This is a genomic window from Nonlabens sp. (genome assembly GCF_039941875.1).
Lineage (GTDB): Bacteria > Bacteroidota > Bacteroidia > Flavobacteriales > Flavobacteriaceae > Nonlabens.
The window spans coordinates 1-57,671 of record NZ_JBDVDQ010000007.1 but is presented as its reverse complement, the minus strand read 5'-3'; the positions used below and the strand labels follow the sequence as shown (position 1 = coordinate 57,671).

Genomic DNA, 57,671 nt, shown 5'->3' with positions numbered 1-57,671 from the left:
GTCTATTAATGGCTGTATACCATGACATATCGCACTTACTGGCTTTTTCTGCTTAAAAAATGCTTTAATAAATTCTATAGAATCTTTATCCTGTCGCAACTGATCTGGATTTAAAACCCCACCAGGAAGCATTAATGAATGATAATCATTTGCATTTGCTTCACTTACTTGTTTATCTACTTTGTAAGTATCTGACCAGCTATCATTATCCCACGCTTTTATGGAGTCTTTTTTAGGACTTATAACATCTACCTTTATACCTGCATCTTCTAGTGCTTTTTTAGGACTGGTTAATTCTATTTCTTCAAATCCGTCTGTGGCTAAAATTGCTACTCTCTTTTTCATGTCTATATATTTGTTTAAATTATTATAGTGCAAAGATGAAAAGATAAACGTCTTTTAAATAACAAGAGCCTGCTAAGATATTCTTAGCAGGCTCTTAAATATGAGATGTTTTTCTTAATTTAACTTAAATAACGATCTCTTATAACATTCTCGTGATGCAAGCTATGTCCAGCAATTAAAAAAGGGATCACTCTTGCGGTCATTACGTTTCCGCTCGCATTTCCTTTAAATAAAAGAGAATCTGCAGTCACGTTTTCAAATAAAGCTATAGTTGCATTTCTAGTACTCTCTGTTGTTTTTAAAAGTTCCGCTTTCGCGAAAGCGTAATCTCCTAAACTATCAACAAATACATCTTGGTCAAAACCAGATAACGCCGTATCATCACCTCTAAGGAAACGTAACGCACGATATGCAAAGACGCGCTCTGTATCAATATTATGCTGAATTACCTGTCCTATAGACCATTTACTAGCTTCATAACGATAGTCTAACGGTTTATCAATAGAATTTATAAAATCCAGCGTTTTACCTAACGACTGTTGTAATACATTTTCTATGTTACTCTCCTTATCAACAAGATTTAAATAAGTATCAAAGTATGGAGTGTACTCGTCAGACGGTATATCCTTTAAATACACCATTACAGGTCTTGAAATACTTTATGTAACAATCTCTTCTTATCATTAATGCTTTCTTCAAGACTAATCATAGTCTCTGTACGACTTACACCATCGATGTCATCTAACAAGAAGATAATTCTTTTTGCATGAGTTGTGTCTTTAGCACGTATTTTACAAAAGATATTGAATTTACCTGTTGTAATATGCGCTACAGTTACAAATGGAATCTCTTTTATTCTACTTAACACAAACTGTGTTGCACTAGTTTTCTCAAGAAAGACACCTATGTAAGCGATAAACGTGTAACCTAACTGGTGATAGTCTACTGTAAGTGAAGATCCATGGATAATACCAGACTCTTCCATCTTCTTAACTCTAACGTGCACTGTACCAGCACTTATACTCAATCTTTTAGCTATATCTGTAAATGGAGTTCTCGTATTTTCTATAAGCACGTCTAGAATTTGCTTATCTATATCATCAATCTTTGCCATAATTAGTCTTTTACTGTCAATTTTCTGCAAAATAAAGACAAACGTTGATAATAAACTAACAAAATTCGTGATTTCACAAATTATTAGTAAAAAATTCCGATATCCAAAGATTTAGACCTTATTTCAAGGTTTCCTTCAATGATTAAGTCGTCTTTAAAATCAGAAAAATCGTTTAAATCTATCACTCTATGACCATTTAAAACATCCTCTCTATTAATACCTATTAATATAGGTACAAAGTAAAGAACACCATCTTTAACCTGTTCATGATATTGCACGCTTAGTGTCTGTAAGCCAGATACCGATCTATAATTCTTAACTAGAACATCTACATAGGCTTTACTCATATGAGGTATAGAGTTATAAACATCTACTACATTTGATTCATTTATAACAGCACTATCCTGAATGGTCTTAAAAGCTATTTTTAAAGACTCATACATAAGGTCTGTAACTTGATCTCTAGAATAATCATCTCCAGAATGGCCTGCTTCAAATAAAACAGTAGGCACCTGTTTACTGGTCATATAATCACCAACACAATTGATATTAAAGTCATCGCTGTATCTACCTATTATACCATCCACCTTATTTTTAAGTTGACCTTGAATAGCATTTATGATTTGCATAGACCTTAATCGAGCCTGAGAAATGGTTTTTTCTAAATCTCCTGCAGGTGCTAAAAATGAAATTTGAGCTGGTTGCTCTCCATCTAAAGAACCAAAAATGGTACGCTGACCATGAAGATTAAGACAATAATCTGGAGCAAAATCGTCAAAAACAGATCTTAGAATTTGACTTTCTGGCTGGGTTAAATCTATCGCATCTCGATTAAGATCTACATTATTTGCATTTACACGTGTCCATTTTTCAGATCCGTCAGGATTTAAAATAGGAATAATGTATAATGATATATTTTCAAGTAGTTGTGGAAAATCATCACTTTTCAACAATTTAAAAAGAGCCCTAGTAGTGCTAGATTCATTACCATGCATTTGCGACCATACTAATACTTTAGTTTTTCCAGCACCTAATTTAATACCGTATACAGAACGTCCATTAACAGATTTACCTATCTCAATATCTAACAAGCTTTTTTGTCCGAGAGCATCTAAGATCGTTTTTAAAGCATCTTCAAACTGAAGGCAAGAGTAGTATCTAGATAGCATAAATAATAAAAGTTTATAAGAGTTAATAAATCGCCTTTACACAACTGTAATCGGACTGTACAAATGTAAACCCTTTACTGTTTCCAAATGTAAACACTACACTCGTTACAATTGTAAACAATTTAAACGCCTTCTGTGTTTTCAATTGTAAACAATTATATTATTGTTAATTGTAACCATTGATTCCATTTAGCATATTTTAACAACCTATATATAATAATTAATCATTTACTACTATTTTTCAGTTAACTAATGTACCTGAAGTAATGTAATACATCACATAAATACTGTGTTAAACACCTAGATACAGATATGACTTATTAATATGTTTACAATAATAAACACAATTGTAAACTTGATTTAGTTTACTTTTGTAACCTATGGTGAATTCAGTAGATTTTTCAAAAAGACTGCAAAAAATCATGGATAGAAACGATTTAAACGCTTCATCCTTTGCAGAACGTATTAATGTAGGACGTAGTTCTATCTCTCATATACTGTCTGGTCGTAACAAACCCAGTCTCGATTTTGTGGTAAATACAGTGAAGGAATTTCCAGAAGTAGATCTATACTGGTTACTTAATGGGAAGGGTTCTTATCCAAAGTCTGACGAGGTACCTGTATCTACACCTACTGCTAAAAGCCCTGCTCCACAACCTTTCCATAAAGAACCCAACACTACAAAAACAGAGTCTGTAAATCAAGAGAGCAATGACTTGTTCTCTGCTCCTTCAATAGAAAACAACCCTATACCCACCAAAACAAATAAAGGGAAAAATATACAAAAAGTAATTTTACTTTATGACGATGGAAGTTTTGAATATTTTATACCATAACTCATCTTCCAAGAATTAACTTTGTGAAAAATTATCACATGAAGTACGCATCTCTAATTTTATTACTCCTCTTTACTCTTACAAGTTGTTATGAAAACACAAGAGACTGTAAAGATTTTCAAGAAGGTACTTTTATATGGGAACAAGAAAGTGGTGGTAAATTATTAAAGACAGAATTTACTAGAACAAAAGAATTCCAAATTGAAAGATTTGAAAATAAAATAGACACTTCAAGAATAGAATGGATTAATGATTGTGAATGGAGAGTGATTCCTATCGATCCTAAAACAAATGCAGAAAGTCGCGCATACCTCTTTAAAATATTGACCACTAATAAAGATTCCTATACCTTTGAATTTAAGCAGTCCGGTCGCGACCAGATTTATAAAGGAACTGCCGTTAAACAATAAACAACCAATTATAATGTTAGAAAACATTTTTACCTTACTTATGTTAGTCCTATTACAAGCCGTTTTAGGATTTGATAACCTTTTATACATTTCATTAGAATCTAAGAAAGCTCCTCAAGCAGACCAGAAAAGAGTTCGTAAAGTAGGTATTCTTATCGCCATCGTTTTAAGAATCGTTTTACTTTTTGTATTGGTTTCTATTATTGACTTTTTCCAAGATCCGTTTTCATTCTTATCTGGTGGAATAGATGATATTGTGCACTTTGCTTTTAACGGTCATAGTCTCATCGTTCTTGCTGGTGGTGGTTTTATAATCTATACGGCTATTAAAGAAATATGGCACATGATCTCCTCTCCAGATTTATCTATAGGAGAAAATGCAAATGGAAAATCAAAGAAAACCGCAAATGCAGTAATTACCAGTATCGTTATCATGAATCTAGTTTTTTCTTTTGATTCTATTCTAGCTGCTATAGGACTAACTAGTGATATTGAAAACTCTGTAGTAGCATTTGTTATTATGGCTATAGCTATAGTTTGTAGCGGTCTTTTAATGTTATTCTTAGCAGATAGAATTTCTATTTTCTTAAACAAAAATAGAATGTATGAAGTACTAGGTTTATTTATACTCTTTATAGTAGGTATCATGTTAGTTACCGAAGGTGGTCATCTAGCACATTTAGAATTTTTCGGAAACGAAATAGTCCCTATGAGTAAAACTACTTTCTACTTTGTAATCGTAGTACTAGTTATCGTAGATGTCGTACAAGGACGTTATCAAAAGAAATTGATAGCAGAGAATGAAGCTAAGAACAAAATATCTTCATAAAAGCATTTCTAAAAAACAAAAAAAGCGTCAGATTACATCTGACGCTTTTTTTATGAGATATGATGTTAAGTATCAAACTACTGTCTACCACCTCTAGGCGGCCCCTGACGGTTTCCACCGCGTTCTGGCTTGGGCGCACTATTTAACTCTTCTAGACTTAGGTAACCATCTCCATCTGTATCAATCTTATCAAAATCATTTGATAGAGGTCCTTTAACTTCTTCCTTAGATAACTTACCGTCTTTATTAGCATCCATTTTAGACATTAATTCTGTAGTTGCTTTATCTATTTTTGAACCAGCCGTTTTTGATGCTACCTCTTCTTTTGAACTGCAAGATGTAATAAGTGCTATTGCTGCAGCACAAATTGTGATTTTTAAAACTTTCATAATATCGTATTTTATACTATTAAGACTTTTTAATTTGTTTAAAGTTTAAAACAGATTTGGTATTTATTCCGCTTTCGCGAAAGCGAATCTTTAACATAAAAAAAGAGCAGTATCTCGGATACCGCTCTTAACTTATATTCAGAAAGAATAAACTTTCATTTTTTCTATTTCTTAAGGTTGTTTCAATTCTATAACCTTATTCAACAAGGCTTCTAATTGTTCTATTCTTTTATTTTGTTCTTTTATTTTTGAATTAAGCTCTGTTATATACAAGAACTGCTCTTCTATTTTTTCTAAATTTTTAAGAGCTGTTTCAGCTACATTTACTGACATTCCCTGAGATTGTATATCTTCAATCGACTTCACTCCTATTAAATGACCATTAGCTTTAGCAAAAGATTCTGCCTCTTCTAGAGCTGGGAATTTATAATTTTCATTCAGGTCTGAAGCACCGTCATAATACATATCAAAAACATAATCTGCATAATTAGAATTAGACGCAGTGGCAAAAAAACTACGAGCTCTTACCGTTGCTTGTTCTGCACTAATTTCCTTGATGTCATTAGACACCATTAATTGGTTGTTCTTGTTCACATTTGCATTTACTCCTAACGCGATAGATCTAGAATAATTAGATTCTACTTTTGCATTTACTCCTATAGCAATAGACTCACCTGTTCTTGTAGTAGCTCCTTTACCTATACTTATTGCTCCATTATTAGTAGACTCAGTAAGATAACCTATAGCTATAGCTTCTGTTGCAGTACTTTGAGCATCTCTACCTATAGAGACACCATCTGTAGTAGCTCTAGATCTACCAGATCCTATAATGATAGAGTTTGCACCATAGGCTTTAAGATCATTACCCAAAATTACCGTTTCAGTAAGACCTGTTGAATTCACATCAGCATTTTGACCTATAACAACATTATCTCTACCTCCTGAAATAGTTTCACCTGCATTTCTTCCTATTAAAATATTATTAACATTGGATAGAACCTCTAATTGACCTTTTTGAGACATTCTAAATATTTCTTGATTATTAACTCTGAAGTCTAATTCTACAGCATCTGTCGTACCTATAAAATTTGTTCCAGAAGCAAGGCCATCATTACCTTTTACCTTCCAACCTTCAGAAACATCACTAGATGAATTATTAAAAGGTATCCAGTTACTTAGATTATTATCCCAATAGTAAAAGCCTCTTTCATAAAATTGATTAGAACCAGTAATATTTCTAGTTATATCATTATTTAAATATATAAGCATGGAATGCTGTGCTACTCCAGGGTTTGTACTAGGGAAATTACTTATTCTAGGTATCAATATTCCAGTCTCATTTGTGGGAGAACCTGGAACCGTTGCTACTATTTCTAAATCTGCTTTAGGATTAACAGTGTTAACTCCTACCTGACTAATACTTAGAAGCGGTATAAATAATAAGAACGATCTTAATAAAGTTTTCATTTAAATAGTTTAGATTCTCTGCAATTTACAGCTCGTACAAACTTTTTAAGAAAAAATCAATTCACAAAAGCAACGTTGCGATTAAACGCGGTTTTAATCGGTTGAAATGACTTAATCTATACGTTTTATAATTCCGTTTAAAGACCAGAGAATTGAGTAATGAGCTGGTTTCTCACGTTTTAAAATTGACCAAAAACTAAAATATTTAATTGATAGATATTAAAACTGATCACTTAGTGATATTTACAAGTGGATTATGAAACAAAAAAAAGAACCATATCCTGATGATATGATCCTTTTAAGTTTTTTGAATAAATGTTCTTACTTCACTTCTAAAGCAAGGATGCGTTTTTCTAACTCTTTTACTTTATTTAATTGAGCTTCTAGAGTTTCTATTCTTAGATTTTGTGCTTTTATTTTAGAATTAAGTTCTGTAATATATAAAAATTGCTCTTCTAATTTCTCTAAATTTTTAAGAGCCGTATCTGTAACATTAACCGTCATTCCTTGGGCCTCAATATCTTCTATAGACTTTACTCCTATTAAGTGACCATTTGCTTTCACAAAAGACTCAGCTTCTTCTAGAGTCGGGAAACTATAGGTCTTACTAAGCTCAGAAACACCATCATAATAAATATCAAAAACGTAATCTGCATAAGTACTGTTAGATGCAGTAGCTACATAACTATTTGCAGTTATAGTTCCTGTAGTTTTAATATTTGCATTATTTGCTTCTATTTCTGAAATATTACCTAATATTAATTGGTTATCCTTAGTAGTTATCGCCCCATCACCTAAGGCTATGGATCTTTTATGCTTTACTTCTGTATTTGCTCCTAATGCCATGGCGTTTTCAGAATTAGTAGTTGCTCTAGCGTTTGCTCCTAAAGCTATGTTTCTATTACCAGCAACATTAGAACTTTGTCCAATAGAGATACCATCAACACCACTTGCTTCTGCTTTTTTACCTATAGAAATAGCAGCATTCTCAGAGGCTTTTGCATCAAATCCTAAAGCTATTGCATCTAAGTTAGATGCATTTGCCTTATTTCCTAAACTTACCGAATTATCTCCACTAGCCTTACTTTCAGATCCTATTGATGTACTAACTAATCCAGTCGCTCCAGCATTAAAACCTAAAGAAGTTGAGCCCACTTCTGTAGAAAGTGAACTAAAACCAACTGCAACAGAGTTGGCTGCATTTGAATTACTATTTCTTCCTATAGCTAAAGCATCTTCATCCAAAGCCTGAGAATCAAAACCTATTGCCATGGCATAATTCCTAGTAGCTTTGGCATTGTTAGCTATAGCAACAGACCCTACCGCTGTAGCTTGTGATGCATTACCAATAGCAGTAGAATTTTCAGTTGCGTCTGTATTTGAACCTATTGCTACTCCATTTATTCCATTAACATCCGCATTATAACCTACTGATGTAGTGAAATTTGAATTAGAATTTGCATTACTTCCTATTAATACAGAAGAGTTTCCACTGCTATTTGTCGTGTCTCCAATAGTTACAGAGTTATTACCAGTACTAGATGCAGAACTACCTATAGTTAGTGCATTACTACCATCTGCTTTTGCACTATTACCTATTGCTATACCATCGTTAGCAGCTGCTTCAGAAAGAGAACCTACAGCTATACTGTTAGAACTGGATGCCGTTGAATTACTACCTAAGGATAAAGAGCTAGCACCAGTAGCAGTAGCCTTATATCCTACCGCAGTAGTTAAATTACCTGTTGCTCTAGCAACGTGACCTATTACTACAGAGTTAGCTGTTGTAGTCGAAGTAGCGTCTGCATTAAAACCTATAAATACATTACTTGCTCCTGTAGTAGGTGTTTTCCCAGAATCGGCACCTATAGCAACGGTCTGACTTCCTTTAAGTACTAAAGCAGCATTATCACCTATTATAACATTATCATTTCCTCCAGTATTGGCGATCAAAGAATTTTTACCTAAGGATATATTTCTTTGCCCACCAGAGTTGGCTAGTTGAGATCTATAACCTAAAGCTATATTTTCTTTACCTCCATCATTTTCTTTTAATGCCTCAGCACCTATCGCAATGTTATCATCACCACTTCCATTATTTTGTAAAGCATCAATCCCTATTGCAACATTGCGATCTCCACTATTACGTGATAAAGCCGCTACACCTATCGCAGTATTGCTATCTCCTGAGGTACCAAACCTCATCGCGTCATTACCTATCGCTGTATTCTCATCTCCATTTATATTGCTTTGTAACGCTTCATCACCTATAGCCGTATTAAAATTACCGGTTATATTATCTGTCATAGCAAGTGTCCCTATCGCCATATTATCTCTTCCTGTAGTAGTGGCTTTACCAGCTTGATGACCTATAAAGACATCCTGTTCTCCTTTTAAGCTCCCACCATCTGTAGGGTTATAAGATTCACCAGCTTCAAAACCAATAAAAACAGATTTATCCTTTACGAATACTTCTAATTGACCAGTTTGTGACATTCTAAATTTAAGATCGTCATTTGTTCTAAAATCAAGATCTTGAGCATTAGTTGTTCCTATAAAATTTGTTCCAGAAACGGTGTCATCATTACCTTGTGTAAGCCATCCATTAGAATTACCGCTAACTTCTAGTTTTATCCAGTCTGTGCTTAAAAAATGCCAATAGTAAAATCCTACTGGATAATCCTTTACACCTGTACCAGTAATATCTCTATTTACCGCTGTATTTAAATAGACTAACATAGAGTTTTGTTCTATGGTAGGGTTAGTTGTTGGAAAATTTGATATTCTAGGTAACAAGATACCAGTCTCACTAGTTGGTGAAACTGGCGCCGTAGCCGTTATATCAAGGTCTGCTTTGGGATTTACAGTATTTACACCTACTTGTCCTATACTTAAAAATGGTATTATTAGAAGTATAGATTTTAATACAAATTTCATTTTTTGAGATTTAATAGCGTGCAAACTTACAGCACAGACTAAGTAATCTCTGATAATCAAATTAAAAAAAAATATAAAAACGTTAATATGTTAATATAACAGTTTAAATCACTAAAAACAAGTGTATTCCTACATTATTCACATCCATTAAAAACACAAAAACTATTTATTTCTTAACAATTGATTCTGTTCTTTCATTAATTCTTTAAGATCATTAAGTAATTCTATATCCTTAGGTGTTACGACTTTAGTATTTTTAGGGTCTTGTGCATTGTTGCGTAATTTGTTCATTAATTTTATCACAATAAAAACAGTAAAACCTATAACTAAAAAGTCAATAGAAACATTTATCAATTCTCCATAACTTATAGCTATTTCTTTAGCTCTGTCTCCTGTCGCTCCTTCGATTGCCGGTCTCAAAACATATTTTTTATCTTCATAATTTACTCCATCGGTTAGATAAGATAAAGGTGGCAAAAGCACTTTCTTTACAAGAGTTTGCACCACATTATTGAAGGCTGTACCTATTATGATACCTACCGCCATATCTATCATGTTACCTTTTACAGCAAATTCTTTAAATTCTTTTAATAATCCCATTATGTAAGTGTTTTTATAAGTTGTAATTATCTCGCTTTCGCGAAAGCGGAATAGAAATAAAAAAAGCGATAAATATAGAATTTATCGCTTTTAAAAATTTTATAATAATCTTAAAATAAAATAGACTGTCCTGTATCATCTATTTCGGGATCTGGAGCGTTAGGATCTACAGGTGTTTTACTTTCAGAATCACTTTTAAGAGTAGTTTCTTCCTTTACTACCTCTTCTGGAATTACCTCTACAGGTACATACGGTATAGGGTCTAATAAATTAACTTGTTTTACTTTGGCCTTAGTCAGCATATTTCCCTGAGCAGTTATACCCTTTATCGCAATAAACTCTTCAAGATTTACCTCCTCATTATCAGGTTGTTCTTTACCTCTAGGTTTGTTAAAAACAAGTTCGGCCATAGGTTTATAGTCTGTAGAGACTACTTCTAGGTACGAGCCTTCATGATCTGGAATAAAGGACTCTTCACGTTCTTCATTTTCCATTAAAAAACGTTTCACATAATATAAATCGCGCTCACCATTAAAGTAAATAGCAGTAAGTGGTTTATTAGGTATCCATTTTTCCAGAACTATCATATCATCATCAAATCGAGCAGTCACCTCTGGTACAATCGTTTTAATAATCCCTTTTTGAGTCATAATTAATAGGCGATCTTCTCCTTTAAATTCACCTAATAACTCACCTCTTCCATCTACATTAAGACGTTGCACCGTATCATCAAACCATATTTTACGTGGTTTTAAGGTAGAAACTCCTTCTTCTTTAAGGTCTACTTTTTTGATATTGTATTTAGTTACTAGATTACCTTTTGAAGAACGTCCTTTAATTAAAATATCGGTAAAATCTATATCCCACTTGATTTTCTTGATACTACCTTGCTGTCTTAGGTTTACTGTAATAACCTCTGCCTCACCATTAGGATTTGCACTAAAATAATGCATAAGCGAGCCTTTGTCTGCCTTACCCATAGGATATTCACGATCTCTCGTAACACTAGTCACGGCAAATCTTTTGATATAACTAGGACCTGTTTTACCATCTCTATAAATTACATTATATATGGTACGTTTATCCTTTTTCTTAAAGACAGCTACATGAACGATGTTCTTACCTATAAAGGTTTTTGCATCTACTTTAGTAACCATCATAGTTCCTTCTTTAGTAAAGCAAATAATATCGTCAATGTCAGACACATCACCTACATACTCATCTTTCTTAAGTGCAGTTCCTACAAAGCCTTCTTCCCTATTTACATAGAGTTTTGTACTACGTATAATTACCTTAGAAGCAACAATGTCATCAAAGGTTTTTAATTCTGTCTTGCGCTCACGACCTTCTCCATAATCTTTCTTAAGCTTAGCAAAATAATCAATGGCAAAATCAATTAAATGCTCTAGATGGTGTCTTAACTCTGCAATGCGATCTTCTAAAGCATCTATTTTTTGTTGTGCTTTATCTATATCAAATTTAGAAATACGTTTGATACGTATCTCTGTTAGTCTCGCGATATCCTCTTCGGTGATTTCACGCTTTAAATGACCTATATGAGGTTTTAAGCCTCTGTCTATAGCACTTAAAACACCTTCCCATGTTTCTTCTTCTTCTATATCACGATATATGCGGTTTTCAATAAAAATACGTTCTAGTGATGCAAAATGCCATTGCTCTTCTACTTCATGTAGTAGTATTTCTAATTCTGCCTTTAATAACTCTACCGTATGATCTGCACTGCGTCTAAGCATCTCTGACACACCTACAAATAATGGTTTATTATCTTCAATTACACAACTCAAAGGAGAGATACTCACCTCACAATTAGTAAATGCAAATAAGGCATCCATGGTTTTATCTGGAGATAAACCTGCTGGTAAGTGAATCATAATTTCCACATTTGCAGCTGTATTATCCTCTATTTTTTTGATCTTGATCTTTCCCTTCTCATTTGCTTTAAGGATAGAATCTATCAAGGAACTGGTCGTTGTAGAAAAAGGTATCTCAGTAATAACGATACTGTTTTTTTCTGGAGAATGCATTTTTGCACGTACGCGTACTTTACCACCTCTTAAACCGTCGTTATAATTAGAGATATCTGCCTCACCACCAGTTGGAAAATCTGGATATATTTTAAAGCGTTTGCCTTGTAAATGCTTTATAGAAGCATCTATTAATTCATTAAAGTTATGTGGTAAAACCTTGGTAGATAATCCCACAGCAATACCTTCGGCACCTTGAGCGAGTAATAAAGGGAATTTTACAGGTAAATTAATAGGCTCTTTACGACGTCCATCATAACTAGCTTGCCACTCTGTAATTTTAGGATTAAAAAGTACTTCTAGACCAAATTTTGATATACGTGCCTCAATATAACGAGATGCAGCAGCAGGGTCACCAGTAAGAATATTACCCCAGTTTCCTTGCATGTCTATCAATAGATCTTTTTGACCTATTTGTACCATTGCATCACCTATACTCGCATCACCATGTGGGTGATACTGCATCGCGTGCCCAACTATATTTGCTACTTTATTATAACGACCGTCATCTAAGTCTTTCATGGACTGCATGATACGACGTTGTACTGGTTTAAAACCATCTTCTATAGCAGGTACAGCTCGTTCTAGAATAACATAACTAGCATAATCGAGAAACCATTCTTTATACATGCCCGTGACACGTGTTATGGTTTCTGTAGATTGCTCCTCTACGTTTTCTCCTAAATTTTCTAACTCTTCGTTTTCTTCACTCATAGGACACTAGTCCGTTATCAGTTAATTCTCTTCAGTTATTTAATAACTGTCTATTCTATTATTGTTCCGCTTTCGCGAAAGCGGAATTAATTAAACCTCTACCTATTTAAAAAGTCATTACCTCTAGCAGTAATAGCTTTAAAGATTAGAAGTCCACCAGCAATAGCCCAAAACATTACCGAAATCACTATCAATTCTGGTCCTCCGAAATGGCTGTTTTCACCTAAAGGAAATGCCCAATGCAATATCTTAAATAATGCTCCAAATATATAGAACAACACAGCTATTACTGCGACTATAACTATGTGTTTATATTTAATCATCTTTAAACAGCATACTATATATTATTGATCTTCAATAACATCAAGTTCTACCTTAAGGTTATTAATAATAAACTCCTGTCTATCTGGTGTGTTTTTACCCATATAGAATTTTAATAAATCTTCTATACTCATACCATCGTCTAGCATGATAGGGTCCAGACGTATATCTTCTCCTATAAAATGTACGAACTCATCTGGGCTTATCTCTCCAAGTCCCTTAAATCGAGTTATTTCAGGATTTTTACCTAATTCGGCTAGAGCTTCTGCTCGTTCTTCTGGTGTGTAACAATATCTAGTTTCTTTCTTGTTTCTTACTCTAAAAAGCGGTGTTTGTAAAATATACAAGTGACCTTTTTTAATCAATTCTGGAAAAAACTGAAGAAAGAATGTGATTAATAATAAACGTATGTGCATACCATCTACATCGGCATCTGTTGCGATTACTATTTTATTGTAACGCAGGTCCTCCATACTCTCCTCTATATTTAGGGCTGCCTGTAATAGGTTAAACTCTTCGTTTTCATAAACAATTTTCTTGCTCATGTTATAAGAGTTTAATGGTTTACCTCGCAAAGAAAATACAGCTTGTGTATTTACATTACGAGATTTAGTAATCGATCCACTTGCACTATCTCCCTCGGTAATAAATAAGGTACTATCTAGGTTATTTGCTTTTTTAGTATCCCCTAAATGCACACGGCAGTCACGTAATTTTTTGTTGTGTAAATTAGACTTTTTTGCGCGATCACGAGCTAGTTTTCTAATTCCAGAAAGTTCTTTACGTTCTCTTTCTGCTTGAATAATTTTGCGCTGTAAAGCCTCTGCTACATCTGGATTCTTATGTAAATAATTATCGAGATTTGTTTTAATAAAGTCATTAATAAAGGTTCTTACCGTAGGAAGATCTCCTCCCATTTCTGTAGAACCCAACTTAGTTTTAGTCTGTGATTCAAAAACAGGCTCCATTACCTTAATGGCAATGGCGCTAACTATAGACTTGCGTATATCACTAGCGTCATAACTCTTATTATAAAACTCTCTTATGGTTCTTACCACGCTTTCTCTAAATGCTGCCTGGTGAGTACCACCTTGTGTGGTATTCTGACCATTTGCAAAGGAGTGGTATTCTTCACTGTACTGAGTTCTACTATGCGTCATAGCGATCTCAATATCTTCAGACCTTAAATGTATGATAGGATATAATCTATCTGTCTCTGTTATAGTCTCACCTAGTAGATCTTTTAAACCATGTTCAGAATAGAATTTTTCACCATTAAATATAATAGTAAGACCTGGATTTAAGTAAACGTAGTATTTTAACATACGTACTACGTACTCCGGCCTGTATTTAAAATTTTTAAATATGTCAGAATCTGGCACAAAAGTCATTTTTGTACCCTTGCGTCTTGTGGTTTCTTCTAGAAAATCTTTTCCGGTCAACTCACCTCTCTCAAATTCTGCACTAGCACTTTTACCTTCTCGAGAAGATTCTACTCTGAAGTAAGAGGATAATGCATTAACAGCTTTTGTACCTACACCATTTAAACCTACCGATTTTTTAAATGCTTTAGAATCATACTTACCACCAGTATTCATCTTTGAAACTACATCTACTACCTTACCCAAAGGTATACCACGACCGTAATCACGTACTATAACGCGTTCTCCTTGTATGGATACTTCGATAGTTTTACCTGCACCCATGACATACTCATCTATAGAGTTATCTATAACCTCTTTAAGTAATATATAAATACCGTCATCTGCACTAGAGCCATCTCCCAGCTTCCCGATATACATTCCGGGACGCATTCTTATGTGTTCTTTCCAGTCGAGTGAGCGTATATTATCCTCGGTATATTGTGTAGTTCCGTCCATTAAAATAAAATCTGTGGTATGTGGAAATATAAGAATTGTACTGCATAATTTCCTAGTCTAAAAAGTTATTTTAATTAACATATTTTAAGTTTTTATTGTGGATAAAATTAGCTCTCCGTTTAAGCTATGAATTTGAACTTTAATAAAACCTATTGAACTTTTATTTTAAAGTTTTAAAAAAAAACTTGATAATTTTATTATGAACAAAAAAGTCGTCCAAAAGACAACTTGAAAATAAAAAAAGATGTTTTTTTGATCACATCATTTGTTATCTTTTTGTGATATTTAAACCTAAAAAGGCCACTTTTATTAACATATGAGATCTCTTTGTGATAAGTCAGGCTTTTAAACATTTAATATGTATGAATATTGAATCATAAATCGTCTCAGTCATATTTGTACCTACAACTACCTTGTAAATATTATCGTATTCTTGTCGATTATTAACTAGATTATTTAAGGATCTATTATATTTAAAGTTCAAATAAATGACAACAAATACAGCCAAAATCTTAGGCTTTTTAGGTATCCTAGCTTCCATACTTGTAGGTGCTGGAGAGCACTTACTTCATTACTCTCCACAAATTATGGGAGAATCAGAAAATTATAATTTTTTCTCTTTCGTACCTTTAAGTAATCTAAGTTTAGGTCATACCCTAGCGATGATAGGTTTACCCTTATATTTTGCTGGGTATTTTCATATTTATTACATGCTTAAAACTGGTAATAAATTACTCGCACAAATGGTTTTGGCAACAGGCTTTATAGCATTTGCCATAGGTGGAGTTTGGATTGGTTCTAGAGCATCAATAGGTAATATTGTGCATCTACAGGATAGTATCAACCCTACAGATTATAAAAATCTCATAGATCACTATACTACTCACATGGAAGTACTGGTTCAGGTATTAAGGATAGTTATTGCTGTTCTTTCCATTCTATTTATTATTACTATACTGAAAGGTGGTACGCAATACAAAAAATGGATGGCTATTTTAAACCCTATTACCATACTAATTGCTCTAGTTTTAATAGGTTTTGCCTTACCGAGTATAGGGCAACATATCATTCCTATTCTCATGAATGTTACTCATTTCATATTATTTACCATTTCACTTATTCAACTTTACAAAAACAATCGCCATGTTTAAAAAAATATTCCTATCCATAATCGCAATAATAGTTATTGCTTTAATTTTTATTTTCGGAAAATTTTGGCTCGATGCCACTACAGACAAATATGATGTAGAAATTGCCGAAGATCAAATCCCTCTTTTTGAATCTGTTTCTTTAGAATTCACCCATAAACATAATAGTGAGAAATCACTTCCTATAGCTTCTTCGGCTCTTATTGATATCAATAATGATAATGTGGACGAGTTGTTTTTCGGTGGAGGTATGTCTCAAGACGATGCTCTATTTACCTACCGTGATGGACAGTTTATTGAAATAAGCTCTAAAGTTAATTTACCCATAAAAACAGATAGCACTACTACTCTAGGTGCCGTTACCGCAGACTTTGATAATAACGGCTTTACTGATTTAATGATAAGCAGAGAAGATGGACTGAGAATTTTTTATAACACAAACGGTAATTTTACAGAGACTATAATAAACACTCCAGTAAATGAAAAATCTACTCCGGTAGGTATAACTGTAGGTGATATTAATAAAGATGGTTTCTTAGATGTATTCTTATCTACTTATTTACGCAAAGAATTAATGGAAGGCCAGACCATTTTTGAAGACTACACTTATGGATCTACAAGTGAGTTATTACTTAATAATGGAGACAATACCTTTAAAAGCATCACTAAAGAAGCTGGACTAGATTATATACACAATACTTTTCAAGGTTCATTAGTCGATATCGATAACGACTCTTGGCTAGATATAATCGCAGTGCACGATACTGGAGAAGTTAGAACTTATAAAAATAATGGAGATCTTACTTATACCATGATAGATAACCCTATCACAAATAGATTTGCGTACCCTATGGGACTTGCTATAGGTGATTATAATAATGATGGCCTAGTAGATTTCATGTTTTCTAACACAGGTAGTACCGCTCCTGTTTTTATAGTAAAAGGAGATATAAAAGATGCTTCTTTATTTACCGAGAAATGGATTTTATTTGAAAACCAAGGCGACTTTAAATTTAAAGACGTTGCCCAAGAAGCTTTAATAGCCGATTATGAATTTTCATGGGGCGCAACATTTGCCGATATGAATAATGATGGTTTACAAGATCTAATGGTTGCCGAAAATTATATAGATTTTCCTATGAGTAAAATCTTTAAATTAGACGGTCGTCTTTTAATCCAGAAAGAAGACCACACCTTTGCTCCAGGTATTAGAAAAGGAGGCGCAACTAATCCTACTTATGGGATAACACCTTTAGTTAGTGATTTTAATAAAGATGGACATCTAGACTTAATATGGGTTAATATTAATGTTAAAGCCAAAGCTCTTATTAATAAAGGAAATAATAAAAACAACTATGTTCAAGTAAGCCTTCCTGATACAGGTAAGGAAATAGGTGCAAAAGTTACCGTATACCTCAAGGGTAGAAAATTAACAGACTGGCTCGTTACCGGAGAAGGCTTAGCGAGTGATCAAACTGCTTTAATCCACTTTGGTTTAAAGGACGACACTCTTATAGAAAAAATAACAATAGAATATCTAGACGGCACCATAGACACCATTAACCATCCTGCAATCAATACAGTGGTTAATGTTGCACTTGAAAAAGTACAAGATATTAAAGACACTGATTTAAACGTAGACTCAGAATCAGATTTAAACTAAAACACTTGACAAAATGAATCTAACATCGATATTAAAAAGTAGTAAAAACGACGAAGTTTTAGACGGTTATTGTCCCAATTGCTGGGGCGATCAAGAGTACGGGAACCTAGTAAGAGAGAAATATAAAGATTCTCAAATAGATGTAAATAATCATAACGAGAGATATGCATTTATTCAAGATTTTATCGTCACACACCTTAATGGTATTAAATTAAAAAGCACTGTTAATGGAACTGAATGTCCTACATGTGTGATTAATTCTAGTAAATGATATTAAAAACATTCATATCATACCTTATCACTCTCCTGCTACTCATAGGATTATGGGGAGCAGGCGGACTGGTGATAGAAGAATTAAAAACAGGAAACGGCTGTCCTAAAATAGCTTTAATACCAGCTTGTATTATTATATTTTTCTGCTTTTTGATCCCTGCTATCTCTCACTTAACACGCAAGAAAACAGTATTTTACTACATCTTCACATCACTTGCTTTTAGTATAGCGGCAGTAGCATCATTTCTACAGTTTAACGATTTAGCACAATGCCCCAAAATGGCAAATCTTACTCCTATGTGTTATATATCACTTCTTATTTTTTCTACTCTAATTATACTCAAATACGTAGAGCAAAAAATATCATTGTAATTAATAATATTTCCGCTTTCGCGAAAGCGAGATTACAATAACTTTAATATCTACATCTAGCATTATATTACAATCTCATTTTATCATTCTAATAAGATAAAATAACAATATAGATCGACGAAATACACTCGTATAAAGTTAAAATTTAAATTAATTACGGAGTAGAATTTCATCTTCACTTTTCATAGTCAGAGTTTTAGATACTTTCTTTAATATAAATTTAACAAACTGAAAACGAATCTATTAACCTACTAAATTAATAGGCTAATAAACAACAAGCCGCTTAAATATCAAATTGATAATTACTAAGCTTTTTACATACACTATTCACAGCATAACATATGAATTCATTGCATTATTATCAAAAGGTTTTACATTGGGCAACATATATACTAATTAAAAACCCCTATAATGAACAAAAATTTTACTCAATTAGTTCTTCTAATAGCAGTTCTTTTTACTGCGATTAGTTTTGCTCAACAAAGAGAATGCTCGACTCATAACGACCTGGTTCTTGCCATGTCACAAGATCCCATTCTAGCAAGGAATGTAGCAAACGCAGAGAGATTTACTCAACAAAAAGCAAACCAACTACTAACTCAAAAATCTGTAAATGGTAGTGTGATCACTATCCCTGTAGTCGTTCATGTACTTTATGCAAATTCAACTCAAAATATAAGTGTTGCTCAAATACAGTCTCAGATAGATGTTCTTAATGAAGATTTTAGAAGAACTAATAGCGATGCAGATAATACCTGGTCACAAGCCGCAGATATGCAAATAGAATTCTGTCTAGCACAAGTAGACCCTAATGGAAATGCAACTAATGGTATAACAAGAAAAGCTTCGTCAGTAACTTCTTGGAATACCACTCAAAACAGAATGAAAAATTCTGCAACAGGTGGAGTTTCTCCATGGGACACTACACAATACCTTAACATGTGGACAGTATCTGCCTTAAATAGTAATGGTCAGGCTGGTATTTTAGGATATGCACAGTTTCCTGGTGGTAGCCGTGCTACAGATGGTGTGGTAATGGGTTATAACTACTTCGGTCGTACAGGTGCTGTATCTGCTCCTTTTGATGGTGGTAGAACGACTACTCATGAAGTAGGTCACCTTTTTGGATTGCGTCATATTTGGGGTGATGGTGGTTGTGGTGTTGATGACTTTGTAAGCGACACACCAGAATCTGATGCTTCTAATGGTGGCTGTAACACAGGACATGTTTCTTGTGGATCTGTAGATATGGTTCAAAATTACATGGATTATTCTAACGACTCTTGTATGAATTTATTCACCGTAGGACAAAAAGCACGTATGAGAGCTAATTTATTAAATGGTGGTTTTCACTCTGCTCTTGCATTATCAACTAAATGTACACCTCCATCTGGCGGTGGCGGTAATGATACAGGCTGTAACAGTACTATAGACAGTTTTCCATATTCTAACGGTTTTGAAAGCTCTCTAGGTGGCTGGACGCAAGATAGTGGTGATTCTTTAGACTGGACTAGACAGTCTGGCGGGACACCATCTAGCAGCACTGGTCCTAGCGCTGCAGACCAAGGTTCTTTCTATGTATTTGTAGAGGCATCTAACCCTAACTTTGACAAAACTGCTATCTTAAACTCTCCATGTTTAGATTTTGCTAGTGGTTCCACTCCTACGGCTACGTTTAGATACCAAATGACTGGAGACGCAGTTGGTACTTTAAGATTACAAGCAAGAGCAACTGGCTCTACATCATGGTCTACTGTATTTACTAAATCTGGTGATCAAGGTGCAGCATGGTTAACAGCTAGTGCTGGTTTATCAGCAAACACAGCACAAGTAAGACTCGTAGTAGATACAGCAAGCTCATGGCAAGGTGACATCGCAGTGGATACATTTGGTATTACTGTAGCTACTTCTGGTGGCGGTAGTTCTACAGGTTGTGTTAATGGCGTTTCTTCTTTCCCTTATGCTGAAGGTTTTGAAAATACTCTAGGACAGTGGTCTCAAAATGGAAGTGATTCTCTAGACTGGTCATTACGTAGTGGTGGTACTCCATCTTCTAGCACAGGTCCTAGTGCAGCAGCACAAGGTTCTTATTATGTATATGTTGAGGCATCTGATCCTAACTTCAGTAAAACGGCTTCTTTAGACTCTCCCTGTTTTGATCTTTCTAGTCAGAACAATGCAACGCTATCTTTTCAATACCAAATGACTGGTAATGCAGTAGGTACTTTAAAAGTAGAAGCCAGTACAGGTGGATCATATGCTACTATATTCACTCAGTCTGGTGATCAAGGTGCGGCATGGAAAACGGCAAGTGTTAGTCTAGCAGCCTATGCTGGTGATGATTTACAGTTACGACTTACTGTAAATACAAGTACCTCATGGCAAGGTGATATAGCGGTAGATGATCTTAAAATAACTAGTGGTGCTGCGTCTACTGATAAGTGTGATGGTGTGCCTGCTTACAACAGTGCAAACAGCTACTCTGTAGGAGATCAAGTGGTGTATCAAAATGTGCTTTTTGAAAGAGAAGCTTCTTCATGGGCTAATCTAGGAGAATGTGGTACAGCAAGAACTACTGCAACGGCAAGCATCGTGTCTATACCAGGTAATGAGATTAACATCTACCCTAACCCTGTAAGTGGATCTCAATTATTCACAACAGCGACAGGTGATAAAGTAACCTACACTATTTATAACCTAACTGGCCAGCGAGTAGCTACCGGTATGGTAAATGAAAAGTCTATTAATGTGGCTGATCTTAAATCTAATGTTTACCTTATTCAAATCAACGATGGTGAGCAAATGGTAACTAAAAAGTTTATCAAGAAATAATTCTAAATATCTTTTAAATATAGAAGCCTGTCAATTGATTTTGACAGGCTTTTTTATACTCTTTTTTGAAGAGATATGTATGATTATCTCGCTTTCGCGAAAGCGGAATTCTTAAAAATCTATGCTATTACCACGGTCTTAATATTTACAAACTCTCTAATACCGTAATGAGACAACTCTCTACCGAAACCTGAAATACCTGTACCTCCAAAAGGCAATGCTGGATGACTCGCTACTTTATGGTTGATAAAAACAGCGCCATCTTTAATTTGTGTTGTTAGGTTTTCCATTTTTTTCAAATCTTGAGAAAAGAGACTTGCTCCTAGACCAAATTTTGAATTGTTTACCATTTTAATCGCTTCTGCCTCTGTTTTAAAAGTACTTACTGCCATAAGAGGTCCAAAGGTTTCATCTTTAAAAACAGGCATATCGCTAGTCACATCTGTTAAAATAGTAGGTGCAAAATAAGCCTTATCTCTAGAGCCTCCATAATGTAACTCTGCTCCTTTTTCAATTGAGGCATTCATCAAATCTTCAAGTTCTTCGGCAAGGTCTTCTCTAGCCATTACACCTATATATGTATCGTCATCTTTGGGATCTCCAGAAACTAGTTCCTTTACCTTATCTGTAAACTTTTCCAGAAACTCGTCAGCGATCTCTTCTTGAAGCAATAGACGTTTACCAGCTATGCAACTCTGTCCTGTATTTTGAAATCTAGCTTCTAGACAAGTTTGTACTGTTTTATCAATATTTGCATCATTAAAAACGACTAGCGCATTATTACCACCTAATTCTAATACCGATTTTTTAATGTTTTTTGCTGCAGTAGATGCAACAGCTGCACCTGCAGGTTTTGAACCTGTAAGAGTTACCGCTTTTATAATTTTACTTTCTATGATCGCTTCTACCTCGTCACTTTTAATGACAAAGTTTTGAAAACAACCTTCTGGAAAACCAGCTTCTAGAAATATATCTTCTATCAACTCTGCACAACCCATAACGCTACTAGCGTGCTTTAAAACACCCACGTTACCAGCCATTAATGCAGGCACAATAAAACGGAATACCTGCCAGAAAGGATAATTCCATGGCATTACAGCGAGTACAACACCTATAGGCTCAAACGTTACATATGATTTAAAATGCTCAGTTTCTACGTGTTCTTTAGCTAGGTAACCTTCTGCTTTTTCTGCATAGAAATCACATAACCAGGCACACTTTTCTAACTCACCTAGAGATTGCGAGATAGGTTTTCCCATCTCGTCAGTCATTAACTTAGCATAACTGTCTGTATTTGTTCTAAGTAACTCACCTACCTTACGTATGTACTCAGCACGATGTTCAAAACTCGTATTTTTCCAGTCTTCAAAAGCCAATTGAGCAATATCTAACTTTGCTTTTATCTCTTTTTTACTAAGTTCCTGATATTCTTTAAGTTCTTTACCAGTATATGGATTTATGGTGGTTATCATTTTTTATTTTAAAAATACAAAGAGAAATGGTTTGGAAACTAATTGTTTAGAAGGGTTTAACTATAGATTTTAAATAAATTAACAGCTGTATATTTAATAGATTTCTCCTTTTATCAAGTGCTTAATTTAATTTGCTTGCGAATTAAATAAGGGGTTTGCGGTAATGGAAATTTTGCGGTGATGGAAATTATGAAGAGTACCAATTTTATCATCGATTCAAAAATCGCATCAAACCCTTTTAGGTTTCAAGTAAAACCTAAATAACCTGTTTTCCCTTCGTCTGAAGGGAAAATAGGTTATTTTGATCAATTAAAAAGTATAGAAATAATTATTAATTGTTTTTCATCCACTCCACTACATTATTCTCTATACGAGTCATAATGTCTGTTGTATTTGCTTTTTCAAAACTTTGTCCTGTTATATTCTCGTAAAGTTCAATATAACGTTCACTTACAGATTCTATGTATTCATCGCTCATTTCTGGTACTGTCTGACCTTCTAGTCCTTGAAAGTTGTTAGAAATTAACCACTGACGCACAAATTCTTTACTTAATTGTTTTTGAGCTTCTCCTTTTTCCTGACGTTCTTGATAACCGTCTGCATAGAAATATCTTGAAGAATCTGGTGTGTGAATCTCGTCTATCAAGACTATTTTACCATCTTTAGTTTTACCAAATTCATATTTAGTATCTACTAGAATTAAACCTCTTTGTGCCGCTAGTTCTGTACCGCGTTCAAATAAGGCTTTGGTATATTGTTCTAGCACTTCATAATCTGCTAGAGAGACTATGTTTTTAGAAATAATATCTTCTCTAGAAATATCTTCGTCATGATCACCCATCTCTGCCTTAGTAGCTGGTGTGATGATAGGCGTAGGAAATTTATCGTTTTCCTTCATACCTTCTGGCATGGCTACACCACAAAGCAATCTTTTACCTGCTTTATATTCTCTTGCTGCATGACCAGACATATAACCACGTATCACCATTTCTACTTTAAACGGCTCACAAAGATGTCCTATAGCTACATTAGGGTCTGGAGTAGCGATTAACCAGTTAGGGACTATATCTTCTGTAGCTGCCATCATTTGAGTAGCAATTTGATTTAAGATTTGTCCTTTAAAAGGTATTCCCTTAGGCATCACTACATCAAATGCGCTCAATCGATCACTCGCTATCATTACTAACAACTCGTCATTAATATTGTAAACTTCTCTTACTTTTCCTTTGTAAACACTTTTCTGGTTAGGAAAGTTGAAATTAGTATCGGTAATGGTTGCAGCTGTTTTGGTTGCCATGATTAGATTTTTTGTCTTAAGCAAATTTCTACAATTAGTTTGATTTTAGAGTACGTATCTCTATTTTTTTAATCAAGTTATCTACTAGATATGAGCAATGGCGTTTTTTAATAGTTTCGCTTTCGCAAAAGCGAGAACAACAACAATTTCATTCACTACATTTCAAACTACCTAATAAATTAAAAATAAATAAAATAGAGCTTAATTACTATTCTCAATATTTTTATAAGCAGAAACCACTTTTCTAACGAGCCTGTGACGTACTACATCGCTGTCGTCTAAGTACATCATACCGATACCGCTGATATCTTTAAGGACAAGAAGCGCTTCTTTAAGTCCTGAAGTTACACGCCTAGGTAAGTCTATCTGTCCTGGATCGCCGGTAATGAAGAATTTTGCGTCTTTACCCATACGAGTTAAGAACATTTTCATTTGGGCATGAGTGGTATTTTGAGATTCGTCTAGAATCACATAGGCATTATCTAGCGTTCTACCTCTCATGAAAGCAAGAGGTGCGATTTGAATCGTCCCTTTTTCTATGTAGGTAGCAAGTCGCTCTGCAGGAATCATGTCTCGCAGTGCGTCATAAATAGGCTGCATGTATGGATCTAGTTTTTCCTTAAGATCGCCAGGTAGAAAACCTAGATTTTCTCCGGCTTCTACTGCTGGACGTGTGATAACGATACGTTTTACACGTTTTTCTTTGAGTGCTTTTACTGCCAGTGCCACTCCTATATAGGTTTTACCGGTTCCTGCTGGACCTACGGCAAAAACCATATCGTTTTTCTTTGCAAGTGCTACTAGCCTGCGTTGGTTAGGTGTTTTGGGACGTATTAACATACCAGAATTACCATGGACTAAGATGTCGTCATGGTTCTTACTTAGGTCTGCATCATTACTATCGGTAGTAAGAAGACGCTCGATGACGTTCTCGTCCATTTTATTGTACTTAGCAAAATGCGCAAGCAGCATCTGTATGCGTTTATCAAATTCTTCTAACTGCTCCTCATCTCCAAAAACCTTCATAGTACTGCCACGAGCGACTATTTTAAGTTTTGGGAAATGAGATTTTAGGAAAGCAAGATTTTTATTTTTTACTCCAAAAAATTCTCCTGGATTAGATTCTGACAGGTCAATGATAAGTTCGTTCAAAAGCAGTAAATTATATAAGTAATTACGTGTTTAATTTTATAATTTTGTTTATCGATGATAGACAGCTTGAAAGTAGTAAAAAATCGATCGTTAAATAGGTATCTCGCCTATTTTTTAACCATAATTTAATTAACAACATTTACATTCTTTATGCCTATAATAACCCTTACGACCGATTTTGGCTGGAAAGACCCTTATGTGGGTGCGGTAAAAGGTGCTATTTATAAAGAGATAGAAAACGTGAATATAGTCGACATTTCTCATGAAGTGTCGCCTTTTAATATTGCTGAAGCCGCATACATCATAAAAAATGCTTACCATTCTTTTCCTGATGGTACGATACATATTATAGGTGTAGATGCAGAGCATACGGTAGAAAATATACATATAGCCGTCTTGCTTAACGGACATTATTTTATATGTGCAGATAACGGTGTACTGGCATTAATCATGAATAAGCTACATCCTGAAAAACTAGTAGAGATTAATATACATGATCGCATCTCTTCTAATTTTACGACGTTAAACGCTTTTGTAAGTACTGCATGTCACATAGCACGTGGTGGTACCCTTGAGGTTATAGGAAAACCTATTTCTAGAATAAGAGCATTATCTGGAGTGACTCCTAAAATATCAGAGAATAAAAACGTGATCCATGGTCAGGTTATTTATATTGATAATTATGGAAATTCTGTCTCTAACATTACAGAAGATATTTTTAATGAGGTAGGAAAAGGTCGCAAGTTTGAGATATCTGCTAGAAATGAGCACTTTAATAAGATCTTTAAAAAGTATAGTGATATCGTTAACTTTGACGACGAGCAGAAGAAACGAGATGTAGATGGTAAAGGTCTCGTTATTTTTAACAGTGCTGGTTATTTAGAACTGGCTACATATAAATCAAATCCGCTTACGGTGGGCAGTGCTAGTACCTTATTCGGTCTACAAATTAATGCTCCTGTAATAATAACTTTTATAGAATAATGATAGTACGTATAGTAAACATGCATTTTAAACAAACTGCAGTAGGTGAATTTCAAAATATGTTTGACGCATATAAAGAACAAATAAGAAATCAGCCTGGATGTAGTTTTCTAGAATTATATCAGGATAAAGATGATGCACAACGCTTTTACACCTATAGTTATTGGGAAAATGAAGAGGCGCTAAATAAATATAGAAAAAGTACGTTATTTGAAGAAGTATGGCCACAGACTAAAGCCATGTTTGATGAAAAACCACAAGCCAACTCTGTTGTAAAAATTCACAGTCTTTTATGAAAGCAATTTTCCTCAAAGAACTCACAGGATTTTTCTCTAGCCTGACTGGTTATTTAGTGATAGGTATATTTTTATTAATAACTAGTCTCTTTGTTTTTGTCTTTAAAGGAGAGTATAATCTTTTAGATTATGGATTTGCAGACCTTGCTCCTTTCTTTCTTATCATTCCCTGGCTATTCATGTTTTTAATTCCTGCCATTACAATGCGCAGTTTTACCATAGAACGCAATCTAGGAACTTTAGAAATGCTTACCACCAGACCTATTTCTACTCGAGGTCTTATAGGCGGTAAATATCTGGCTGCTTTGTTCTTGATAATTATCGCTTTGATTCCTACGCTCATTTATGTTTTCAGCGTCGGCCAATTAGGAGAAATCACTAATAATCTAGATTACGGCAGTACACTAGGTAGTTACCTAGGTGCTATATTATTAGCCACTAGTTACACGGCTATAGGTATCTTTAGTTCCACCGTTACATCTAACCAGATCGTGGCATTTTTACTTGCTGCGGTGCTTTGTTTTATTCTTTATTTTGGTTTTGATGGACTGTCTAGTTATTTATCTGACAGTGATTTTCTGGCCTCTCTAGGTCTTAAATATCATTATGAGAGTATGGCCAGAGGTGTTATCGATACTCGTGACGTGATTTACTTTGTGAGTGTTGCTGTTTTGTTTTTCGCTTTAAGCGAAATTTCACTAAAATCAATCTTCTCAAAACGTTAATCATGAAAAAAACCTATACCAGCTTTATCGTGATCTTAATAGCGTTAATCGTTGTGAACGTAGCATCACGATCTATTTATAAACGTTTTGACCTAACTAAAGACAGTCGTTATACAGTAAGTAAAGAGACGGAAAAGATTTTAGAACAGGCTTATAAACCTATAATAATAGACGTATTTCTAGATGGTGAGCTGCCAGGAGAATTCCGCAAACTGAAACTTGAAACTGGACAGTTTCTAGAAGAAATGGCTGCGATACATCCTAATCTGAAATATGATTTTATAAATCCTATTGAAAACACATCACAACAAGAGGCATATCAAATTACAGCACAGCTCGCAAAAAGTGGTGTAAAAGGTGCTGTAGCCACTATACAAGAAGGTGGTAAAAGCACAAACGTTACTGTATTTCCATACGCACTGGTTTTATATGATGGAAAAACAACTGCTGTACCGTTATTAAAAACTGTGGCTCGTGCCAGTACGGAAGAACGTGTTAATTCTAGCATACAGCAACTGGAATATCAATTTGCCGATGGTTTACGCAAAGCGTCACAAGAAAAGACCAAAACCGTTGCCTTCTTAAGAGACAGCGGTACGTTATCAGATTTAAAAATTCGTGATTTTATACAAGGTGTGCAAGAATATTATCGTGCTGCGCCTTTTGGGATAGAATTTGTTACTACTAGTGATTCTATACAACCACAGCAGGTTCTAGAATCATTGAATAAATTTGATCTCGTTGTAGATCCTAAGCCTACCGTTGCCTTTAGTGAGACTAAAAAATATATTTTAGATCAGTATTTAATGCAAGGTGGTAAATTACTTCTCGCAGCAGACCCTATTGTAATGGAAAATGATAGTCTCTCTAATGAAGAGGCAAAAGCCTATCCATTACCTAGAAAATTAAATCTAGACGATATGCTTTTTAAATATGGCCTGCGTCTTAATAATGGTCTGGTAAAAGATATGAATCATGGTCCTATTGCTCTAGCCTCTGGACAAGGTAGAAATACACAGTATGAAGCTTATGCATGGCCGTACTACCCTATTTCAAAAACATCTCTTGATACAAGCGCTACAGCACAATTTATTACCAAGAATCTAGAAGATGTAAAATTTGAATACGCAGGAACAATAGATACTTTAAAAAACGGAATTAAAAAGACTATTCTATTAAGCACTTCTGACCACACACAAGTAATGACCTTACCTGCTGTAGTTTCTTTAAACGAAATAGGTCAAGACATAAATCCAGAAACCTACAATAGATCTAACCTTCCACTGGCCGTTCTAGCTGAAGGTTCTTTTACCAGCGCCTATAAAAACCGTGTAAAACCTATTAATTTAAAAGGCAATCTAGATCAAGGAAAAGACGCCGCCATAGTTCTTATAGCCGATGGTGATATTATGAAAAACCAAGTAGATCGTGGTCAGGCACAAGAACTAGGTTATGATATGAGAACAGGACAGTTGTACGGTAATAAAGAGTTCTTGATGAATACTATTAACTATCTACTAGATGATACAGGATTGATCAAATTGCGTAATAAGAACATAAACGTACCATTTCTAAACACTGAAAAGATAATAGATGAAAAGTTTAAATGGCAATTCATAAACGTTGTAATGCCTTTATTACTTGTTGCAGGTTTTGGTTTTGTATTTATGTGGTTGAGGAAGAGGAAGTATGCGGTTTAAAACCATTTAGCATTTTAAGTTCTAAAATTAAGATTCTTGTAAATAGTGAGATTTTTAATACGAGTCATATCACGATAGAATATAAAAAATCTGCTCTGGAATGTATTAACCTTCTTATTTGTCTTTTTACTTCCCTAGGGGAGAAATAATTCTATCCACGGAGAAACAAAAAAAGCTCCTTTTTCATATTGAAAAAGGAGCTTTTTTTTTTATAATTACGAGTGAGCAACGCGAGAGAGCAAAAAACCTCATCCCACATGCCTTATAGGCAAAGCGCATGCGATGCGCGGCTTCTATACATTAAACAAGAAGTGCATGATATCACCATCTTGTACAATATATTCCTTACCTTCTACTTTTAATTTACCAGCTTCTTTTACTTTAGATTCAGAGCCAAATTCTGCATAAGTATCGTACTTGATTACCTCAGCACGAATAAATCCTTTTTCAAAGTCAGTATGGATCACACCAGCAGCTTGTGGCGCTGTAGAACCTATATTCACTGTCCATGCTCTTACTTCTTTCACACCAGCAGTAAAGTACGTTTGCTGATTTAATAATTGGTAAGCACTGCGTATTAATTTTGCACTACCTGGCTCTTCTAGTCCCATGTCTGCAAGAAATTCTTTACGCTCATCATAGTCTTCTAATTCTGTAATATCAGCTTCTGTTCCTACCGCAAGGACAAGAACCTCTGCATTTTCATCTTTTACAGCATCTCTTACTAGATCTACATATTTATTTCCTGATACTGCAGACTCGTCATCTACGTTACAAAGGTACATTACAGGCTTATCTGTAATTAACTGAAGTGGTTTTACAAACTCTTCTTTTATCTCATCACTTAACTCTACCGCACGTACAGAAGTACCAGCTTCTAGAGCATCCTTAAGCTTTAATAGAGTCTCTTCTTCTTTTATGGCTTCTTTATTACCAGTTCTAGAAGCTCTTTTTACTTTTTCCAGCTTTTTATCAACCGCTTCTAGATCTTTTAATTGCAGTTCTATATCGATAGTTTCCTTATCACGTATAGGATCTACATTACCATCTACGTGTACGATGTTATCGTTATCAAAACAACGCAATACATGAATAATAGCGTCTGTCTCACGTATATTACCTAGAAATTGATTTCCCAGTCCTTCTCCTTTACTTGCACCTTTTACAAGACCTGCAATATCTACTATCTCTACAGTAGCAGGTATCACGCGCTCTGGATTAACCAGTTCTTCTAATTTCTTAAGACGAGGATCTGGTACATTTACCACTCCTACGTTGGGTTCTATAGTACAAAAAGGAAAGTTTGCACTTTGTGCTTTTGCATTTGATAAACAGTTAAAAAGAGTTGATTTACCTACATTAGGTAGTCCTACGATTCCAGCTTTCATGTGTAATGTTATTTGTTATTGTTCCGCTTTCGCGAAAGCGTGCAAATATAACTCTTTGCGATTCATTTTTATATGATTAAATGAAGGAGCTGAGCATAAAAAAATCTGCATCGAGATGATGCAGATTTTTATAATATGTAATGATACTATTTACTCGTTTTCTAAATCTATATCTGAAGTGTCTATACCATTAGATTCTAGTATCGCTTTTACTGCATCTTCATTTACATCTCCATTATGATCTGTATCGATACCTAAACCGCCTAGAATACTCTTCATACCAGCAGGATTAATGTCTGCTTTTTCTAATTCTTTCATCATCTTCATTACACTAGAAAGATTCATTTTATCACCTAGAATACGAGCAACGCCCATACCCATTTGGTCTGATGTACCAAAAATGATAATTTCATCAATAGAATCTTTATCTCCTTCATATAGAGACTTCACTTTCATTCCATTGCTATTATACGTCATCAATAACTTATAATTTTCATTATCAAGAATATCGCTCAACTGCTTACTTTCTTTTTCAAATGTCGCCGTGTTCTCGTCTGTTTTAGCGTACATTAAAACATTTACTTTTTTAATGGATCTAAATGCTTTTTGAGAGTCTGGAGATAGTTGATTATCATCGATTCCTAAAATAGTTTTAGGTATAGAGGTACTGATAAATCCTTCTTTATCACCGCTGTCTACTATATAGCTTTGTAATGTTGGGTCTGCATCGCATGAAGTAAGTGCAGCCATAATAGCTATACTTAAAAATACGACTTTTAAAATAATCTTGTTCATAGTTAGTGTTTAATGGGGTTAGTTATAGGTTTTTAAAAGACGCTACTATTCTTTGGTAGCGTCTTCTATTTGTTTCTGTCCAGGTACGTTAATCATTTTTGTAATCTTAGAGATTTGTGCAAGATCGATATCTCCTGTAATTTTCATTACAAGAGCCTCTGGATTACCTGCATTCATAGTCTCGTCTATTACCATTACAAGTACTTTTACTTTCTTAGAGCTAGAGCCTTTCTTAACGTGAAAAGAGAACAGTTGATCATCTTCTTTAACGCTCATTAATTTTACAAGTCCATTACTAGAAATGTAAGAATTAGCAATGGATATCATTTTTGTAGCACTGTCTGCATTAGAAGTAGAATAGAAACGAGCGTCTTTTAAACTATCTAGAAGACCTTTACCAGCTTTTATACCGTCATCTTCTATGTCCATGTCTATTTCGGCTAGGAGTTCAAAGGCATCTTTAGTAACTACTGTTTCAGATATATTTTTAAGATTACCCATTTTTTCAAAGGCATCTTGAGCAAATAATGGTGTTGTCATTACTGCAAGTACTAGGGTTAAGATTAATTTTTTCATGTTGACTTTTATTAAATTGTGATTGAGATTTCTATTATTATTATTTAAGATTAAAAACTGAAGTCGTTTTATTATCCAGTGTATTTATAGGTGCCATATTATTGCGCCCTTTATTAAATTTTGCACTTACTAGTTCTAACATATTTAATGCTGCTTCTCTAGCTTCTTCTGGTGTTTCATAAGTCCCCAAGTCAGGTTGCGGTTGTGACTGGTTGTTATAATAGCCGGTTCCTACTGTCATCAGTAAAGCAAATCCTGCTGCTATAGCGAGTCCTTTCCACGTCTTTTTCTGGAATTTATTATCTTGAGATTGTTTTTCTTTCACTTTTGCAAAAGCATCAAAATCTCCTTCTTCCATTACTTGTTCTAACTCAAAAGTGTTGAACACACTGCGGTACACTTCATGCTCTGGAGATACGTTCTCAGAACTGAAATAGGTTCTAAGTTTTTGCTCTTCTACCAGTGTAGTCTCGCCGTTCCAGTATTTTTCTAATAAATCGTTCATGCGATTTCTGTTTTGTATTGTTCTTCTATTCTTTCCTTAAGCATTTTTCTTGCTCTGCTCAGCCCTACTCTTACCGCTGTAGCCTTCATGTCCATAATTTTTTCTATCGCTTCAAAATCATATCGCTGTATATCTCTTAACTGGATAATCATTTTATACTGTTCTGGTAGTTCATTAATCACTTTTTGTACCAGTTTTACTTTTCCTATTCTTTCTAGTTCTTCTTCTACGTTGCGTTCTTCATTATCATAGTTAGTATGTACTATTTTTAAATGACTAGCTTGTTTACTTTTTAATCGGTCTAGAGAATAATTCTTTACCATTTGCATGGCATAGGCTTCTTTATTCTTAACCTCTTCTAGTTTAAAACGCTTTTCCCAGAGTCGCACCATGACTTCTTGCACCGCGTCTGCCGCCTCTTCATGTGAGGTAAGTAGACGTTTAGAAAGAAAGTACATTTTTTGCTGTACGTCCCTAAAGGTATTTACAAATGTTTTCTGGTTCATTGGGTTGGTTATACTCTCATGACGAGACTGCTTTTTAATTGTTACAAGGTTATGGTATTTTTTTTTCAGCTTCTTATAAAATAGAAAACCTTATTATCTGCTCTGATAATATAAGCTATCATTATATTGACACTATTTTGTGACGCCTTTTCCCTATTTTTGATTCAAATAAAGCATAGAACATGAAGAAGTCTATTAAATACACATTACTCGCTCTAGTGGCATTCACTACACTATCAAGCTGTTTCAAAGATAATGATGACGTGTTTGCAGGTAAAAGTGAGGTGAACAATTTTATATATAGAGGTATGAATGCTTTTTACCTTTATAAAGCAGACGTAGACGTACTTGCTGATGATCGTTTTGCAAATCAAGGAGAATTAGAAGCTTTTCACGATCAGTTTGATTCTCCTGAAGCATTTTTTGAATCCCTAGTTTTTGATAGACCTAGAACAGATCGTTTTAGTGTCATCTTTAGTGACTACGTTGCTTTAGAAAACATCTTATCTGGTAACACGCTTAACAACGGTATGGAATTTGGCCTGGTAGGAGAAACAGGTAGCGCCACAGATGTATATGGTTATGTGAGATATGTGCACCCTAATACCAGTGCTGCAACAGAAAATGTACAGCGTGGTATGATCTTTAACTCTATTAACGGTATACGTTTAAGCAGAACTAATGCAGCTACCTTATTAGCTCAAGACACTTATACGATAGGCCTTGCTTCTTTAAGTGCTGGAGTAACGACTTCTAATGGTAATGAAATCACCTTAACTAAAGCCGTTATTCAAGAAAACCCTATTCTCGTAAGTCAGGTTATCGATCAAGGAACTCAAAAAGTAGGTTATTTAATGTATAACAGTTTCTTGTCTCAATTTGACGAAGAGCTTAATGGTGTTTTTGCAGACTTTAGAGCGCAAGGTGTGACGCATCTAGTTCTTGATTTAAGATACAATGGTGGTGGCTCTGTTAATAGCGCTATTATACTAGGTAGTTTAATATCAGGTAATCCAGTAACAGACGTCTACTCTACCGAAGAATGGAACCCAGATGTACAAGCACAATTACAAGCTAGTAATCCAGACCAATTGATCAATCTATTTAGAAATCAAACTGGTGCTGGTTCTACACTCAACACATTAAACCTAAGTCAGGTTCATATTATTACTACTGGTAATAGTGCTAGTGCAAGTGAACTGGTTATTAACTCCTTAGATCCTTATATAAATGTGGTTCAAGTAGGTGATGATACAGCTGGTAAATTTCAGGCAAGTACTACTTTATACGATAGTGCAAACTTTGCAAGATCTGGTGCAAACCCTGCACACAGATATGCGATGCAACCGTTAATTCTTAAAAGTTTAAACTCTGTAGGAAACACAGATTACTTTGACGGTCTTGCGCCAGATATCGCTCAAGAAGAAGATTTTGAAAATTTAGGAATTTTAGGAGATGTGAATGAGCCGCTTCTAGCCCGTTGCCTAGATGACATTATGTTAAACGGTCGTGCTTCTAGACAGTCCTTCCCTACTACCACTTATGAAGAGATAATGGGTAGTAATGAATTAAAACCATTTGGTAACGTGATGTGGAAAGAAATTTCAAATAATTAATGAATCTCAATCAAATCACCATACCTGTTCTAGACATCCCTAAATCCATTGCGTTTTATGAATCGCTAGGCTTAAACCTGATAGTTCATACCCATGACTCCTACGCTAGGTTAGAACTACCTCATGGAGATGCTACACTTAGTCTTTCTAAGGTAAATCAACTGCCACAAGGCGATGGTATTAAAATCTTTTTTGAATGTGATGACCTAGATAAAAAGGTTACTTATTTGAAAACACAAGGTGTAGTGTTTAAAAATGATCCTATAGATCAATCCTGGTTGTGGAGAGAAGCGCACTTGTACGATCCAGATGGCAATTATTTGGTTTTGTATCGCGCAGGTGAGAATAGAAAAAATCCGCCGTGGAGGAAATAATCTTTCCTATATTTAAATTAAATTAATGAATTGTGTCTTCCCGCTTTCGCGAAAGCGGAATACCAACACATATTATTCTAAATTTAAGTTCATGAAATATTTTCTAAGCCTTAGTTTTTTATTTATTAGTCTTTCTGTTTGCTCCCAAAATTTGCAAGAAAAAGCAGATGCTATTTTAAAAGAAGCAAAGGAGTTACTGGTAATGGAGCAAGCATCTTGGCACGCTACAGATCATTTTCTCGCTACTTATCCCGATAAGAAAAACTTAATTAGAGGCTATTTTTCTTATGTAAATAAAGATAATGACCTTGTCTCTATATTCTATGGAGAAGATAAGAACACAATTCTCGCGAGATATTTATTTAAAGGTATTCCTTCTCCAGAACGTCTTTTTGTCGATACAGAAAATTTACAAATAACCGACCTAGAAGCTGATCTCTTAGAAATGAGAAAAACGGCATTTGAGGATATGGTAAATAATAAAAAAGGATTCTATTCTTTCTATGAAAAGGTAAATCCTAATTTAATACCTATCATATTTGAAGGAAAGAAAAAAGTATATGTGATTTCTGGTAGCAATGAATCTAAGATGTTGATAGGTAATGACTATGAAATTACATTCAATAAGAAAAATAAAATTAAGGATCGTAAAAAATTACACAAAAGCATTCTTACCTTTAATTATACTGAAAATGAGAACGTAGAATCTTCTTTTCACTCTCACATAGTGTCAGATTTTATAGATGTAACTGATGTGTGCACACTATTACTTTATAAAGACTATACTGGTATAAATAAACATATCGTAGTGAGTAAAAAATATGTATCTATTCTAGACCTAGAAAAAGAAACTTTATTAATTCTAACTAAAAAAGCATGGGAGAAAATAATGGATCATCAAGAAAAGGCTAAGAAGTAAAATTTCTTTTAATTTTAAAATTTCAATTCTATCATAGTCATGAAAAAAATAGTATTTCTCACCATAGTATTTCTAACAGCAATAGCAACTAGCCAAAATTTGTATCTTAATCAAAATGGTGTTGAAATTACTAAAAACGAGTTCAGGAAATTAAAAAGAAAAGGAAGAGATAGTTTGATGGCTATCTCTTCCTACGATCGAGAGATTAATGAATTGTTTCTTAAAAGAAAACCTGTAAATATCTTAAATGCCAAAGATGAAATCGTATCAATAAATCAAATCACTGGTAATAATTTTGATACAGAAACACCGTTACTCGTTTTATATTATCCATCTATAGAAGAAGCAACTTTAGTACGAGATGAAATATTGTTTTCAAAACACTGGTACACCTCTCAAAACTCCATAATCTTTAAAAGCATTAAAAAAAATCTAGGTAATACACTTATCGTGTCTGCACCTAACGGTAACGGAATTGAACTACCAGGAATTTATAACGACGATTTACTTTTTTTTCAACTCACTTATTTTAATTCTAACATTGCGACACCATCCTTTTTATGGATTTCAGAAGAAAACACTTTTACGGAGCCTATAGATTTCATCCAGAATTATACGGTTATCAATACCAAAAAGTATTTAAGAGTTAACACAGATAATAGCCCAGACAGTTTAGTTACAGTAGATAAAAACTTAAAGAAAATAGATTTATCTACGTTTTCAAAACCTATAAGTAGAATCGAATATGTAAATCTTAATGAAGGCCAACTATTTAAAGTCATTCATGAAGATCAAAGAGAATCAAAAATAGATACCGTATTAAGAAATACTTATGCTCAATACTTCACTGAATTAACTGGGCAAACCATTAAACGAAATGATACGATAATTTTAGATTTTCATTTGTATACTAATGATTACGAAGACTTTTATAATGAAAACCAAAGCCGTGAACAATTACAAGATAAGGTAGATAAGTATGACTCTATAAAATTAGTATGGATGGCACAGGCCGGTTCTCTTTATACACCTGAAGGCTGTGTATACGATACTAAAGACGCCATAAGAAAAGGAATTCCCACTGTCACATCTGGTATGAATGGGGTGGATCTTATAATATATCCAGATGGGAAGCTGCTTACCTTAGAAAAGGAGTATTCTGGCATTTTAAACTTAAGACGACTTAGAAATAGTAATGAGGGTTTTCTTCGTAAGAATTCAAAAAGAAAACCTATCACCTTATTACTATCTAAGGAAGAAATCAAACCTCCTAAGATTTTTGATCCTTCAAAATAATTTTATAGTAATTCCGCTTTCGCGAAAGCGAGATTACATATAGATTCACAAACTATAAAACTGATTAATTGAGCAATACACAACTACTTTTTTCAGGAATAGGATTAATAAGCATTTTACTGCTATACTATTCGATTAAAGTTTTTATCAAAGCTTTTAGATGCAAGCAAATTGCAGAGTTTGCACTAGATACTCAAACCCATGATATTCTTTTTAACACAGCAGGGTTTTATAAAATATCCTTTATAGGATGCAAACATATTAAAATAGGCAGCGCTACTATAAGTTTGTTTCATCCTCAAACTAATGAATCTATACCGCTTAAAGTAAGTTTCCCTAACATAGTCACTAGATCTAATGGTGTTTATGGTGTTGAGTATTGGAGCTTTAAAATTAATCGACCAGGTACCTACACCTTAAAAATGGAACATATAACAGATGTCAAGTCTTATCAATCACAATTATTAATTAAGAATTTATTCAGTAAACCTACGGATAGTCAGTTTCTTAAAATACGAATCAAAGAAGGTCTTACTATTTTAGAAAGAATAAGTTCTATACTAGGATTAGTTTTGGGAGTTAATGGTCTAGCATGGGGAATAATGATTGGAATATTTAATTTATTTGATAAGGTATAGGTTTTGATAATCTTAACAATCTCATAAATTCTTCAAGGTTCCATATTTAGGTTTTACCTTTAAGCTCTCAACAAAAAAACAATATGAAACGTATTTTACTGCTCGCATTGTGCTTACTATCCATTCAAGCATTTGCCCAGAAACTAGATTTAGATCTAGTAAAAAACCTAGAACCGAGAAACATAGGCCCAGGAGGTATGTCGGGACGTGTAACCTCTATAGATGTGGTTCATGAAAATCCAGAAAACATCTTTGCAGGAACTGCCAGTGGTGGATTATGGAATTCTCAAAATGGCGGTATAACATGGAAACCTATTTTTGAAAATGAAGCTACTGCATCTGTAGGTGCAGTTGCCGTACAACAGTCTAACCCTAGTGTTATATGGGTAGGAACTGGAGAAGGTAACCCACGTAATTCATTAAACGGTGGTGCTGGTATTTATAAATCTCTAGATGGCGGTCACAGCTGGACATTAATGGGACTTGAAAAAACACGTAATATTCATCGTGTAATAATAGATCCTACAAATCCTGATGTCGTTTATGCAGCAGCTATAGGTTCTCCATGGGGCGTGCATCCAGAACGTGGTGTTTTTAAAACTACAGATGGTGGTAAAACATGGAAAAAAGTATTGTACACAAATGATAAATCTGGTGCTGCAGACCTTGTTATGGATCCTACTAATCCTAATAAACTGATTGCTGCTATGTGGGAACACAAGCGCGATCCATGGTTTTTTAAATCTGGTGGTGAAGGTTCTGGAATGTACATCACTCATGATGGTGGTGAAAACTGGAAAAAAATAACTAGTGAAGAAGGTCTTCCTAAAGGTGAGTTAGGTAGAATAGGTATTGCCATTGCTCCTAGCGATCCTAGTGTAGTATACGCTCTAGTAGAAGCAAAGAAAAATGCACTATACAAATCTACCGATGGTGGTTTCAATTGGAAAATGATCAACAATAAAAGCGACATAGGTAACCGTCCCTTTTACTATTCTGAAATTTATGTAGATTCTCAAAATGAGAACCGCTTGTATTCTGTATTCACTTATATCAACGTTTCAGAAGATGGAGGTAAAAACTTTACTCAATTAATGCCAGCATATGGTGTTGATAATGGCGTGCATCCAGATCACCACGCGTGGTACATTCACCCTAAGAATGGTAAATTTATGATAGATGGTAATGATGGTGGTTTAAACATTACTCGCGATCGTGGAAAAACATGGCGTTTTATAGGTAACCTACCTGTTGCACAATTCTATCACATTAATGTAGATATGGAAACTCCTTATAATGTATACGGCGGTATGCAAGATAATGGTAGCTGGCGCGGTCCTGCTTACTCCTGGAGAGCACAATCTATAAGAAACAGTTACTGGCAAGAGATCAGTTTTGGAGATGGTTTTGATGTCGTTCCAGATCCTGATAACAGCCGTTATGGTTATTCTATGAGCCAGCAAGGATCTGTACAGCGTTATGACTGGCAAACTGGTAATAATTATAGTGTAAAACCTACTCATCCAGACACTAGTGTTAAGTTGCGTTTCAACTGGAACAGTGCTATTAACATCGATCCATTTGATAATTCTACCCTGTATTTTGGTAGTCAGTTTGTACATAAGTCTACAGATAAAGGACTTACATGGAAGGTAATATCTCCAGACCTAACCACTAACGACCCTGAGAAACAAAAACAATCAGAATCTGGTGGTTTAACTATGGATGCAACAGGTGCAGAAAATCACACTACCATTCTTGTTATAGAACCGAGTGCAGTAGAAAAAGATGTCTTATATGCTGCCTCTGACGATGGTCTTGTTCACATTACTAAAAACGGTGGCGATAGTTGGGATAACATAACTAGTGGTTTACGAGGTCTTCCTAAAGGCAGCTGGATTACACAGATTAAAGCCTCTCAAACTAAAAAAGGCCATGCCCTACTCGTTGCTAATGATTACCGCAGGTTTAACTTTGAGCCTTATGCCTACCGCACCACTAACTATGGTAAAAGCTGGACTCGCATTGTAGATAAAGATGACGTGATTAGTTATGCACTTTGTATTATCGAGCATCCAGAAGAGAACAACCTACTCTTTTTAGGTACTGACGACGGTCTTTATGTAAGTATAGATGCTGGTGATAATTGGACTAAGTATACTAACGGTTTTCCTACTGTTTCTGTAAAAGATCTAGTAATTCACCCACGTGAGGACGATTTAATCATAGGTACCTTCGGTAGAGCTGCATGGGTTCTAGATAATCTTGCTCCTTTTATCGCTTTCGCGAAAGCGAGACCAACACAACCTATCGCATTATACGAGCCTCCTACGGCATACTTTGCGCGTTACCAGCAACCTACAGGTAGTAGATTTGGCGCAGATGCTATGTTTCGTGGAGAGAACAGAAGCCGACCTATCGGGCAGTTTAAATACTTCTTTGATAAAGATTTAAAAGCAAAGTCTGACACCACAAAAACAGATTCTTTATTCCTTAAAATCTATAAAGGAGAAGAGTTAATTAGAACATTAAATCGTAAAGTTCCTAAAGAAAAAGGAATCCATAACTGGTCCTGGAGACTGGACGAGAAAGGTGCAAAATCTCCATCTCGCCGCGTAAGTGAATCAAAAAGAGAACCTAGCGGTAACAGTGTTTTACCTGGTACCTATAAAGCCGTATTGCATTATGGAGGTATAACTAGCGAGACCATGATCGAGGTAAAAGAAGATCCACGTATTGATGAATTTACATTAGCTAATCGTAAAGAAATGCGAGCAGCACAAGATCAATTACAAGAATTGATGAGTGATATAGAGATAGTAACTAGTCAGCTTTCTAAAAATAAAAAAACAGCAGATAGCTTTAAAAAACTTTTAAAATCTCAAGATAAAAAAGCTTTTAAAGAACAAATAAAAACTACCGATTCTATAGTGAAACAAATAGAAAAACTACAGAATAAATACTTCGGTACTCCTGACAAGAGACAGGGAATCACTCGCAATCCAGAGGTTACTGTCTTAAATCGTGTAAGAAGTGCATCTGGCTATATAAGAAGCCGTCAGGGAGCACAAACCGCGACAGAGAAGCAACTGTACAATCAAGCAGAAACTCTTGCTAAAGAAGTGAATACAGAAGCTCAAAACTTTTTAAATACTGAGTGGAAAGCATATGTAACAGAAATGAAACTCGTTACTGTAGATATGTTTGAGGAGTAATCTTTGAGTTCCTGAGAAAATTTATATTTTTAAAATAGGCAGAATAATTTCTGCCTATTTTTTTATGCTGTATTTAAAAGCATTCATTATATATTTTAGATTGATAAAATTATTCAAAATCAACATGCCAAGTATTTGTCTTGGCATGTTTGATTAAATAGATAAAGCTAGATACTAATTTCTTTACAAATATCGAGAGTTGATTTAGACGATGCCAACACTAATAGTTGGCAAATCAAATCTTACTAGATCAACAAGATTGAAATAATACAACAGGATTCTTAATGTATTTTAGAATGATAAAATTATTCAAAATCAACATGCCAAGTATTTGTCTTGGCATGTTTGATTAAAATCGATAAAGCTAGATATTAATTTCATTACAAATATCGAGAGTTGATTTAGATGATGCCAACACAAATACTTGGCATGTCAAATCCTAAAATGTCTTTGAACTATTCAACTAATAAATTACTCACAGACTCAAAAACTAAAAGATGAACTGCCTAATCTACAAACGTGCGCAAATACATGTCTTCTACTTTTTTTCTTACCTTATATTTGATTAAAATAGATAAAGCTAAATACTAATTTCATTACATAAATCGAGAATTGATTTAGACGATGCCAACACTAATAGTTGGCAAATCAAATCTTACTAGATCAACAAGGTTGAAATAATACAACAGGATTCTTCATGTATTTTAGAATGACAAAATTATTCAAAATCAACATGCCAAGTATTTGTCTTGGCATGTTTGATTAAAATCGATAAAGCTAGATATTAATTTCATTACATAAATCGAGAATTGATTTAGACGATGCCAACACTAATAGTTGATATGTCAAATCTTACTAGATCGACAAGATTGAAATAATACAACAGGATTCATTATGTATTATTAGAATGATAAAATTATTCAAAATCAACATGCCAAGTATTTGTCTTGGCATGTTTGATTAAAATCGATAAACCTAGATACTAATTTCATTACATATATCGAGAGTTGATTTAGACGATGCCAACGCAAATAGTTGGCATGTCAAATCCTTAGATATTTTTTGAACTTTCAACTGAGTAAATTACTGACAGACACTAAAATTAAAAGACGAACCACCTAATCTACAAAAGTGCGCAAATACATGTCTTCTACTTTTTTCCTTGCCCAGTCTGTTTTACGTAAAAACTTAAGGCTAGATTTTATTCCTGGATTGGTGTTAAAAGAGTTGATTCTTATACGGTCTCCTAACTCGTCCCAACCGTAGTGATCTACTAGTTTTTCTAGCATATAAGCTAGTTTAATACCATGTAAAGGATTATTAGCTTGCTTTTTAATCTCTTTTTCTTTGATTTCTACTACGATTATTTCTTCTTCAGAGATTTCTTCAGAGATTTCTTTAGGTACTTCAAAAAGGTCTACTTGTGTCGTATTTCCTTTTAAGAAAGACTTACTTATGGCTACGTGATTCTTTAAGTTTTCAAAATCGGCAGTAAGGACAGCCATTTTTTGAGTATCCATAAAACTGTTCATTTCATTAATTGTATGCTCACTAGGTAAAAATGGTTCTACAAAAGACATATTAAAATCTCCTGCATAACATATAGCTCCTTGTATGCGTTCTAGATCATCTTTTTGTTCTACAAAGTCAGATTCAAAAAGATCTTTTTGAGCACCGATTATAGTACCATAAACATTCAGATTACCTAGAGGTGTTTCTAGCATTTGACACACACTAGAATATTCATCATAGGTTTTTACTTTATTCTTAAAAGGTAGTTTAGTAAATACCGCTACTCGATTCTCACCTGGTTTATAATCAATACCGTCATGTCTTAGCGGCATCTCAGTAGTATAAATTCTCTTATAAGAATCTCCTAAATGAAATTTAAGCCTTGTATTAGTAAGTATTACTATGTCTGCATCATGCTCAAGAATAAGTTCTTTGCGTGTTGCATTTGATTGATGTTCTAAATCACCATCATGTCGATTTACATTCCAACTTAATATTTTCATAGGGTATAAAAAAGGTACTTGATACTGTTAAGGGTAAAGGTTTAATACGTGTACTTATTCCATGAAATCCATGGACTCTTTGGTAGCATTTGAATTGCCATCCTTATCGACACGCACAATGAAGAAATGATTATAATCTGATTCTTCCAGTTCATCATAAATACTGTCTTTTTGCAAAGCGTTAGCATAAGCATTTATCGTATTACTATGACCGTATAAAGCAACCGTTTTACCTCTATAGGTTTCTAATAATGAAACTCCATCTTCTTTTCTAACATCGTAAATTTCTACTGGTAGTTTCTTAGATTTAGCCAGAGGTGTTGCGGTCTCTCTTGTCCTTTTAAAGTTTGACGATATTACGTGATCTACATCTTTTAAAAAGAAATAATTTACCCACTGACTTGCTCTATTTTCTCCAGCTTCAGTAAGCTCTGGATCACTACCTTGATCTGTAGCTTTTTCTGCATGACGTATAAAGTAAAACGTAGTAAGCTCGTCTTTTTGTTGTTCTTCTGGTGTTTTATCCGACGTGGTATTCATACAAGACACCAATGTTAAAACTAGTAAAAGATATAGATTTTTCATAATAAATAGATAAGCTGTAAAAGTATAGAATCTAAAAAGAATGACTGTAACTATTACAATAATTAGTTAATGCAATATTGCTGTGATAAAAAGGTATTATTTTTATAGAAAATCAGGATCATGAACTTTGAAAAGATAAATTTTAAAAACGCACAAGGATATGAATTAAGTGGTAGGTTAGAATTACCTGCAAATCGCCATCCTCATAATTATGCTGTTTTTGCACATTGTTTTACTTGCAGTAAAAACTTCAGCGCTACTAAGAATATTTCTAGAGCATTAACCACTGCCGGTTATGGTGTTTTACGTTTTGACTTCACAGGTTTAGGAGATTCTGACGGTGATTTTGCGGACACTAATTTTTCTGGAAATGTGGACGATCTTCTTGCTGCGATAGACTTCCTAGAGACTAACTATAAAGCTCCTTCTCTATTAATAGGTCATAGTTTAGGTGGTGCTGCTGTTATATTCGCTTCCGCGAAAGCGAACTCCATAAAAGCTGTAGCAACTATAGGCGCACCTAGTGATACTAAACATGTGAGTCATCTTTTTGGGGATCAAATTAATGCCATTACAGAAAATGGAGAAGCTACCGTACAATTGAGCGGTAGACCTTTTAAAATTAAAGAACAATTTTTAAAGGATATCAACGAGCAACATGTGACCAATACATTAAAAGCGTTGAGAAAACCTATTCTTATTGCACATTCTCCACAAGATGATACGGTAGGTATAAAACATGCCGAAAAATTGTACCATGCTGCCGTACATCCTAAAAGTTTTATAAGTCTAGATGGTGCAGACCATTTATTAATGAATAAAACTGATTCTAAATATATAGGTGAAGTGATCGCAAAATGGGCTTCTAGATATATAGAAGAGCCTAAAGAAGAGGTACTAAACTCTAAGGATAACGTTGCCGCTAGCCTTAATCATGAAGACATTTTTACTACTCAAATGAAAGCTGGTAATCATTACTTTACCGCAGACGAGCCAGAAAGTGTAGGTGGTAACAACTTCGGCCCAACTCCTTTTGACTTACTTTCTAGTGGTCTAGCCGCTTGCACAGTTATGACTATACAAATGTATGCCCGTCGCAAAGAATGGAAAGTAGATAACGTACAATGCCATGTGAATTATGACAAACAATTTCCTGTAAACGGTAATCTAGATGGTGTAGAAATAGACACATTTACAAGAGAAATTAAAATTACCGGCGATCTAGACGAGAAAAAGTTGAAACGAATTTTACAAATAGCAGATAAATGCCCGGTGCATAAAACGCTGCATTCAGAAACGCAAGTGGTTACTAAATTGATGAGTTAATGGTATTTGAATATGGCACCTATCTTAATACAGAAGGTTTCATGGGTGCGCTGCCTATACCTGAAGATATTGCAGGACAGCTAGCTCTGGATAAAATTAAACGTGTGGTGGCACAAATAAGTAGTGGTGAGAACCAACTTACTTTATATGCAGGTGTAGTTAAAAAACACGGCTCTGTATACCTCATGTTTTCAAAAGCAAACCAGAAAAAACTAGCTGTTACTCATGGAGATGCTTTAAATGTGATCATGCAGGAAGATACGAGCAAATATCAAGCTCCTATGACAGAAGAGCTAGAAGCCGTTCTATTAAGTGATTATGAAGCTTATGAGATTTTTGAAAGTCTTTTACCTGGTAAACAACGCAATATTATTTTTATGATTTACAACGCAAATGGATCTCAAAAAAAAGTAGATCTAGCATTAAATGTCATGGAAAATTTAAAAATAGGAAATCACAATCCTATGAAATTTGAGAAACTCTTATGAAAAAACTATTTATAACTTCTTACTTTTAAATAAACTAAGTAATCTAAAATAACCAAGTTATGAAAAAAATTGCAATAGGAATTATCGCCCTTACTTTAACACTAGGTGTTACATCTTGTAAAGAAAATAAAGAAACAGACACATTAACTGATGAAACTAGTACCGAGATAGAAACTACTAATGAGGTAGAAACTAGTATCCAATTAGAAAAATTAGAAAATTCACCAGCATATTCTGATGCTATACTTAAGTTAAATGAGCCACAAAATACGGACAATTTAACAAGTGGTGATGTTGATTTTGACTTTCAAGTTGAGAATTATAATTTAAGTGAAATAACCAATAGTAGTAATACTGAAAAACTTGCCAATTCTGATAAAGGACAGCATATCCATTTTATACTTAACAACGAGCCATACTCGGCTCATTATGATTCTAGTTTTACTAAAGAAATTCCTGATGGTGTACACCATTTAGTAGCTTTTTTAAGTAGATCATATCATGAATCAGTTAAAAATGATAATTCGGTAGTAGTTAGAAAGCTTACCGTAGGAAAAGATGCAGTTGATGAGCAAGGGCTACAAATGGAAGAACCTACTCTTATATATAGCAGACCTAAAGGAACTTATACTGGTAAAGATGCAAAAAATATTTTATTAGACTTTTTTGTTTTAAATACCGAATTGTCTGAAAGCGGTTCTAAAGTTAAAGCAACTATAAATGGTAAGGAGTTTATGATAAATGAGTGGTCTCCTTATGTATTAACAGGTTTACCTATGGGAGAAGTAACTATAGAGTTAGAACTTATAGATGCTGACGGTAATTACATAGAAGGACCTTTTAACAAAGTTTCTAGAACGATAACACTTTCAGAATAAAGCTGTTCACTTAAAGAATTATAAATCCCTTATTCTATGAATTTATAAGCCTTAAGTGACTGTTTGAAAAAATCAAAAAGCTTGTGGTGTCAATAAATACTAACACCTCATTAAACTTTAACGCCTGACTATTCTTATAGTCAGGCTTTTTTTTGCATCTTTATCCACTAATCATTAATTAATGAGCGCACAACCAGATTTACTTATTGCCAGAATGAAAAGCGGTGATCAAACAGCATTTACACGTGTTTATGATCGATATCAAGAGGCTTTACATGGAGTTATTTACAATATAGTTAAAGATAGAGACGTATCTGAAGAGATATTACAAGATGTTTTTATCAAAATTTGGAAAAATTCTGATTCTTACGATGTTAAACAAGGTAGGTTTTTTACTTGGGCTTTAAATATATCTCGCAATGCTTCCATAGATTATTTAAGATCTAAGAGGCATAAGGATGGTTTAAAAAACCTAAGCACAGATAATTTCGTAGATATATTAGAGACCAGTGATGATCTAGATACAGCGACTAATGCTATTTATTTGAAAAAATGGGTAGAAAAATTAGAGCCTATGTGTATTAAAATCATTGATGTAATATTCTTTAAAGGATTTACATTTCAAGATGGTGCAAAAGAATTAGAAATGCCTTCTGGAACCTTGAAAACCAGACATAGAAAATGTATGATGGCATTAAGAAACATGATATTAAACTAATGGATACTCAAGAATTAATAAATAGCGGCGATTTAGAACTCTACGTTTGTGGAGTATTGGACTTAGAACGTTCCATTGAGATCACACAACAAATAAAGGATAACATACCTCTTCAACTTGAAGTGCAACAAATTGAAGAAACCTATATAAAACTTGCCAAAGGCCTCGCTCCTACTACTAACGAGGTCGCACTATTTGATAAATTACAAGCCATTATTGGAGAGCATAAAAATGATGCTACCACTACTGGTTCTTCCTGGAGCAATTACATGGGATGGGCTGCTGCAGTGGCACTTCTTATAGGTAGTGGTTATTTATACATGAATAATGCAAATCTACAAGAAACTAATACTACTTTAGAAAATCAGGTAGTTACTATAGAGCAAGAAAAAGATTTCTTATCTACAGAAATGGAGCAAACTAAAGAGATAAGTAACGACTATCAAGAAGCGCTTGCTTTTATAAAAGATAAAAATACACGTAGAGTAGATCTAGCTGGACAAAAAGGATTTGAAAACACCTATGCAACGGCATTTCATAACGCTGTAGAAAACGTTACCTATATAGATGTTGCAGGCTTACCACCGGCTCCAGAAGGTAAATCTTATCAATTATGGTCATTAACCTTAAATCCATTAACTCCTACTAGTCTAGGTGTGGTAGAAAACAGCAACGATTTAATAAGAATAGAAAATGCAAACGCGACAGAGGCTTTTGGTATCACACTAGAAGAATATGGCGGTGCAGCAGGACCTAACTTAGAACAACTTTATACCCTAGGAGTTATTAATTAATAACAAACTTCTTTTAAAATATGAAATGCGCAACCAGTCGGTTGCGCATTTTTTTTGCTCTATACTTAGCTTCGAAAATATGTCTCTATGATAGCACACCTTATTTAATCACCGTAAAGCAAAAGTATTAAGTATCTTAAATACAGATGCTGAATTTAATACTTATTGGAATACATAATCCATAAGTAAATCTAACGCTTGGTTAATGGACATCCATTGATTGCAGAACCATCTACTCCATTTAATAATTGCGTTACGTTTTGAATAGAAACCAAAGAAATTTAATTGTCCTATTTAATTATGCTGGTCTCGCTTTCGCGAAAGCGGACTCTACAATAACTTTACTCACATATAAATCAAATAATTATAAACCTACTACTCCACTACATCATAAAAGCGATATACTTACATCCATGATTATTTCTTGGAAGAAAGCTATCAAATAGCCCACAAAAAAAGGTGCCTGACTCTTTCCAGAACCAGGCACCAAAACTAACCAACCAAAAAAAAACTGTAATTCTGCTAAAACAAATTGTTTTTCTTTATACTTAACATTTATATATACGTAGATATCAACAACTTGGTTTTAAATTTTTGAAATTAATTCAAAATAATGTTTCGTAGTAACTGGACCTAATTCATAAGCCGCACCAGATAAATCACTCGTATAGGTTAACGCTTCTTTATTCTTACCATTATCCATTAAAATCTCTAAAGAATGTAGCTGTGCAACAGGTTCAAAGGTTTTATCGATCACGTACATCTCTTGATTTTTGAGCGCGTGTTCCTTATTTCCATTTTTAAGCATGGCATAGCTTAGTAGACTTTGAGTCTCTGGTGTAGATCTATTTTTAATCTCATTAGACGCTATAACCAGCGCTTCTTTCTTCTGTGATGCGTCACCACTTAACAATTGTTCGATTTTATAAGTGTTGTACATCGCTCCATAAGCAGGGTTTGCCACTTCTGTAAGAAATGCGTTCTTTAATTTTGCTACACTATCTGCATCGTTTTGATATTCTTTTATTTCGGCGATGGCTAGATCATAATCTGGTAGTGGATGGCGTTCTTTAATTTTATTTAAAATGCGCAGGGCTTCTTCAGGATTTTTTTCATGAGAATAAACGATCCACGCGATACCTTTTAAAGCATAAGTATTACTTGGATCTTGTTTTAAGGTCTTTAAATAATGGTCATAAGAATTTTGAATCTGCCCATCATGTCCATAATAGTCTGCTATGTTAGAATTACTCCACAATTGTAAAGCAGGACTACCACTTTTATCAGCAAGATCTTTGGCAGTTTCCATAAGTCTAATCGTGGCGCTCAAGTCTCCTTTATGATCGTTCCATTTTGCCGCTCTTATCAAGTAATTATAATCGTTACTACTCGTTAAAGAATCGAGCATTTTTCTAGCACGAGTATAATCGCCTAGTTCCATCGCAATATCAAAATAAACCATCTGACTCTCTGCAGATAATTTTCCTGTCGCAAAGGACTTCATTAAACTATCTGCTTTTTTAAAGCGGTGTTGTTTAATATAAGATTGTGCAAGAGCTCTTTTAGAACTAGCAGGATTTACATACATATTTGCTACTACAGCCTCACGCATTTCTACGGCTCTGTTTAAATCTTTTACGTTTGCTTTAAGATCGTACAGCTCGTTTAATTTTGAGGCTAGTCTACCTAAATCTAGTACACCAGTACCATTTACAGCTACTAGAGATTCTAAACTGTCTATGTCTGCACGCAATGCAGCGATATAGTTAGAATCATCCAGATCTAGATAAGAATCGTAGTCTGCTGTAGAGGTGACAACACTAGGTGCTGTCGTGGAAGAGGAAGAGATAGTTGCTGTCTCATTTTTACAAGAAGTAACTACTAGAAGTATTAAAAAGGTATAAAGTAATTTCATAAGTATAGGTATTAAAAATGCCGATTTTCTTCTGACAGAAAATCGGCATTCTATCAATAGAATCAATTAATTAAAACTGAGCTGCTGTTAAATATGGGAATGTACTTGTACTAACGCCACCTTCTAGTGCTACATTATCAGACACAAGGTTAGGAGTACCGTTATTACCATCAAAACGTGCTCCAGTATTACCACCAAAAAGTACGATTAAAGATACATCTATCACGTCATCTTCTAAAGTACGGCCCGTTAAGAAACTGCTCGTATCTGTAAAATAAGAAGTAGGAGCCTCTGGAGATACTTGAAGAACATCTAGAGAAAGCACCGCAGTAGTTTGCGCCTGGTCTAATCCTAGAATGTTGTTTTCAAATGATGCACCATACGCATCATAATACGCCTGTAATCTATCGTTAAATGGTCCAGAAAAAGCAGCGATTTGCCCTGCTGGAGTAGTGATGTTAAAACTGTTCTCGTCTGCATCTGTTGCAGATAGTACCGTGTTAATACCAGGTCTACCCATTTGATCTTGAGTAGTAAAAGTACCTGAGAAGTCTGTTGTTGCGATCTCTCCACCAGTCACGTCGTCATCATTATCACAACTTACTGTAATAGTAGCCATCACTGCTACTGCCATTATATATTTGAATATTTTCATTGTATTGTCTTTTAAATTTAAACTTTGCTTGTACTTCTACTAGTTTCTTCTTTTAGTTTCTACCCATACGTTGTAAGAGTTAGGTAAACCATAAACTGGCGCGCCTAATCCTGCACGGAACTGGTCTGCAAGGTGTGTAGGTGCCGTACCTAAAAGAGCATTAGGAACTTCTAATACGATAGCATTTACGTTTGCACTTGTAAAAGCGTTAGTACCTGTTGTACCAAAACCTTCTGCCGGTGCTGTACCTATTACAGTATTAAACTGTTGGAAATCAAAGAAAAATGCATCCTGACGTTGTCCTGCATATGCACGTACACCACCAGTTAATGTTTCTCCTGTAGAACCTATAGCAACACTACCTATAGCTTCATTTACATCGATAGAACTACTTATAGTAGTAGAACTAGGCGCATAAGGACCAAAAAAGTACATGCGGTCGCCCTGTCTCAATGCCTGTATTACTAGGTCTTCACTTACACCTACAGATGCTGGAAAAGCACCAGGTACGTCTGCACCAGTGTTATCGATATTGATCTCGATCATCACGTTTTCATCAAAATTTGATGCTGCGCTTGCTGCTGGTAAGGTTACTATAAATGTGGTAGAGTTAGCATCTTCTCCTTCAAAAGCATAAAAATCTGCGATGTCTGATGGTTGCATAGCAACGTTAGGAGCATCAAGGTGGTCAGCCGCGATTAATGTACCAGCGATAGCTACGATCGCAAGAGTGGACCAAAGGGCAATTTTTTTCATCTTAAAATGGTTTTATTAATTTATACCATTACATACGATAGAAAGAAAGGTGCGGTTTTAACCAGAGTGTTAAAACCTTGCCAATGCCCTGATAAATAATATGTTTGAACGTTTAAACTATCGTTCTAACCAGCTTTTAAAATCCTTAACACGCTCTCTACTAACTATTAAGTCCATTTCTTTAAAAGAATTTATTTTAATTTGTATTCTAGAATTAGTATAAGAAATCATGTCATCTATGGCGTTTATATTTACTATAGCCTGTCTAGAGACTCTATAAAACTGCTCTGGGTCCAGTTCTTCCACTAGAGATTCTAACTTTGAGTCTATTAAATAGTTGCGCCCATTTTCTAGATGCAGGTAGGTGCCTTTATTTTCAGAATAGAACAGTTTCACATCGTCGGTATGAAACAGTTTTAGGTGCTCGCCTACCTTTGCTGTGTATCGTTTTTTATAGTTGCGCTCTATAGGGTTGCCTAGTAATTTTGCGATGTCCTCAAAATTGATAGTCGCAGCTTTATTGTTGTTGTTCTCGCTTTCGCGAAAGCGTAACCTAAATTGATCTACTGCCTTTTCTAACTCTTCTTGATCGATAGGTTTTAATAGATAGTCGATGCTATTTAATTTAAAAGCCTGCAAGGCATACTCATCATAAGCCGTAGTAAAAATAATCGCACTATGAATGTCTACCTGGTCAAAAATTTCAAAAGAGAGTCCATCACTTAACTGTATGTCTAGAAATATAAGATCTGGCGCCTCATTATTGAGCAGGTATTCTACAGACTCCTGTACAGAGTGTAGCATAACCTCTGGCTCTACTCCTATTTCTACGAGCATGCGGTGTAGACGTCGTGCTGCTGGTTTTTCATCTTCTATTATTATGGCTTTAAATGTATTCATGTGATGGAAGGTAAATGGTGCGTTAATGGCTGGTTAGGTATAATAGGGTGAGCAATGGTATTATGAGCGTTCCTTATCCATAAATTCTTGAATCTTGCGTTCTTCCCAACTTTTACTCGTAAACGGATTACTACCGAAGGTGCCTATCGCGTGCCCTATCACACCTATACCCCAACCACCTAGCGGAAATAAAAACCATGCTGGATTCCAACCATTCTGGTAATAATTTAAACCTGCGATACCTATATTAACAATAATGTAGACCGTTAAATGACTGTAAAATGCTTTTATCTCTTCTACTCGAGCCTTTGCTCTGGTATATCTCTCTTGGTAGGTTTCTTCTTTTTTCATCTCTTAAAAGTTTTTATCGTTCATTAAACTATTGATCTTTTCTTCTTCCCACTTTTTACCTAAAATTAAACTCTTATCATAGGTGCGCTGGTACTGAAAAAACAATCCTATACTCATACCTATAGCAGGAAATATAACCCAAGGAAAACCACCTGTAAACGCATTAACTACAGCTAGAAAAGCGATTATTAAAATCATCTTGAGCGCGCTATCATAAAGGTCTTTTATGGCAGCGACTTTCGTTTTTGCCTCGACTAGTTTTTTATCTTCTAAATTTTCCGTTGTTAATGCTAGAGTCTTCATATGTATGGTTTCTTGTGTGAGGATAGGCAGGCTGACTATAAAAGAAGAACTGGTCTCTTCTATGGTCATTTTATGATCTGTGAGCAGTCCATATCTACTCGCTATATTTTGCAGTCCTACACCGGTGCTCTTTTTAATCACTTGCTTTTTTTGCAAGTTATTTTCTATTACCAGCAAGTTATCCTTTTCGTAAATCTTAAGGTGCAGCGGTTTACTATCGCTTACTATATTGTGTTTTACAGCATTTTCTATAAGCAGTTGCAGTGATAGTGGCACGACCATAGCGTCTGTACTCGATCCATGATCTGGAATATCTATCGTGATACTATCTTCAAATCTAGTTTTGAGCAACCCTACATAAGTACGGGCAAATGCCAGCTCTTCTTCTACAGAGACCAGTTCTTTATTGCGTTGTTCTAACACATACCTATATACCTTGGATAAAGAGGTCGTAAACTTTGTAGCCGCTTTAGGGTTTTCTTCTATTAGAGAAACCAGTACATTTAAACTATTGAATAAAAAATGTGGATCTAGCTGATTCTTTAACGCGTCAAATTGTGCTGTGGCACTTCTTGCGATTATCTTTTGCTCATTTACCTTTTGTGCTTGCGACAGTTTATAAAAATATATCGCGTGATAAATAAGCGTCATTACCAGCGTTATAATCATACCGAATAGGTACCAACTAAGCCTTTGCTTTTCTAAGAAATAATCCCAACTAGCACCATAAATAAACATATAGGTAATACCGTTGAGCAACACCAGTAATAAGAACGTAAGTAGTACAGAACCTATAGCACCGTACACGACACGTTTTACAATATTTTCTTGCCATGAAAACTTTTTGGTCATCACCTCAAACCACCACTGGTTACCGATACTTAAAACCGTAGCAAACAAAAAGTTAATACCAAAACCCTCTAACTCTCTTTCCCAGGTTAAAAAATTACCACGCATGTAGGCATTAATAAGGTTAAGCCCTATGGAGATAAGGATACTCGCTATTATAAATTTTATGAACCTTTTAAAAGTCATGAATCTGTTTTAGAATTCTAAAAGTAATTTATTCCCTTAGAACACCACAAAAATGAGAACAGAAAACAAAAAGCCAAAACCAAAATAACCCAATTGTTATTATCAGCCACCCAACTGTTATCCACACATTACTTAGTGTCATTTATAAAACCGTAAGCCGATAGCTACCGCCACACATTTTATGAAACTATATATAAAAGTGTATAAGTAGCCGCTTTCTTTGATCTATTTAAGTTTACTTTACACCTCGATTACCATATTACATTACTAACCATAATTACCTACATGCTTTACCTTATCATACCTTTAATAGCCGCAGTTGTACTGTATTTTTTAGTCTTTAAAGAATCAACACCGCAAAGAAAAAAGGACCATCCATCATGGCACGCTGCACTAGAAAAGCATGTTTCTTTTTATGAGCAACTTAATGCACAAGATCAAAAAATATTTAGACAGCGCATGGTAGCTTTTCTAGAAGAAACCTATGTAGACGCCGTAGGTTTTGAGATAGAAGAACTCGATAAAATTCTAGTCGCAGCCAGTGCTGTTATACCGGTATTTAAATTTAAAGAATGGAGTTATAACAACCTTACAGGCGTTATAATCTATCCAGATAATTTTAATGAAGACCTAGGTTATGGAGACGACCATCCAGACCGCATGATAGGTGGGCTGGTAGGTACAGGCCGTTTTGAAAAACAAATGATACTCTCTAGAACAGCCCTGCACCACGGTTTTAAAAACGATACCGATAAACACAACACAGGCATCCATGAATTTGTCCACCTAGTAGATAAAATAGATGGAGAGACTAACGGTATACCAGAGGCATTTCTAGATAAATCTTATATACTGCCGTGGATCAACCTCATGCACAAAGAAATGGACGCCATAGACCGCGATGAGTCTGACATAAGATCTTATGGGGCAACTAACCAGGCAGAGTTCTTTGCCGTTACTGCAGAGTACTTCTTTTCTAGACCCAAATTAATGAAAAGAAAACACCCAGAATTATATAAAATGCTGGACTTGTGTTTTAACCCACAAAAAAGAAAAAACCTAAAAATTAAAACTTAAAAGACCTTTAATTTTAACGCCCACATAACCTTAAAACTAGACCTGCTAGTTACCTTTGTCCCCATTAAAAAAAAGAAAAATGCGTCATTTATTATTTATTCTAGTAGTTCTATGTACCACCGCACCTGCACTGGCAGACGACTGGGGAAAAACAGGCCACCGTACCACAGGCGCTATCGCACAACAGTACCTTAATAAAAAAGCTAGAAAAGCGATTTCAAAATTACTAGATGGAGAGTCTCTAGCACTGGTTTCTACCTATGCAGACGATATAAAGAGCGATACCCTTTATAGAAAATACGGTCCACAACACTATGTAAACATACCCTTTGAGGCAGACTATGACAGTCATGAAAAAAGTGAACGTGGTGATATTATAAAAGCCATAGACACCTGTATCGCAACGCTCAAATCAAAAACGGCTAGTAGAGAAGAAAAAGCATTTCAACTGCGCATGCTCGTACATTTTATAGGCGACCTGCACCAGCCGCTACACACCGGTATAAGTGAAGATAAAGGTGGTAACGATTTTCAGGTACGCTGGTTTAGAGATGGGTCTAACCTGCACCGCGTTTGGGATTCTCAAATGATAGAAAGCTACGGCATGTCTTATACAGAACTGGCTACTAACATGCCACAATTAACTAAAAAAGAACGCAAAATTATGGGCAGCGGTACCCATAGAGAGTGGCTAGAAGACAGCCGCATGCTGGTAAAAGACATCTATGCACATACAGAAGTAGGAGAAAAACTAAGCTACCGTTACATGTACGCCTATTTTAATAAATTACGTGGACAGTTACAAAAAGGAGGTGTGCGTCTAGCCGCTCTTTTAAATGAAGTACTGGGATAAATGAAAAAAGTTGGATAGGGTTTCCGCTTTCGCGAAAGCGGAACCTAAACAACACCTATTCTAAGATTAAAGTAAATCCAGAGGACTAGGTATATTCTCTAGCGTTACCTGCGTCACGTGCGTGTAAATAAGCGTGGTCTTAATGTCATTGTGACCTAGCAACTCCTTAATAATTCTCACATCAGTACCAGCATCCATAAGATGCGTGGCATAGGCATGCCTTAAACCATGCAAAGTAACTGGTTTCTTGATACCAGCGCCAGATTTTGCCTTATTAAATACCGCACGCAAACTCGCTGGACTATACACACCACCAGTAGTACCCTCAAAAAGATATTCCTTAGGCTTATAGACTTTTATATAAGTGCGCAAATACACCTTTAAAGAATTAGGAAAAGGCACCACGCGGTCCTTATTTCCCTTTGCATTTCTTATAAAAATCTGATTGCGCTCACCATCCATATCCATTAATTTAAGATGTAAAAGCTCGCCACTCCTTAAACCTAGTGCATAAATAGTAGTGAGCATGGCCACATGTTTTTTGTTACTCAGTGCTTTGAGTATAGCCCTAACCTCACTCTTTGATAAAATAACTGGTAACGATCGTTGTGCTGGTAGTGCTGCAAGATTAGTAAAATCTACCTCTCTTCTATACATCTCTTTAAAATATAACCGTATAGCACTAGACAGCTGTTTTTGAGAACTAGCCGCGTACTTATTATTGCGCACCGTATCCATAAAATAATTAAGAATTTGAGTGTCGCTCAAATCATTAAGATCGGTATGAACACCTATCTTTTTATGAAACGGTATTAATAAACCTATATAGGTTTGTATAGTGTTATTGCTATATCTTTTAATGGTTAACAATTGTTCAAATTCTAAAAAAGTTCTCATATACACCTAAAACAGCAATATACCACAAAGTCATAAAAGTTCTTATATACACCTAAAACCGCAATACATAGAATTTCACAAAAAAGTTCTTATATACACCCCATATGGTAGGGTTAGTTAATGGTTTTTTAGTAAATTGCTTATATATAACAGTTGTGGTGCATTTGAGAAAAATCCCGAAACACACCAAATTACTATTACAGAATAAAATTTATGGATAGAAAAAAGATAATTTACTTAATAATATCCGTGAGTTTTATATGCTTGATTTTCGCTGTAAAAGTGAACATAAATACTTATCAAGATTATATGCAATCGACTGGAAAAACTAGAGCGTTATTTGGGTTATCTGAACTGAAATTTAGTTACATATATTATTTGGGAATTTTATCTTTGATTGGATTTATAATATCAGCCAACTACTTGAGAAAAAAAGAGAATCGAATATTAGTTTCAATTGCAATGTTAATTTCAATTCTAGCAACAATTATTTCATTTTTTAGAATTTGGAGAATTTTTATTTAAAAAAATATGAAAAAACTACTGACTTTTATTCTAATTGGGTTTAGTTTTTATTCTTTCAGCCAAGAATCGGATTCTAATAGAGAAAAATTTAGGAATATCGGCAATCTGATTTTTAGTGAGGATGCTGATTGTAATAAAGCTGTCGAATTTGCCGAATCTGATATTAAAAATGGACAACCGATTTTATTACTTGCTGGAGGAATTGCACCTGTGCATATCCTGACTGATATTGATTTTGAGAAAAAATTTAATGTTTCGTTTTATGACTATGGTTGTGTTCAACCTTCAGAAATCTGTATGGAAAAATATAATTGGAAAATATTCGACTATCTAACTGAAAAATATGGCAGAAAATGGCAAAAAGAAATTAGAGATGATGCAGTCGGATTTAAAAAATGGAAACAAAAATAAAAACGCACCACAACACCGTGTATAATTAATTGCTAGGTTCTTCTCTACTTGCGAATATTCCTGCGGAATATTCACAGGTTCGTTAAAGTTTGCTAACTTAGTTGCTTAACCACGCAACTAACCATACACAAACACGTTCAGGCCAATTACCTGCGGCCGTAGTTCTACGCTATAAAATTTTAATTTGTTCCTAATGCGAACTAAAATTACTCTACTCCATAGCCATGAAAACTATAAAGCTATCAAAAGACTAAACAAATTAACAATTTTAAGACTCCCAAACTACTAATTGGCCTGAACAGCCAAAGGTGTGAAATGCTTTGAGTCTAATAGTTTTGTACATCACAAGCAATGCTGCCACAAATAACTGGCACGAACTATGGTTTAAAGC

Annotated in this window: 55 protein-coding genes (1 of these 55 running past the window's edge); 27 read left to right on the top strand and 28 right to left on the bottom strand. The window is 34.7% G+C overall.

Annotated elements, in window-relative coordinates:
- The 4 genes from ABJF08_RS04970 to ABJF08_RS04955 form a co-directional block, all read right to left on the bottom strand.
- On the bottom strand, window positions 1–345 hold the 5' portion of the coding sequence (locus ABJF08_RS04970; protein ID WP_348114964.1) for a type 1 glutamine amidotransferase domain-containing protein. It extends 204 nt beyond the left edge of the window; 345 of the gene's 549 nt are visible here — the first part of the coding sequence; it begins with the start codon at window positions 343–345; its stop codon lies beyond the left edge, outside the window.
- Window positions 346–464: 119 nt separating this feature from the next.
- On the bottom strand, window positions 465–986 hold the full coding sequence (locus ABJF08_RS04965; protein WP_348114963.1) for a DinB family protein: 522 nt from the start codon (window positions 984–986) through the stop codon (window positions 465–467).
- A complete protein-coding gene (locus tag ABJF08_RS04960; protein WP_348114962.1) occupies window positions 986–1,459 on the bottom strand; it encodes a winged helix-turn-helix transcriptional regulator in 474 nt (157 codons plus the stop codon). The genes ABJF08_RS04965 and ABJF08_RS04960 overlap by 1 nt, the downstream gene beginning before the upstream one ends.
- Before the next feature lie 83 nt (window positions 1,460–1,542).
- The gene (locus ABJF08_RS04955) at window positions 1,543–2,628 is read right to left on the bottom strand and encodes a DUF2817 domain-containing protein (protein ID WP_348114961.1); all 1,086 of its coding nucleotides are present in this window, start codon (window positions 2,626–2,628) and stop codon (window positions 1,543–1,545) included.
- A 380-nt stretch (window positions 2,629–3,008) separates the two neighbouring features.
- On the opposite strand from ABJF08_RS04955, the gene ABJF08_RS04950 reads away from it, so the two are divergent.
- Genes ABJF08_RS04950 through ABJF08_RS04940 form a run of 3 tightly spaced genes read left to right on the top strand, consistent with a single transcriptional unit; the run spans window position 3,009 to window position 4,703 of the window.
- Window positions 3,009–3,464 carry a helix-turn-helix domain-containing protein gene (locus ABJF08_RS04950; RefSeq protein ID WP_348114960.1) on the top strand — a complete coding sequence of 152 codons (456 nt, stop codon included), beginning with the start codon at window positions 3,009–3,011 and terminating at the stop codon, window positions 3,462–3,464.
- Window positions 3,465–3,502: 38 nt separating this feature from the next.
- Window positions 3,503–3,874, top strand: coding sequence for a DNA topoisomerase IV (locus tag ABJF08_RS04945; protein WP_348114959.1), 372 nt, complete (start codon window positions 3,503–3,505; stop codon window positions 3,872–3,874).
- A 13-nt stretch (window positions 3,875–3,887) separates the two neighbouring features.
- Window positions 3,888–4,703, top strand: coding sequence for a tellurium resistance protein TerC (locus tag ABJF08_RS04940; protein WP_348114958.1), 816 nt, complete (start codon window positions 3,888–3,890; stop codon window positions 4,701–4,703).
- Between the two features lie 77 nt (window positions 4,704–4,780).
- On the opposite strand, the gene ABJF08_RS04935 is transcribed toward ABJF08_RS04940, so the two are convergent.
- The 7 genes from ABJF08_RS04935 to ABJF08_RS04905 all read right to left on the bottom strand — a co-directional run bounded on the left by ABJF08_RS04935 (window position 4,781) and on the right by ABJF08_RS04905 (window position 15,056).
- The gene (locus ABJF08_RS04935; protein ID WP_348114957.1) at window positions 4,781–5,092 is read right to left on the bottom strand and encodes an EF-hand domain-containing protein; all 312 of its coding nucleotides are present in this window, start codon (window positions 5,090–5,092) and stop codon (window positions 4,781–4,783) included.
- A 171-nt stretch (window positions 5,093–5,263) separates the two neighbouring features.
- On the bottom strand, window positions 5,264–6,559 hold the full coding sequence (locus ABJF08_RS04930; RefSeq protein WP_348114956.1) for a hypothetical protein: 1,296 nt from the start codon (window positions 6,557–6,559) through the stop codon (window positions 5,264–5,266).
- Window positions 6,560–6,880: 321 nt separating this feature from the next.
- A complete protein-coding gene (locus ABJF08_RS04925) occupies window positions 6,881–9,496 on the bottom strand; it encodes a hypothetical protein (RefSeq protein WP_348114955.1) in 2,616 nt (871 codons plus the stop codon).
- A gap of 162 nt (window positions 9,497–9,658) precedes the next feature.
- Window positions 9,659–10,096, bottom strand: a complete 438-nt coding sequence (gene mscL / locus ABJF08_RS04920) for a large-conductance mechanosensitive channel protein MscL (RefSeq protein WP_348114954.1) — start codon at window positions 10,094–10,096, stop codon at window positions 9,659–9,661.
- A gap of 110 nt (window positions 10,097–10,206) precedes the next feature.
- Window positions 10,207–12,855, bottom strand: a complete 2,649-nt coding sequence (locus tag ABJF08_RS04915; RefSeq protein ID WP_348114953.1) for a DNA gyrase/topoisomerase IV subunit A — start codon at window positions 12,853–12,855, stop codon at window positions 10,207–10,209.
- A 98-nt stretch (window positions 12,856–12,953) separates the two neighbouring features.
- Window positions 12,954–13,178 carry a hypothetical protein gene (locus ABJF08_RS04910; RefSeq protein WP_348114952.1) on the bottom strand — a complete coding sequence of 75 codons (225 nt, stop codon included), beginning with the start codon at window positions 13,176–13,178 and terminating at the stop codon, window positions 12,954–12,956.
- A 21-nt stretch (window positions 13,179–13,199) separates the two neighbouring features.
- Window positions 13,200–15,056, bottom strand: a complete 1,857-nt coding sequence (locus ABJF08_RS04905) for a DNA topoisomerase IV subunit B (protein ID WP_348114951.1) — start codon at window positions 15,054–15,056, stop codon at window positions 13,200–13,202.
- A 488-nt stretch (window positions 15,057–15,544) separates the two neighbouring features.
- Here ABJF08_RS04905 and ABJF08_RS04900 point away from each other — a divergent pair, with 488 nt between their 5' ends.
- The 5 genes from ABJF08_RS04900 (at window position 15,545) to ABJF08_RS04880 (ending at window position 21,344) form a co-directional block, all read left to right on the top strand.
- A complete protein-coding gene (locus tag ABJF08_RS04900; protein WP_348114950.1) occupies window positions 15,545–16,207 on the top strand; it encodes a DUF6796 family protein in 663 nt (220 codons plus the stop codon).
- Window positions 16,200–17,867, top strand: a complete 1,668-nt coding sequence (locus ABJF08_RS04895; protein WP_348114949.1) for a CRTAC1 family protein — start codon at window positions 16,200–16,202, stop codon at window positions 17,865–17,867. Before ABJF08_RS04900 ends, ABJF08_RS04895 begins: the two co-directional genes overlap by 8 nt.
- Window positions 17,868–17,880: 13 nt before the next feature.
- Window positions 17,881–18,138: a hypothetical protein gene (locus ABJF08_RS04890; RefSeq protein ID WP_348114948.1), complete on the top strand. Its 258-nt coding sequence runs from the start codon at window positions 17,881–17,883 to the stop codon at window positions 18,136–18,138.
- The gene (locus tag ABJF08_RS04885; protein ID WP_348114947.1) at window positions 18,135–18,512 is read left to right on the top strand and encodes a hypothetical protein; all 378 of its coding nucleotides are present in this window, start codon (window positions 18,135–18,137) and stop codon (window positions 18,510–18,512) included. Before ABJF08_RS04890 ends, ABJF08_RS04885 begins: the two co-directional genes overlap by 4 nt.
- A 411-nt stretch (window positions 18,513–18,923) precedes the next feature.
- Window positions 18,924–21,344: a M43 family zinc metalloprotease gene (locus ABJF08_RS04880; protein WP_348114946.1), complete on the top strand. Its 2,421-nt coding sequence runs from the start codon at window positions 18,924–18,926 to the stop codon at window positions 21,342–21,344.
- A gap of 119 nt (window positions 21,345–21,463) precedes the next feature.
- Here ABJF08_RS04880 and ABJF08_RS04875 read toward each other — a convergent pair whose 3' ends face one another.
- The 3 genes from ABJF08_RS04875 to ABJF08_RS04865 form a co-directional block, all read right to left on the bottom strand.
- A complete protein-coding gene (locus ABJF08_RS04875) occupies window positions 21,464–22,816 on the bottom strand; it encodes an NAD-dependent succinate-semialdehyde dehydrogenase (RefSeq protein WP_348114945.1) in 1,353 nt (450 codons plus the stop codon).
- Window positions 22,817–23,147: 331 nt separating this feature from the next.
- Complete coding sequence (locus ABJF08_RS04870) at window positions 23,148–24,113, bottom strand: phosphoribosylaminoimidazolesuccinocarboxamide synthase (RefSeq protein WP_348114944.1); 966 nt, start codon at window positions 24,111–24,113, stop codon at window positions 23,148–23,150.
- 201 nt (window positions 24,114–24,314) lie between these two features.
- Window positions 24,315–25,265, bottom strand: coding sequence for a PhoH family protein (locus ABJF08_RS04865; protein ID WP_348114943.1), 951 nt, complete (start codon window positions 25,263–25,265; stop codon window positions 24,315–24,317).
- A gap of 150 nt (window positions 25,266–25,415) precedes the next feature.
- On the opposite strand from ABJF08_RS04865, the gene ABJF08_RS04860 reads away from it, so the two are divergent.
- Genes ABJF08_RS04860 through gldG form a run of 4 tightly spaced genes read left to right on the top strand, consistent with a single transcriptional unit; the run spans window position 25,416 to window position 28,970 of the window.
- Window positions 25,416–26,249: an SAM-dependent chlorinase/fluorinase gene (locus ABJF08_RS04860; RefSeq protein WP_348114942.1), complete on the top strand. Its 834-nt coding sequence runs from the start codon at window positions 25,416–25,418 to the stop codon at window positions 26,247–26,249.
- Complete coding sequence (locus tag ABJF08_RS04855) at window positions 26,249–26,545, top strand: antibiotic biosynthesis monooxygenase family protein (RefSeq protein WP_348114941.1); 297 nt, start codon at window positions 26,249–26,251, stop codon at window positions 26,543–26,545. Before ABJF08_RS04860 ends, ABJF08_RS04855 begins: the two co-directional genes overlap by 1 nt.
- The gene (gene gldF / locus ABJF08_RS04850) at window positions 26,542–27,270 is read left to right on the top strand and encodes a gliding motility-associated ABC transporter permease subunit GldF (RefSeq protein ID WP_348114940.1); all 729 of its coding nucleotides are present in this window, start codon (window positions 26,542–26,544) and stop codon (window positions 27,268–27,270) included. The genes ABJF08_RS04855 and gldF overlap by 4 nt, the downstream gene beginning before the upstream one ends.
- A gap of 2 nt (window positions 27,271–27,272) precedes the next feature.
- Window positions 27,273–28,970 carry a gliding motility-associated ABC transporter substrate-binding protein GldG gene (gldG, locus tag ABJF08_RS04845; protein WP_348114939.1) on the top strand — a complete coding sequence of 566 codons (1,698 nt, stop codon included), beginning with the start codon at window positions 27,273–27,275 and terminating at the stop codon, window positions 28,968–28,970.
- Window positions 28,971–29,263: 293 nt separating this feature from the next.
- Here gldG and ychF read toward each other — a convergent pair whose 3' ends face one another.
- From ychF to ABJF08_RS04820, 5 genes are all read right to left on the bottom strand, one after another.
- Complete coding sequence (ychF, locus tag ABJF08_RS04840) at window positions 29,264–30,358, bottom strand: redox-regulated ATPase YchF (RefSeq protein WP_348114938.1); 1,095 nt, start codon at window positions 30,356–30,358, stop codon at window positions 29,264–29,266.
- A 150-nt stretch (window positions 30,359–30,508) separates the two neighbouring features.
- The gene (locus ABJF08_RS04835) at window positions 30,509–31,153 is read right to left on the bottom strand and encodes a DUF4252 domain-containing protein (protein WP_348114937.1); all 645 of its coding nucleotides are present in this window, start codon (window positions 31,151–31,153) and stop codon (window positions 30,509–30,511) included.
- Window positions 31,154–31,198: 45 nt separating this feature from the next.
- Entirely contained in the window at window positions 31,199–31,729 is a 531-nt protein-coding gene (locus ABJF08_RS04830; RefSeq protein ID WP_348114936.1) for a DUF4252 domain-containing protein, read from the bottom strand.
- A 40-nt stretch (window positions 31,730–31,769) separates the two neighbouring features.
- The gene (locus tag ABJF08_RS04825; RefSeq protein WP_348114935.1) at window positions 31,770–32,234 is read right to left on the bottom strand and encodes a hypothetical protein; all 465 of its coding nucleotides are present in this window, start codon (window positions 32,232–32,234) and stop codon (window positions 31,770–31,772) included.
- Entirely contained in the window at window positions 32,231–32,740 is a 510-nt protein-coding gene (locus tag ABJF08_RS04820; protein ID WP_104515855.1) for a sigma-70 family RNA polymerase sigma factor, read from the bottom strand. The genes ABJF08_RS04825 and ABJF08_RS04820 overlap by 4 nt, the downstream gene beginning before the upstream one ends.
- 182 nt (window positions 32,741–32,922) lie before the next feature.
- On the opposite strand from ABJF08_RS04820, the gene ABJF08_RS04815 reads away from it, so the two are divergent.
- From ABJF08_RS04815 to ABJF08_RS04790, 6 genes are all read left to right on the top strand, one after another.
- Window positions 32,923–34,356, top strand: coding sequence for a S41 family peptidase (locus tag ABJF08_RS04815; protein WP_348114934.1), 1,434 nt, complete (start codon window positions 32,923–32,925; stop codon window positions 34,354–34,356).
- Window positions 34,356–34,730 (top strand): VOC family protein, encoded by a 375-nt coding sequence (locus ABJF08_RS04810; protein ID WP_348114933.1) that lies wholly within the window; start codon window positions 34,356–34,358, stop codon window positions 34,728–34,730. Before ABJF08_RS04815 ends, ABJF08_RS04810 begins: the two co-directional genes overlap by 1 nt.
- 91 nt (window positions 34,731–34,821) lie before the next feature.
- Entirely contained in the window at window positions 34,822–35,649 is an 828-nt protein-coding gene (locus tag ABJF08_RS04805; RefSeq protein ID WP_348114932.1) for a hypothetical protein, read from the top strand.
- Between the two features lie 39 nt (window positions 35,650–35,688).
- Complete coding sequence (locus ABJF08_RS04800; protein WP_348114931.1) at window positions 35,689–36,945, top strand: hypothetical protein; 1,257 nt, start codon at window positions 35,689–35,691, stop codon at window positions 36,943–36,945.
- Window positions 36,946–37,013: 68 nt separating this feature from the next.
- Window positions 37,014–37,583, top strand: a complete 570-nt coding sequence (locus ABJF08_RS04795) for a hypothetical protein (protein ID WP_348114930.1) — start codon at window positions 37,014–37,016, stop codon at window positions 37,581–37,583.
- Between the two features lie 83 nt (window positions 37,584–37,666).
- Window positions 37,667–40,798: a hypothetical protein gene (locus ABJF08_RS04790; RefSeq protein ID WP_348114929.1), complete on the top strand. Its 3,132-nt coding sequence runs from the start codon at window positions 37,667–37,669 to the stop codon at window positions 40,796–40,798.
- 1,118 nt (window positions 40,799–41,916) lie between these two features.
- Here the strand turns inward: ABJF08_RS04790 and ABJF08_RS04785 are convergent.
- On the bottom strand, window positions 41,917–42,135 hold the full coding sequence (locus tag ABJF08_RS04785) for a VF530 family protein (protein WP_348115018.1): 219 nt from the start codon (window positions 42,133–42,135) through the stop codon (window positions 41,917–41,919).
- A gap of 732 nt (window positions 42,136–42,867) precedes the next feature.
- On the bottom strand, window positions 42,868–43,398 hold the full coding sequence (locus ABJF08_RS04780; RefSeq protein ID WP_348114928.1) for a phosphoglycerate mutase family protein: 531 nt from the start codon (window positions 43,396–43,398) through the stop codon (window positions 42,868–42,870).
- Window positions 43,399–43,518: 120 nt separating this feature from the next.
- Between ABJF08_RS04780 and ABJF08_RS04775 the strand changes: the two genes are divergently transcribed.
- The 6 genes from ABJF08_RS04775 (at window position 43,519) to ABJF08_RS04750 (ending at window position 48,048) form a co-directional block, all read left to right on the top strand.
- Entirely contained in the window at window positions 43,519–44,724 is a 1,206-nt protein-coding gene (locus ABJF08_RS04775; protein ID WP_348114927.1) for a bifunctional alpha/beta hydrolase/OsmC family protein, read from the top strand.
- On the top strand, window positions 44,724–45,212 hold the full coding sequence (locus tag ABJF08_RS04770) for a YdeI/OmpD-associated family protein (RefSeq protein WP_348114926.1): 489 nt from the start codon (window positions 44,724–44,726) through the stop codon (window positions 45,210–45,212). The genes ABJF08_RS04775 and ABJF08_RS04770 overlap by 1 nt, the downstream gene beginning before the upstream one ends.
- 59 nt (window positions 45,213–45,271) lie before the next feature.
- Window positions 45,272–46,090, top strand: coding sequence for a hypothetical protein (locus ABJF08_RS04765; RefSeq protein WP_348114925.1), 819 nt, complete (start codon window positions 45,272–45,274; stop codon window positions 46,088–46,090).
- 181 nt (window positions 46,091–46,271) lie between these two features.
- Window positions 46,272–46,808: a sigma-70 family RNA polymerase sigma factor gene (locus tag ABJF08_RS04760; RefSeq protein ID WP_348114924.1), complete on the top strand. Its 537-nt coding sequence runs from the start codon at window positions 46,272–46,274 to the stop codon at window positions 46,806–46,808.
- Entirely contained in the window at window positions 46,808–47,602 is a 795-nt protein-coding gene (locus ABJF08_RS04755) for an anti-sigma factor (RefSeq protein ID WP_348114923.1), read from the top strand. Before ABJF08_RS04760 ends, ABJF08_RS04755 begins: the two co-directional genes overlap by 1 nt.
- Window positions 47,603–47,862: 260 nt before the next feature.
- A complete protein-coding gene (locus tag ABJF08_RS04750; RefSeq protein WP_348114922.1) occupies window positions 47,863–48,048 on the top strand; it encodes a hypothetical protein in 186 nt (61 codons plus the stop codon).
- Between the two features lie 140 nt (window positions 48,049–48,188).
- On the opposite strand, the gene ABJF08_RS04745 is transcribed toward ABJF08_RS04750, so the two are convergent.
- From ABJF08_RS04745 to ABJF08_RS04720, 6 genes are all read right to left on the bottom strand, one after another.
- Complete coding sequence (locus tag ABJF08_RS04745; protein WP_348114921.1) at window positions 48,189–49,517, bottom strand: hypothetical protein; 1,329 nt, start codon at window positions 49,515–49,517, stop codon at window positions 48,189–48,191.
- Between the two features lie 70 nt (window positions 49,518–49,587).
- Entirely contained in the window at window positions 49,588–50,172 is a 585-nt protein-coding gene (locus ABJF08_RS04740) for a DUF4331 family protein (protein WP_348114920.1), read from the bottom strand.
- 39 nt (window positions 50,173–50,211) lie between these two features.
- A complete protein-coding gene (locus ABJF08_RS04735; protein ID WP_348114919.1) occupies window positions 50,212–50,928 on the bottom strand; it encodes a DUF4331 family protein in 717 nt (238 codons plus the stop codon).
- 117 nt (window positions 50,929–51,045) lie between these two features.
- On the bottom strand, window positions 51,046–51,828 hold the full coding sequence (locus ABJF08_RS04730) for a LytTR family DNA-binding domain-containing protein (RefSeq protein ID WP_348114918.1): 783 nt from the start codon (window positions 51,826–51,828) through the stop codon (window positions 51,046–51,048).
- A 60-nt stretch (window positions 51,829–51,888) separates the two neighbouring features.
- Window positions 51,889–52,179 (bottom strand): 2TM domain-containing protein, encoded by a 291-nt coding sequence (locus ABJF08_RS04725; protein ID WP_348114917.1) that lies wholly within the window; start codon window positions 52,177–52,179, stop codon window positions 51,889–51,891.
- 3 nt (window positions 52,180–52,182) lie between these two features.
- Window positions 52,183–53,517 (bottom strand): histidine kinase, encoded by a 1,335-nt coding sequence (locus tag ABJF08_RS04720; RefSeq protein ID WP_348114916.1) that lies wholly within the window; start codon window positions 53,515–53,517, stop codon window positions 52,183–52,185.
- Between the two features lie 285 nt (window positions 53,518–53,802).
- Here ABJF08_RS04720 and ABJF08_RS04715 point away from each other — a divergent pair, with 285 nt between their 5' ends.
- On the top strand, window positions 53,803–54,594 hold the full coding sequence (locus ABJF08_RS04715; protein WP_348114915.1) for a M90 family metallopeptidase: 792 nt from the start codon (window positions 53,803–53,805) through the stop codon (window positions 54,592–54,594).
- Window positions 54,595–54,673: 79 nt separating this feature from the next.
- On the top strand, window positions 54,674–55,447 hold the full coding sequence (locus ABJF08_RS04710) for a S1/P1 nuclease (protein WP_348114913.1): 774 nt from the start codon (window positions 54,674–54,676) through the stop codon (window positions 55,445–55,447).
- A 66-nt stretch (window positions 55,448–55,513) separates the two neighbouring features.
- On the opposite strand, the gene ABJF08_RS04705 is transcribed toward ABJF08_RS04710, so the two are convergent.
- Window positions 55,514–56,344: a tyrosine-type recombinase/integrase gene (locus tag ABJF08_RS04705; RefSeq protein WP_348114912.1), complete on the bottom strand. Its 831-nt coding sequence runs from the start codon at window positions 56,342–56,344 to the stop codon at window positions 55,514–55,516.
- 531 nt (window positions 56,345–56,875) lie between these two features.
- Here ABJF08_RS04705 and ABJF08_RS04700 point away from each other — a divergent pair.
- Window positions 56,876–57,280, top strand: coding sequence for a hypothetical protein (locus ABJF08_RS04700; RefSeq protein WP_348114911.1), 405 nt, complete (start codon window positions 56,876–56,878; stop codon window positions 57,278–57,280).
- Window positions 57,281–57,671: the final 391 nt, after the last annotated feature.

Coding starts and splice junctions, on each gene's coding strand:
- ABJF08_RS04770 (WP_348114926.1), top strand. CDS start 44,724: ATGGTATTTGAATATGGCACCTATCTTAATACAGAAGGTTTCATGGGT.
- ABJF08_RS04855 (WP_348114941.1), top strand. CDS start 26,249: ATGATAGTACGTATAGTAAACATGCATTTTAAACAAACTGCAGTAGGT.
- ABJF08_RS04760 (WP_348114924.1), top strand. CDS start 46,272: ATGAGCGCACAACCAGATTTACTTATTGCCAGAATGAAAAGCGGTGAT.
- ABJF08_RS04955 (WP_348114961.1), bottom strand. CDS start 2,628: ATGCTATCTAGATACTACTCTTGCCTTCAGTTTGAAGATGCTTTAAAA.
- ABJF08_RS04790 (WP_348114929.1), top strand. CDS start 37,667: ATGAAACGTATTTTACTGCTCGCATTGTGCTTACTATCCATTCAAGCA.
- ABJF08_RS04890 (WP_348114948.1), top strand. CDS start 17,881: ATGAATCTAACATCGATATTAAAAAGTAGTAAAAACGACGAAGTTTTA.
- ABJF08_RS04800 (WP_348114931.1), top strand. CDS start 35,689: ATGAAAAAAATAGTATTTCTCACCATAGTATTTCTAACAGCAATAGCA.
- ABJF08_RS04945 (WP_348114959.1), top strand. CDS start 3,503: ATGAAGTACGCATCTCTAATTTTATTACTCCTCTTTACTCTTACAAGT.
- ABJF08_RS04895 (WP_348114949.1), top strand. CDS start 16,200: ATGTTTAAAAAAATATTCCTATCCATAATCGCAATAATAGTTATTGCT.
- ABJF08_RS04880 (WP_348114946.1), top strand. CDS start 18,924: ATGAACAAAAATTTTACTCAATTAGTTCTTCTAATAGCAGTTCTTTTT.
- ABJF08_RS04735 (WP_348114919.1), bottom strand. CDS start 50,928: ATGAAAAAAATTGCCCTTTGGTCCACTCTTGCGATCGTAGCTATCGCT.
- ABJF08_RS04900 (WP_348114950.1), top strand. CDS start 15,545: ATGACAACAAATACAGCCAAAATCTTAGGCTTTTTAGGTATCCTAGCT.
- ABJF08_RS04725 (WP_348114917.1), bottom strand. CDS start 52,179: ATGAAAAAAGAAGAAACCTACCAAGAGAGATATACCAGAGCAAAGGCT.
- ABJF08_RS04705 (WP_348114912.1), bottom strand. CDS start 56,344: ATGAGAACTTTTTTAGAATTTGAACAATTGTTAACCATTAAAAGATAT.
- ABJF08_RS04805 (WP_348114932.1), top strand. CDS start 34,822: ATGAAATATTTTCTAAGCCTTAGTTTTTTATTTATTAGTCTTTCTGTT.
- ABJF08_RS04780 (WP_348114928.1), bottom strand. CDS start 43,398: ATGAAAAATCTATATCTTTTACTAGTTTTAACATTGGTGTCTTGTATG.
- ABJF08_RS04885 (WP_348114947.1), top strand. CDS start 18,135: ATGATATTAAAAACATTCATATCATACCTTATCACTCTCCTGCTACTC.
- ABJF08_RS04915 (WP_348114953.1), bottom strand. CDS start 12,855: ATGAGTGAAGAAAACGAAGAGTTAGAAAATTTAGGAGAAAACGTAGAG.
- ABJF08_RS04825 (WP_348114935.1), bottom strand. CDS start 32,234: ATGAACGATTTATTAGAAAAATACTGGAACGGCGAGACTACACTGGTA.
- ABJF08_RS04860 (WP_348114942.1), top strand. CDS start 25,416: ATGCCTATAATAACCCTTACGACCGATTTTGGCTGGAAAGACCCTTAT.
- ABJF08_RS04930 (WP_348114956.1), bottom strand. CDS start 6,559: ATGAAAACTTTATTAAGATCGTTCTTATTATTTATACCGCTTCTAAGT.
- gldG (WP_348114939.1), top strand. CDS start 27,273: ATGAAAAAAACCTATACCAGCTTTATCGTGATCTTAATAGCGTTAATC.
- ABJF08_RS04935 (WP_348114957.1), bottom strand. CDS start 5,092: ATGAAAGTTTTAAAAATCACAATTTGTGCTGCAGCAATAGCACTTATT.
- gldF (WP_348114940.1), top strand. CDS start 26,542: ATGAAAGCAATTTTCCTCAAAGAACTCACAGGATTTTTCTCTAGCCTG.
- ychF (WP_348114938.1), bottom strand. CDS start 30,358: ATGAAAGCTGGAATCGTAGGACTACCTAATGTAGGTAAATCAACTCTT.
- ABJF08_RS04765 (WP_348114925.1), top strand. CDS start 45,272: ATGAAAAAAATTGCAATAGGAATTATCGCCCTTACTTTAACACTAGGT.
- ABJF08_RS04950 (WP_348114960.1), top strand. CDS start 3,009: ATGGTGAATTCAGTAGATTTTTCAAAAAGACTGCAAAAAATCATGGAT.
- ABJF08_RS04870 (WP_348114944.1), bottom strand. CDS start 24,113: ATGGCAACCAAAACAGCTGCAACCATTACCGATACTAATTTCAACTTT.
- ABJF08_RS04730 (WP_348114918.1), bottom strand. CDS start 51,828: ATGAATACATTTAAAGCCATAATAATAGAAGATGAAAAACCAGCAGCA.
- ABJF08_RS04710 (WP_348114913.1), top strand. CDS start 54,674: ATGCGTCATTTATTATTTATTCTAGTAGTTCTATGTACCACCGCACCT.
- ABJF08_RS04965 (WP_348114963.1), bottom strand. CDS start 986: ATGGTGTATTTAAAGGATATACCGTCTGACGAGTACACTCCATACTTT.
- ABJF08_RS04755 (WP_348114923.1), top strand. CDS start 46,808: ATGGATACTCAAGAATTAATAAATAGCGGCGATTTAGAACTCTACGTT.
- ABJF08_RS04810 (WP_348114933.1), top strand. CDS start 34,356: ATGAATCTCAATCAAATCACCATACCTGTTCTAGACATCCCTAAATCC.
- ABJF08_RS04715 (WP_348114915.1), top strand. CDS start 53,803: ATGCTTTACCTTATCATACCTTTAATAGCCGCAGTTGTACTGTATTTT.
- ABJF08_RS04815 (WP_348114934.1), top strand. CDS start 32,923: ATGAAGAAGTCTATTAAATACACATTACTCGCTCTAGTGGCATTCACT.
- ABJF08_RS04940 (WP_348114958.1), top strand. CDS start 3,888: ATGTTAGAAAACATTTTTACCTTACTTATGTTAGTCCTATTACAAGCC.
- ABJF08_RS04700 (WP_348114911.1), top strand. CDS start 56,876: ATGAAAAAACTACTGACTTTTATTCTAATTGGGTTTAGTTTTTATTCT.
- ABJF08_RS04720 (WP_348114916.1), bottom strand. CDS start 53,517: ATGACTTTTAAAAGGTTCATAAAATTTATAATAGCGAGTATCCTTATC.
- ABJF08_RS04740 (WP_348114920.1), bottom strand. CDS start 50,172: ATGAAAATATTCAAATATATAATGGCAGTAGCAGTGATGGCTACTATT.
- ABJF08_RS04775 (WP_348114927.1), top strand. CDS start 43,519: ATGAACTTTGAAAAGATAAATTTTAAAAACGCACAAGGATATGAATTA.
- ABJF08_RS04835 (WP_348114937.1), bottom strand. CDS start 31,153: ATGAACAAGATTATTTTAAAAGTCGTATTTTTAAGTATAGCTATTATG.
- ABJF08_RS04745 (WP_348114921.1), bottom strand. CDS start 49,517: ATGAAATTACTTTATACCTTTTTAATACTTCTAGTAGTTACTTCTTGT.
- ABJF08_RS04905 (WP_348114951.1), bottom strand. CDS start 15,056: ATGGACGGAACTACACAATATACCGAGGATAATATACGCTCACTCGAC.
- ABJF08_RS04925 (WP_348114955.1), bottom strand. CDS start 9,496: ATGAAATTTGTATTAAAATCTATACTTCTAATAATACCATTTTTAAGT.
- ABJF08_RS04875 (WP_348114945.1), bottom strand. CDS start 22,816: ATGATAACCACCATAAATCCATATACTGGTAAAGAACTTAAAGAATAT.
- ABJF08_RS04910 (WP_348114952.1), bottom strand. CDS start 13,178: ATGATTAAATATAAACACATAGTTATAGTCGCAGTAATAGCTGTGTTG.
- ABJF08_RS04820 (WP_104515855.1), bottom strand. CDS start 32,740: ATGAACCAGAAAACATTTGTAAATACCTTTAGGGACGTACAGCAAAAA.
- ABJF08_RS04960 (WP_348114962.1), bottom strand. CDS start 1,459: ATGGCAAAGATTGATGATATAGATAAGCAAATTCTAGACGTGCTTATA.
- mscL (WP_348114954.1), bottom strand. CDS start 10,096: ATGGGATTATTAAAAGAATTTAAAGAATTTGCTGTAAAAGGTAACATG.
- ABJF08_RS04830 (WP_348114936.1), bottom strand. CDS start 31,729: ATGAAAAAATTAATCTTAACCCTAGTACTTGCAGTAATGACAACACCA.